Here is a 52,989-nt window from a genome sequence, read left to right on the forward strand (position 1 = left end):
TAGTTGTGTTAGCCGTTGTAATTTGCAAGTCCCCAGCGCTTCGCCCACCTGATTCAGAGCCGCCCGACTTCATCCCCTCCAGTCAGCGGCCCCGAACGCCCTCACTCCACCGTCACGCTCTTGGCCAGGTTGCGCGGCTTGTCAACGTCGGTGCCCTTGGCCAGTGCCGTGTGGTAGGACAGCAGTTGCAGCGGCACCACATGCAGGATCGGGCTCAGCACGCCGTAATGCTCGGGCATGCGGATCACGTTGACGCCTTCGCTGCTCTGGATCTGGGTGTCGGCATCGGCCAGCACATACAGCACGCCGCCGCGCGCGCGCACTTCCTGCATATTGCTCTTGAGCTTTTCCAGCAGCGCATCGTTGGGCGCCACCACCACCACCGGCATCGCGCTGGTCACCAGCGCCAGCGGACCATGCTTGAGCTCGCCGGCCGCATAGGCCTCGGCGTGGATGTAGGTGATCTCCTTGAGCTTCAAGGCCCCTTCGAGCGCGATCGGGTAGTGCAGGCCGCGGCCCAGGAACAGCGCGTTCTCCTTCTGCGCGAAGGCCTCGGCCCACTGGATCAGCTGCGGCTCGAGCGCCAGCACCGACTGCAGTGCGACCGGCAGATGCCGCATGTCCTTCAGGTGCCTTGCCTCGTCCTCGGCCGACAGCTTGCCCTTGGCCTGGGCCAGCGCCAGCGTCAGCAGGAACAGGCCGGCGAGCTGGGTCGTGAAGGCCTTGGTGCTGGCGACGCCGATCTCGGCGCCGGCACGCGTGATGTAGGCCAGCTCGCACTCGCGCACCATGGCGCTGGTCGCGACGTTGCAGATCGTCAGCGTGTGGGTCATGCCCAGGCTCTGCGCATGGCGCAGCGCGGCCAGCGTGTCGGCGGTCTCGCCGCTCTGGCTGATGGTCACGACCAGGGTCCTGGGATCGGGCACGCTGGTGCGGTAGCGGTATTCGCTCGCGATCTCGACCTGGGTCGGGATGCCCGCGATCTCCTCGAGCCAGTACTTGGCGGTGCAGCCGCTGTAGTAGCTGGTGCCGCAGGCCAGGATCAGCACCCGGTCGATCTCCTTGAACACGCGCCAGGCCGAGCCGGCCTGTTCACCCTGGCCGTCGAACAGCTCGGGGGCGATGCCCTCGATGCCTTCGAGCGTGTCGGCCACCGCGCGCGGCTGCTCGAAGATTTCCTTCTGCATGTAGTGGCGGTAGGGGCCGAGCTCGACCGCGCCGCTGTGGACCTGCACCGTCTTGACCGGACGCTGGCTGGCGTCCTGTGCCTGGCCGGCGCGGTCGAAGATCCAGTAGCGGCCCAGCTGCAGGTCGACCATGTCGCCCTCGGCCAGGTAGCAGATCTGGTCGGTCACGCCAGCCAGCGCCATCGCGTCGCTGGCCAGGAAATATTCGCCCTGGCCCACGCCCAGCACCAGCGGCGAGCCGGCGCGTGCGCCGACCACGCGGTGCGGCTCGTCCTTGTGCACGACGGCGATTGCGTAGGCGCCATGCAGTCGGGCCGTCGCGGTGCTGACGGCCTGGAACAGGTCGCCTTCGTACAGCGAGTCGACCAGATGCGCGATCACCTCGGTGTCGGTCTGGCTGTCGAAGACATAGCCACGGGCCTGCAACTCGGCGCGCAGTTCGTCATGGTTCTCGATGATGCCGTTGTGCACCAGCGCCACGCGGGCCGGGCGCTGTTGCGCCTGGGCACTGGGACCGTGGCTGAAATGGGGATGGGCGTTGTGCACCGCCGGGGCGCCGTGGGTGGCCCAGCGCGTGTGTGCGATGCCGGTGCCGGCGACCAGCTGGTCCTGATCGACCTGCTGTTGCAGTTCCGACACCCGAGCCGTGCTGCGGGCGCGGTCCAGACCGGCCTGGGCGCCGGCGGGCGCGCCATCGACCGTGGCGCCACGGTGCACCGCAACGCCGCAGGAGTCATAGCCTCGGTATTCGAGTCGCTGCAGACCCTGGACCAGCACCGGGACGATATTGCGCGTAGAGACTGCGCCGACGATTCCACACATATTTGACCTCAAATTACTTAGTAATCGATCATGCTAGCGGCACGGGCGAGAAATAAGCATGCAAATATTTGGCGGATTTGATCGATTATTTCTTACCTTTGCGCAAGTGCAATATTCTTTTGATAGAGTCCATGCAATGGAAGAATCTGTTTTTGATCAGCTCGACCTCAGGCTGCTGGCCGAACTGCAGCGCGATGCTTCGCGCTCGAATCAGGCCCTGGCCGAGAGCCTGGGTATTTCGCCCGCGACCAGCCTGCGCCGGGTGCGGCGCCTGGTCGAGTTGGGGGTGATCGAGCGTCAGGTCGCGCTGCTGCAGCCCGACCGGCTGGCCGTCGTGCTGGGCCACGGCCTGACCGCGCTGGTCGAGGTCAGCCTGGACCGCCAGGGCCAGGAGCAGCTCGACGCTTTCGAGGCCTGCGCCGTCGCCGACGCGGCGGTGCAGCAATGCTGGCGCGTCAGCCCGGGGCCGGATTTCGTGCTGGTGGTCGCGGTGTGCGACATGCCGGGCTACCAGGCCTTGGCCCAGCGCCTGTTCACCCAGGATGCGAACGTGCGCAATGTGCGCGCCTTCTTCAGCCTCAAGCGCGCCAAGTTCGAACCAGCCCAGCCGCTGCCGGATCGATGGCGCGGCTGAAGTCCAGGCTGTAGCGGGGCTTCAGCCCTTTTGCTTGCTCGGGCGCTGCCAGTTCGCGACGCTGAGCTGCTTGCCGCGCGCCACTGTCAGCGCGCCTGCCGGCGTGTCCTTGGTCACGGTCGAACCGCCGCCCACCGTGCCACCCGCACCGATCGTGACCGGCGCGACCAGTACGCAGTTGCTGCCGACATGGACGTCGGCCTCGATCACGGTGCGGTGCTTGTAGGCGCCGTCGTAGTTGGCCGTGATGCTGCCGGCGCCGTAGTTGACGCGTTCGCCGACATCGGCATCGCCCAGATAGGCCAGGTGGTTCGCCTTTGAGCCGTCGGCCATGACCGAGTTCTTGACCTCGACGAAGTTGCCGATATGCACCTCGCGTCCCAGTTGCGCGCCGGGGCGCAGGCGCGCGAACGGGCCGATCAGCGCACCTGCGCCGACGCTGACGCCGGCCTTCTCGCCGTCGATATGCGTGAACGGGTGGATCACCGCGCCGGCACCGAGGGTCGCGTTGGCAATCACGCAGTTGGCGCCGATGCGCACGCCTTCGCCGAGCTCGACCCGACCCTCGAAGATGCAGTTGACATCGATCTCGACATCCTGGCCGCAGACCAGCTCGCCGCGCAGGTCGAAGCGCGCCGGGTCGGCCAGGCGCACGCCCGCGACCATCAGCTCGTCGGCGCAGCGGCGCTGGTAGGCGCGCTCGAGCTCGGCCAGCTGGGCCGGGCTGTTGACGCCGGCGACCTGCACCGCGTCGCTGATCCGGTGTCCGAGCACGCGCGCGCCGTCGGCCACCGCGAACTTCACGATGTCGGTCAGGTAGTACTCGTTCTGGGCGTTGCGGTTGTCGAGTCGCGCCAGCCAGCCGCGCAGCAGCCGGGTCGGCACCGCCATGATGCCGCTGTAGATCTCGGTGATGCGGTGCTGCTCATCCGTCGCATCCTTGTGCTCGACGATGGCCTGCACGTCGCCGATCGCGTTGCGCACGATGCGGCCGTAGCCGGTCGGGTCGGCCATCTCCAGCGTCAGCAGCGCCAGGTGTTCGCCAGCGCAGACCTGCAGCAGCGCTTGCAGCGTCTCAGGCCGGGTCAGCGGCACATCGCCCGACAGCACCAGCGTGATGCCGTCATCAGCCAGCACCGGCAGTGCCTGCTGTACCGCGTGACCGGTGCCGAGCTGAGGCTCCTGGCGCACGAAGTTCAGCGCCAGCTGCGCGCTGGCCAGCGGGGCCAGGGCGGTCTCGACCTGTTCGGCGCCGTGGCCGGTGATCACCACCGCCTGGCGTGCCTCGATCCGGGTCGCGCAGTCGATCACATGGGCCGACAGGGCCCGCCCCGCCAGGCGCTGCAGCACCTTGGGGCTTTTGCTTTTCATGCGCGTACCCTTGCCGGCCGCCATGATCACTACATCCACGGGAAAGCTCATAAAAACTCCAGAAACACGTCAAGTTGACGCTATTCTGTGATTATCCATCGGCTTTCACGGCGATTTCTTGACTCAGACCTGATCGGTGCGCCTGACTCCGGGGCCGGTCATGCCGTCGAAGCCGAGTTTTTCCAGCAGCGCCAGGTCCTGCCCCTGCTCGACCCCGGCGGCAATCACCAGCATGCCCAGCGTATGCGCCATCGTGCAGAGTCCGGTCAGGAATTCCTGATTGCCGCTGTGGCTGCCGATGCCGCGCACATAGCCTGGGTCGACCTTGATGTAGTCGAGTCCGAGGCTGGCGAGCTTGCCGCTCTCTAGGAAGTTCTGGCCGAAATACTTGATGCCGACGCGGCAGCCCAGCGACTTGAGCCGCTGCGTCAGGTCCTGGAAGGCCTCGAAATGGCGCGCGACACCGAATTCCGGCACCTCGAACAGCAGTCGCACCCGCAGCGCCGGCTGGGCCTGCAGCAACTCGCCGAGTTGATTGCGGAAGCTGAAGTCGGTGATCGATTCGGACGACAGGTTGACCGCCATGTCGCCGCTCGACCCGCGCAGGCCGTTGAGCGCCATCCGCACGACCTCGAGGTCGATCGGTGCGGTCAGCTTGAGCTTGGCCGCCATCGGCAGGAAGTCCCCGGCTGTCAGCAGCGGGGCAGCCGTTTCGGTCTGCAGCCGCAGCGAGCCCTCGCGGTGCAGCAACTGGCCCTGCGCGCCCTTGACGACCGGGAACCAGGCCAGGCTCAGTCGCCCGACCCGGATCGCATCCGTCAGCAGCGAGCGCCATTGCTCGGCCGGTATGGTGAGCTTGTTGCTGCCTTCCTCGGGGGCATGCCAGTTGTTCTGGCCCTTGGCTTGCGCCTGTGCCAGGGCCTGGTCGGCCTGGGCCAGCAGTTCGCCCAGGCTCTGGTGGCGTTGATAGCGCACCGCCACCAGGTGGAACAGGTCAGGGCATTTGGCCTGCCATTGCGGCAGCCAGTCTTGCAGCAGCCTGGCGTGCAGGGTCTGGGCCGCCTGGGCGGCTGAATCCTGGCTCGGATAGACCACGGCGAATTCGCCGCCCTTGAGCCGGCCGGCGTAATCCTGCTGACCGTCGTGCAACAGGTCTCCGAGCGACCTGAGCAGCCGGTCGGCCCCCTGATGGCCCAGCTTGTCATTGAGTTTGTTGAGGTCATCGAGCCGGATGATGACCAGGCTGCCGGTGGAGCCATGCTGCTCGCCGCTCATGATTTCGCCCAGCTGCGAGAGGAAATATTCCCGATTCGCCAGTCCGGTGACCGCATCGTGGTTGACCCGGTCGCGCAGGGTTTCGAGGCGTTGCGCCTCCTCGGCGAACATGGTTTTCAGCAGGCCGACCATATGGTTCATGGCGCGCGTGACGGCGCGCAATTCGGGTGTGCGCGGTTCGTTCACGGTCTTGAAGCGCCGCTCGGCCAGCGCCTGTGCCTGTGCCACCACGTCGAGCAGTGGCCGGGTGATGAAGCGCAGCAGCGTCATGCCGAGCAAGCCGGTCAGCAGGCCGCCGAGCAGGAACCAGATCAGCAGCTGGCGCGTGCCGTCCCACAGGCTCTTGTAGGCGTATTGGTCGTGGCTGGCCAGCGTCAGGGTGCCGTACTGCTTCCAGCCTTCCTGGATCAGGGCCTGGCCATTCTGCACCCGCAGCGGGATCAGGTTGACGAACCATTGCGGCACATCCACCGCTTTGCCTTCGTAGTTCTTCTCGATCAGGGTCTGGCCGCTCGGCGCAACGATCCGGATGAAGCGGTAGTGACCGATGTCGAACTGCGACGACACCATCAGCTCAAGCGTCGGCGGGTCCTTTTCCATCTGGCTCAGCGACAGCGCGAGCGAGGTCGCGTTGTCGATGTTCTTGATCTGCAGCTGCTGCTCCAGATATTGCCGCGAAGAATAGACATTGACCACCAGGCTGATGCCAAAGGCCGATAACATGACCAGCGTGATGGCCAACCAGAGTTGTTTGACGAGTGACATCGAGGCCTCTCCGTTGCTTGCTGCTGTCATAACTGTATGCCGTCGATCTTGATCCGGTCCAGCACGTCGCGCCAGCGCGACAGTCTGGCCGTTGGGTCTGCGCCTAGGTTGGGTGCACCTGGCACCCAGAGCCCCTGGCTATTGAAGCTGAAAATTGGTGTCAGGTCGGTGCGCGCGGCTGCCGGCCGGATCGAGTTCAACAGGCTGTCGAGAATGATCGGATCGCCCGCCGGGTCGACGTAATAACCCAACACCATATGCGCCTCGGTGTTGAGGATCAAGCTGCCGCCAAAGCGTGCCCGCACGTAGATCAGGCGCAGCTTGTCGTTGGGTACGCCCAACATCAATAGTGAAATGTACTTGGCGATCGCGAAATCCTCGCAGTCGCCCTGTGCTCGGCCAATGAATTCAAGCGGTGTCGCCCAGTAGTCGGGCATGCCCCAGACCGCCTGGTCGGCATTGAAGCGGATGCGGCGGTTGAAGAATTGGTTGACCGCCTTGAGCTTCTCGTCATCGGGCAGCGCGCGCGACTCCTCGAGCATGTGACGCCAGCTGATCACGGTCTCGGTGGCCGGCTGACCATAGCGCTGCTGCGCCAGCAGCTGCAGACGATCGAGCCCCGGTTGCGCCAGCGTCCAGCCCAGCCCGGCTGCCAGCACCAGGCTGATCAGCCTGACGGGCAGATGGCCTGCCAACGCACTGAGCATGGTCAGGAGGTAGAGATTCAGATTGCGCATTGAAGCGGTATCCTAGCCGCCTTTTCGTACTAGGCCTGCTGAAATTTGCTATCGGGATCTGCTACCGGGCGCTAGTCGCTGATCTGCAGCAGTGCTTCGTCCCGCCAGTAAGCCATGGCGGTGAAATAGCCCTCCCAGACGCAGCCGTTGCAGCCGCGGCCGCAGCAGCTGGTCGGTTCGGGCGGTGGCTCGCGCAATTCGACGCCGCAGCGGCTGGCGAGCGTGCGCGCCATCGTGATCGCTGCCTGGGCGCAGGCCAGATCGGTGATGGGCAATGCGCCCAGGTGGGCGGCGGTGTAGTGGCTCATGCCGGGTATTCAATAGTGGGGTGGCAGCTCGTCGCGCAGGCTGCGAAAGGTCGGCGTCGCGTTGTCGCTCCACTGACCGCGCAGCGCGGCGAGCTCGAGTTGCAGCTGCTCGATCTGGCGCTGCTGCCGGTAGACCAGCTCGTTGAGCCGGTCGAGCAGGTCGTCAGCGAAGCTGACCTTGATCTCGAGCTCGGCCAGCCGGTCCTCGGTTCGCGGGTCGGCGCTCATCAGTAGGCGTAGACGCCGTGACCGCTCTTGCGGCCCAGGCGACCGGCCGCCACCATTTCCTTCAGCAGCGGACTCGCGCGGTACTTGCTGTCCTTGAACTCGTCGAAGTAGACGTTCATGATCGCCAGGCAGGTGTCCAGGCCGATCATGTCGGCCAGCGCCAGCGGGCCGATCGGATGGTTGCAGCCCAGCTTCATGCCGGCATCGATGTCCTCGGCCGAAGCCACGCCCTCGGCCAGCACGAAGAAGGCCTCGTTGATCATCGGCACCAGGATGCGGTTGACCACGAAGCCCGGCGCGTTGCGCACGCTGACCGGAGTCTTGCCCAGGCGCAGCGCCAGTTCGCGCACCGCGTCGTGCGTCGCGTCGCTGGTCTGCAGGCCGCGGATCACCTCGACCAGCGCCATCAGCGGCACCGGGTTGAAGAAATGCATGCCGATGAAGCGTTCGGCGCGCGCGGTCACGGCCGCGAGCTGGGTGATGCTGATCGAGCTGGTGTTGGTCGCGATCAGGGTCTCGGCCGGCAGCAGCCCGTCGAGCTGGCGCAGGATCTTGATCTTGAGCTCGAGGTTCTCGGTTGCGGCCTCGATCACGAGGTCGGCGCTCTTGAGCGCCTCGTAGTCCGTCGTGCCCTGCACGCGGGCCAGTGCGGCATCGCGGTCGGCGGCGCTCAGCTTGTCCTTCTTGACCAGCCGCTCCAGGCTGGACTGGAGGGCGGCGAGGCCTTTTTGCACCGCGGCTTCGCTGATGTCGACCATCACGGCGCGGATGCCGCTGACGGCACATGCCTGTGCGATGCCATTGCCCATGGTGCCGGCACCTACGATGCCGACGGTTTGTATGCTGCTCATGGAGGTTCCTGCAAGAAGGTGGGACTGATCAAAGGGCAAATTATGCCGGCTGGACCTGTAGCCTTTCTGACCGAAGTCGGGTCGAGCCTGGCCCGCCGGCCCTCTTGACCACCGTCCAGCCACGAAAGGCAGCCGCTCCTCAGGCGCTCGGCGTCTTCTCGGCCTGCAGCGGCAGCTCGGCCCAGCGCAGGTCGGGGTCTTCCGGATGGCGCGTGATCACGAAGCCCAGGCTGCGCGCGAGGTCCAGCATGCCGGCATTTTCCTTCAGGATCGTGCCGACCACGCGCTGGGTGCCATTGGCGCGCAGGTAGCGGATCAGCTTGTCCATCAGGATCCAGCCCAGGTGCCGGCCCTTCACGTCCGAGCGCACGATCACGGCGAATTCGGCCTCGTCGTTGTTCGGATCGCTGATGCCGCGCACCGAGCCTATCGTCTCCTCGACGCCATCGGCATTGGTGATGGTGGCCAGGAAGGCCATCTCGCGCTCGTAGTCGATCTGGGTCAGGCGCGCGAGTTCGGTGTGTTCGAGGCTGCGCCGCGCGCTGAACATGCGCATGCGCACATCCTCCGGGTCCAGCTTGTGGAAGAAGTCCAGGTGCCTGGCCTCGTCCTCGGGTCGGATCGGCCGCAGCGTCAGTGTGCCGCCCTGTTCCCAGGGCAGGGTCTCGATCAGGTGCCGCGGGTAGGCCCGGATCGCGAAGTTGGAAGCGCCCGCCGGCTTGGCCCGGCTCAGGCGCACGCGCGCGTCGAGCGCGAGCGCGCCTTCGTGGTTGACCATCAGCGGGTTGATGTCGAGCTCAGCGATCTCGGGAATGTCGGCCAGCAGCTGCGACACCGCCAGCAGCACATGGACGATCGCGTCATGGTCGGCCGCCGGCACCTCGCGGTAGCCCTGCAGCAGCTTGGCGATGCGGGTGCGCCCGATCAGCGAGCGCGCCAGCGAGGTATTGAGCGGCGGCAGCGCCAGCGCATGGTCGGCCACCACCTCGACCGACACGCCGCCAGCGCCGAACAGGATCACCGGGCCGAACTGGGGGTCCACGCTCGCACCCACGATCAGCTCGTGCGAGTGCGATTGCTGCACCATCGGCTGCACCGTGAAGCCTTCGATGCGCGCGTCGGGCTGGCGCTCGGCGACGCGCTGCAGCATGGCCTGGGCTGCGGCCATGACTTCGCTGGCGCCGTGCAGGTTCAGCCGCACGCCGCCGACATCCGACTTGTGCAGGATGTCGGGCGACAGGATCTTGATCACGACCGGATAGCCCACGGTCTCGGCCGCATAGACCGCAGCCTCGGGCTCGGGTGGCACCACGCGCGTGGGCGTGACCGGCACGCCCGCCAGGCGCAGCAGCTCCTTCGATTCGGGCTCGGTCAGGACATCGCGGTCGTCGGCCAGCACGAAGTCGACCAGCTCGCGCATGCGTGCCAGATCGGGTTTGCTGCCCAGCGGATCGGCGCTGGGCGTCTCCATCAGTTCGGCCTGGTGGCGGTGGTACTGGCGCAGGAAGGAGAAGGCGCGCACCGCCTCCTCGGGCGTGTTGTAGTCGGGAATGCCGGCCTGGCGGCACAGCCGTCTGGCCTCGCTGACCATGCCGCTGCCGAGCCAGCTGGCCAGCACGCGCGAGGGTCGCTGGCTGGCCAGCGGCAGCAGGGTCTGGGCGATCTCGGTGCTCGAGACGATGGCGGTCGGCGCCTGCACGAACAGCACCGCGCTGTCGCGCTGCTTGAGCAGCAGCTGCAGCGCATCGAGGTAGCGCTGCGGCGGTGCGTCGCCGACGATGTCGACCGGATTGCCATGCGACCAGTTGGCCGGCAGCAAGGCGTCGAGCTGCTCGACCAGGCCCGGCTCGAGTTCGGCCAGCTCGATGCCCGCGTTGGCCGCGGCATCGGCCGCGATCACGCCAGCGCCGCCGCCGTTGGTCAGTACGATCAGCTTCTCGCTGCGGTTGTCGCGAAAGCGCGCCAGCAGCTCGGCCGATGAGAACAGCTGCAGCAGGGTGTGCACGCGCAACATGCCGGCGCGCGAGATCGCGGCATCGAACACCGCGTCCGAGCCGGCCATGGCCCCGGTATGCGAGGCTGCGGCCTGCTGGCCCAGCACGGACTGGCCGGCCTTGATCACGATCACCGGCTTGTTGCGCGCCGCCGCCCGCGCGGCCGACATGAACTTGCGCGCCGACTCGATCGACTCGATGTAGAGCAGGATCGCGCGCGTGCGCGGGTCGCTGGCCAGGAAATCCAGCACGTCGCCGAAATCGACGTCAGCCTGTTCGCCGAGCGAGAGGAAATGCGAGAAGCCGATGCCGCGCGAGTTGGCCCAGTCCAGCATGCCCGACATGATCGAGCCCGACTGAGAGACGAAGGCGAGCTGGCCCGGGGCCGCATCGGCCGGCGCAAAGCTGGCGTTCAGGCCCAGGTGCGGCACCAGCAGACCGATGCTGTTGGGCCCCAGGATGCGCAGCGTGTAGGGCCGCGCGGCCTCCAGCATGGCCTGCTTCTGCTCGGGCGTCAGTCCGGCCGAGATGACCACTGCGGCGCGCGTGCCCAGGGCGCCGAGCTCGGCGATCAGTCCCGGCACGGCGGTCGCCGGCGTGCAGATCACCGCCAGTTCGGGGCCCTTGCCGCACTGGGCCGCCAGCGCCTGCAGGTCGGGAAAGACGGGCTTGCCGCCCAGGGCCATCGGGTCGATATTGACCGCATGCAGTTCGCCCTTGTAGCCAGCAGTCAGATTGCTCCAGACCGTGTGGCCCACGCTGTGCAGGCGATCCGAGGCGCCGATGACAGCGACGCTGCGGGGGGAAAACAGGGAATCGAGGTGGCGTATGCTCATGGGAAAGGCCGTCTGGATGAGGGGAGGGCACTGCTTTGCTGCAATGCATCATTCGATCTCATCATGCCCGAATCGACCTGTCAGAGGCTGACAAAAATCAAGCGCCGGCTGGCCTGTTGCCAAATCGACACAGGTTTGTCATGGCCTGGCCAGCTGTTGTGCCGACCTGCCGTCGCAGCGCCTCAGTCCGCTGTCGGCTTGAGCGCGAGTCCGGCCTGATAGAGCGCATTCTTCGAGCCGCCCGTGATCTCGGCCGCCAGCCGTGCCGCCCCCTTGAGCGGCAACTCGGCCAGCAGCAGCTTGAGCACGCGCAGCGCCTCGGCGTCCGGGCCGTCCTCGTTCGCCGTGGCGCGCGCCAGCGGATGCAGCACGAGCGCGAATTCGCCCTTGCCATGCATGGCGTCGGCCGCCAGCCAGCCCGCCAGTTCGTCGCAGCGCAGCGTGACGAGCTGCTCGAACTGCTTGGTCAGCTCGCGCCCCAGCGTGACCCGGCGTTCGCCGAGCTCGATCAGGTCCTTGGCCAGGGTCTGGATTCGGTGCGGCGCTTCGAGCAGCACGCAGGCGTGCGGCTGCTGGGCCAGCCGGCGCAGCGCCTGCGCGCGCGCCGAGCCCTTGGTCGGCAGGAAGCCGGTGAACTCGAAAGCGGCGTCGGTCTCGGTCGTCGCCAGTCCGGCCACGCTCAGCAGCGTCGTCACGCTGCTGGCGCCCGGCAGCGGGATCGCGCGCAGCCCGGCCGCCTGCACCGCCGCGCAGAGCCGGGCGCCCGGGTCGCTGATGCCCGGCGTGCCGGCGTCGCTGACATAGGCGATGCGTTCGCCGCGCTGCAGCCGCTCGACCACGCCGATCGCGGCCTCGGCCTCGTTGTGCTGATGCAGCGCGAGCAAGGGCCGGTGCAGCCCGTAGGCCTGCAGCAGGCTGGCGGTGTGGCGGGTGTCCTCGCAGGCGATCGCGTCGACCAGCCCGAGCAGGTGCAGCGCGCGCAGCGTGATGTCGGCCAGATTGCCGATCGGGGTGGCGACCACATAGAGCGCCCCGGCGGGATAATGTTGCGCACCGGCTGCCGCTTGCGCGGCGCCCAGCGCCGGCTGGAAGGAGGGATTCAAGATGACGTTCCAGATTGAAGGTGCAGCCGCTACCAGCAAGGCGAGAGGCGACAGGGCCGAACAGCTGGCGCTCGACCATCTGCAGCGCCAGGGCTTGCGCCTGGTCTGCCGCAATTTCAGGACGCCAGGCCGTGGTGGCGGCGAGATCGATCTGATTATGCGCGAGCGCGACGGCACGCTGGTGTTCGTCGAGGTGCGCCAGCGCCGTTCGCTGGCCCAGGGCGGCGCGGCCGCCAGCATCGTGGCCAGCAAGCAGCGCCGCATCGTGTTCGCGGCGCGCCATTTCCTGGCCCGGCTCGCCAGCCTGCCGCCCTGCCGTTTCGACGCGGTGCTGCTGCAGGGCCGGCTCGACGTTCCCGAGCCGCCCGCGATCGAATGGCTGCGCGGCGCTTTCGATGCCGGCTAGGTCGTTGCAGCGCCCCGGCCCGGTTTATCATCCGCCCCATGGTTTTGCAACGCATCCAACAGCAATTCATCGACAGCGCCGACATCCAGTATCAATGTGCCCAGAGTCTGGCGCCAGCCGTGGAGGCTGCACTCACCGCCATCCTGGCTTCGGTCACCGGCGGCGGCAAGATACTGGCCTGCGGCAATGGGGCTTCGGTCGGCTTGGTCGAGGCGTTCGCGAGCGCCTTTGTCGGCCGCTTCGAGCGCGACCGACCCGAACTCGCCGCGCTGGCCCTGGGCAGCAATGCCGCCGTCTTCACCGGACTCTACAACGCTTTCGATGCACGCTCGGTCTATGCCCGTCAGGTGCGTGCGCTTGGTCAGCCGGGCGATACCCTGCTGGTCGTCACCAGTCTGTCGCAGGCGCCCGAGATACTGGGCGCAGTCGAGGCCGCGCATGAGCGCGAGATGATCGTGGTCGCCCTGTGCGGCGCCCGCGCCGGCGCGCTCGGCCAACAGCTCAAGGACACCGACGTGCTGGTCTGCGTGCCGAGCGAACGCCTGCCGCGCATCCACGAGGCACACCAGGTCGTGCTGCACTGTATCTGTGATGGTGTCGATGTCCAGTTGCTGGGCGACGATGCCCCCGAGGAGTTTGCCGAATGAAAACACTGACCCGTCCCCTGCTGCGCGGCACCGCTGCCTTGTTGCTGGCTGCCGCGCTCGGCGGCCTGGTATCGGGCTGCGCACCCCTGATGATCGGGGCCGCCGTTGGCACGGGTCTGGTCGCCGCCGACCGTCGCAGCTCGGGCGCCCAGCTCGAGGACGAGGCGATCGAGCTCAAGTCCTCCAACCGCATCACCGAAGCCGTGGGTACCCGCGTGCGCGTCAACGTCACGAGCTACAACCGCCAGGTGCTGCTGAGCGGCGAAGTGCCCAACGAGGCCGACCGCCAGCGCGTGCAGCAGATCGTCTCCGGCGTCGACAATGTGCGCTCGGTCGTCAACGAGCTCGCGATCATCGACAGCCCGACCCTGAGCCAGCGCACCTCCGACCTCGTGCTGAGCGGCCGCGTCAAGGCCGGCTTCATCGACAACCACGAACTCTCGTCCCAGGCCTTCAAGATCGTGACCGAGCGCGGCACCGTCTACCTGATGGGCCGCGTGACCAAGCGCGAGGCTGATCTGGCGACCGAGATCGCGCGCACCACCAGCGGCGTCAAGGCCGTCGTGCGCATCTTCGACTACCTGAGCGAAGACGAGCTCAAGCGCCTGCAACCCCAGCCCGCGCGCTAGGTCCCGATCCCCGATCCCACCACAACACTGAACCGGCACCGCCTCCGAGGCCGGCGGCTCAGACCAGGGTCAGGTGCTCGGTGCCGGCCGACAGATCGGCGCTGCGCGCACGCTGGCTGTTGAGCTTGATGTTGAGCTTGAGGTCGTTTTGCGAGTCGGCGTTGCGCACCGCCTCCTCGTAGGAAATCAGCCGGGCCTCGAAGGCGTCGAACAGCGCCTGGTCGAAGGTCTGCATGCCGACTTCGCGGCTCTTCTTCATGGTTTCCTTGATCTCGTTGATCTCGCCCTTCATGATCTGGTCGGCGATCAGGCCGCTGTGCAGCAGCACCTCGACCACCGCATAACGCCCCTTGCCGTCCTGGCGCGGGATCAGGCGCTGCGCGATCATGCCCTTGATGTTGAGCGAGACATCCTTGAGCATCTGTGCATGGCGCTCCTGCGGGAAGAAGTTGATGATGCGCTCCATCGCCTGGTTGGCGCTGTTGGCGTGCAGCGTCGCCATGCAGAGATGGCCGGTTTCGGCGAACGCGATCGCGTGCTCCATGGTCTCGCGGTCGCGGATCTCGCCCATCAGGATCACATTGGGCGCCTGGCGCAGCGAGTTCTTCAGCGCGTTGTCCCAGCTGTCGGTATCGAGCCCGACCTCGCGCTGGGTGATGATGCAGTTCTTGTGCTGGTGCACGAATTCGATCGGGTCCTCCACCGTCACGATATGCTCATGCGTGTTCTCGTTGCGCCAGTCCACCATCGCCGCCAGCGTGGTCGACTTGCCCGATCCGGTGCCGCCGACCAGGATGCAGATGCCGCGCTTGGCCAGTGCGACATTCTTGAGCACCAGCGGCAGGCCAAGCCCGTCTATGGTCGGGATCTGGCCCGGGATCGTGCGCATGACGATGCCGACCTTGCCCATCTGCAGGAAGCAGTTGACGCGAAAGCGCCCGATGCCGGCCGGCGCAATCGCGAAATTGCATTCCCGGCTGCGCTCGAACTCGGCCGCCTGCTTGTCGTTCATGATCGCGCGTGCCAGCGACTGGGTATGCTGGCTGCTCAGCGGCTGCGGCGACACCTTGCTGATCTGGCCGTCAACCTTGATCGCAGGCGGGAAATCGGCAGTCAGGAACAGGTCGCTGCCCTTGCGCTCAATCAGCAGCTTGAGCAGGTCGTTGACGAATTTGCTCGCTTGATCGCGTTCCATCTGGGTTCTCCTGTCGGGCTCAGCCGGGAAAGTTTTAGCGAAACCACCCGGTCAACCCGGGAAGTTCTCCGGGATCTTGGACTTGCTGCGCGCCTCGGCGTTGGAAATCTGGTTGCGTCGGACCAGATCGGTCAGGCTCTGGTCCAGCGTCTGCATGCCAAAGCCGTTGCCCATCTGGATTGCCGAATACATCTGCGCTACCTTGTTCTCGCGGATCAGGTTGCGCACCGCCGGCGTGCCGAGCATGATCTCGTGCGCCGCGATGCGGCCGCTGCCTTCCTTGTTCTTGCACAGGGTCTGCGAGATCACCGCCACCAGCGACTCCGACAGCATGGCCCGCACCATGTCCTTTTCCTCGGAGGGAAAGACGTCGACGATGCGGTCTATGGTCTTGGCTGCCGACGAAGTGTGCAGCGTGCCGAACACCAGGTGGCCGGTCTCGGCCGCCGTCATCGCCAGCCGGATCGTCTCGAGGTCGCGCATCTCGCCGACCAGGATCGCGTCCGGGTCCTCGCGCAGCGCCGAGCGCAGCGCACTGGCGAACGACAGCGTCATGCGCCCGACCTCGCGCTGGTTGACCAGGCATTTCTTGGATTCATGCACGAACTCGATCGGGTCCTCGATCGTCAGCACATGACCGTAGGAGCGCTCGTTGAGGTGGTCGACCATCGCCGCCAGCGTGGTTGACTTGCCCGATCCGGTCGGACCCGTCACCAGCACCAAGCCGCGCGGCTTGAGCGCCAGTTCGGCAAAGATCGGCGGACAGTTGAGCTGCTCGAGCGTCAGGATCTTGGAGGGAATGGTCCGGAACGCCGCTGCCGCGCCGCGGTTCTGGTTGAAGGCATTGACCCGAAAGCGTGCCAGTCCCTCGATCTCGAACGAGAAATCCACCTCGAGGAATTCCTCGTAGTGCTTGCGCTGGGCATCGTTCATGATGTCGTAGATCATCGCGTGGACCTGCTTGTGGTCCAGCGCCTCCACGTTGATGCGCCTGACGTCCCCGTGCACCCGTATCATCGGCGGCAGCCCGGCCGACAGGTGAAGATCCGAGGCCTTGTTCTTGGTGCTGAAAGCCAGCAGCTGGGTGATGTCCATCCCGACTCCCTTGTTTTTTATCATTATGTCCATGATCTCCGCCAATCTCCAAGCAGTACAAGCGCGCATCGAGCGGGCCTGTGATCGCGCCGGCCGGCCCAGCGGCGCGGTGCAGCTGCTGGCGGTCTCCAAGACCTTCGATGCCGAGGCGGTGCGCCAGGCCTGGAGCGCTGGCCAGCGCGCCTTTGGCGAGAACTATGTGCAGGAAGGGGTCGAGAAGGTGCAGCAGCTGCGCGCAGCCGGCCTAGACGGCATCGAGTGGCATTGCATCGGGCCGCTGCAGAGCAACAAGACCCGTCCGGTGGCCGAGCATTTCGACTGGGTCCACACGGTGGACCGGCTCAAGGTCGCGCAGCGCCTGAGCGAGCAGCGGCCGCCGGAACTGCCGCCGTTGCAGGTCTGCGTGCAGGTCAATGTCGACGGCGGTCCGAACAAGTCGGGCGTGCTGCCGGAGCAGGCGCTCGAGCTGGCGCAGGCCGTCGCGGCCCTGCCGCGCCTGCGCCTGCGCGGCCTGATGTGCATCCCCGAGCCCGCACCCGATTTCGCCAGCGCCTGCGCGGTGTTCGGCCGCGCGCGCGCGCTGTTCGACGCGCTCAATGCGCAGGGGCTGGCGCTCGACACCCTGTCGATGGGCATGAGCGACGACCTCGAGGCCGCCATCGCCAGCGGCAGCACCCTGGTGCGCGTGGGCAGCGCGATCTTCGGCGCCCGCCACTACCCCGCGCCGGCCTGAGCCAGTAGCGCCCAGTGCGATTGCCGCGGCAACGGCTGCGGCCTGCTTCGGGGCAACTCATGCGTGATCTGACTGGCTGCCGCCCCGCTTGCAATTCGGCTTGCGGGGCATTATTGTCATTGCTGCAGCAGGATATGGTCCGTCGGGCCATCGACGCTGGCAAAGACTCAGTCATCCAGACTCAAGGAGTGAAAAGCATGAACAGCCTCATGACGCGCGGCACCCGGTTCGACGATCTGTTCAGGGACCTGATGTCGCCCGGTTTCCTGATCCGGCCGCTGCACGGCGACCCGTTGCCGCAGTCGATCAAGGTCGATGTCAAGGAATCAGACGGCGCCTACACGGTGCATGCCGAGCTGCCCGGGGTCGCGAAGGAGGACATCCAGGTCACGGTCGAGGGCAATGTCGTGACTCTGTGCGCCGAGGTCAAGCAGCAAGACAGCCAGACTGCCGACGAGAAATCATTGCGCAGCGAGCGCTATTTCGGCTCGGTCGCGCGCAGCTTCCAGTTGCCGGCCGACATCGACAACAGCCAGGCCAAGGCCAAGTTCGACAACGGCGTGCTGAGCCTGACGCTGCCCAAGCGCCAGGGCAGCAGCAGCGGTCACCGACTCGAGATCGACTGAGCCGGTCGGCCGCCAGTCTCCGCTGTCAGCGGAACACCACGGTGCGGTGACCGTTGAGCCGCACGCGGTGCTCGCTGTGCCACTTGACGGCGCGTGCGAGCACCTGGCTCTCGGTGTCGCGGCCGATGCTCGTCAGGTCGTCCACCGTCATCGCGTGGTCGACCCGCGCCACATCCTGCTCGATGATCGGACCCTCGTCGAGGTCGGCGGTCACATAGTGGGCGGTAGCGCCGATCAGCTTGACGCCGCGCTGGTGCGCCTGGTAGTAGGGCTTGGCGCCCTTGAAGCTCGGCAGGAAGCTGTGGTGGATGTTGATCGCCTTGCCGGCCAGCTTGCGGCACATCTCGTTCGACAGCACCTGCATGTAGCGCGCCAGCACCACCAGGTCGGCCTGCTCCTGCTCGATGATCTCGAGCTGGCGCGCCTCGACCTGGGCCTTGGTCGCCGCCGTGACCGGCAGATGGTGGAACGGAATGTTGTAGCTCGCCGCGAGCTGGTAGAAGTCGCGGTGGTTGCTGATGATGGCCCGGATGTCGATCGGCAGCAGGCCGCTCTTCCAGCGGAACAGCAGATCGTTCAGGCAGTGGCCCTGCTGGCTCACCATGATCACGGTCGGCAGGCGCGAGGCCAGCCCATGCAGGCTCCAGTCCATCGCGTGCGCCTGCACGAACAGCCTGACCTCGTGGCGCAGCTCCTGCTCGCTCAGGCTCAGGCAGCAGAACTGCACCCGCATGAAGAACAGTCCGGTGTCGTGGTCGTTGTACTGGGCGGCTTCCTCGATGTTGCCGCCATGTTCCAGCAGGAAGCCCGAGACAGCGTGCACGATGCCGGGCTTGTCCTGGCAGGACAGGGTCAAGACGTAAGTTGGATTCATGGTGCTGCGATTGTCGCGCATCGCATGCAGGCCGCTGCTGGCGGCCCGTCTTCCGGCCGGCCTGCTGGCTTCAGCGTAGCGGACGGCGATAGCCGCCGGTCACGCCGCGCGGCGACAGCACCAGCTGCCAGAGCTGGTTGTCGCGCGCGCGGAAGGTACCGGCGCAGGCCATCAGGTAGTAGCGCCACATGCGCCGGAAGCGTTCCGGGTAGCGCTGTTGCAGCGCGGGCCAGGCGGCATCGAAGCGCTCCAGCCAGGCCATCAGCGTGCGGTCGTAGTCGGCGCCGAAGTTGTGCAGGTCCTCCAGCACGAATTCGCGCTCGGCGGCCCGGGTCAGCTCGCTCGGTGCCGGCAGCACGCCGTTGGGGAAGATGTATTTCTCGATCCAGGGATCGTTGGCGCCGCCGGGACGGTTCCTGCCGATGCTGTGCAGCAGGAACAGGCCGTCTTCGCGCAGGCTGCGTCGGGCAAGCTCGAAATAGGTCCGGTAGTTTTTCGGCCCCACATGCTCGAACATGCCGACCGAAACCAGGCGATCGAAGCGCTTGGCACCATCGGGATTGAAGTCGCGGTAGTCGACCAGTTCGACCTGGGCTGGCAGGCCCTGCAACCGCTGGCGCGCCCAATTTGCCTGTTCGTGCGAGATCGTCAGTCCGACGCAGCTCGCTCCGTATTGCTCGGCGGCATGGCGCATCAGTCCGCCCCAGCCGCAGCCGATGTCGAGCAGCGTCATGCCAGGCTTGAGCTGCAGCTTGCTGCAGATCAGCTCCAGCTTGGCGCGCTGTGCCTGCTCCAGCGTCTCTTGCTGGGCCCAGTAGCCGCAGCTGTAGGACATGGTCGGGTCGAGCATGGCCTCGAACAGCTCGTTGCCGGTGTCGTAATGCTGCTGGCCCACCTGCCAGGCCCGTGCCGGGGATTGCAGGTTCAGCAGCCGCGACTTGAGCGCGAGCAGCAGCAGCGCCGGGTTGCGCACCTGCCGGTCGAGGCCGGCCCGCAGCGCGCGGCAGATGAACTCGTCGAGCCGTTCGCAATCCCACCAGCCGTCCATGTAGCTCTCGCCCAGCCCGAGGCTGCCATGACCGAGCACCCGGTCGAAAGTGCCGCTGTGCCGGATCTGCAGGTCCCAGGGCTGCTGGCCGTCGAGCCTGACATCGGCCTGCGCCAGCAACCGCTCGAATGCGGCCCGCGCGCCGTCGTGGCGCGGGCCTGGACGTTGGCGTGGGCGATCGAATCCGGCGGGTTGAACCCAATCGTTGTTCATCTGGTATCTCCCTCTCCCTGCCTGAAAATAAGGCAAGAAGGAGAGCGGGGTCCAGCCTGTTTTCCACCCTTGGTGATTGATTTTTTCAATCATTTGGACCAGTAGATGAAATCCTGGCCCGATGCTGGCGGTATTAAGATCAGATCACGCAATCGTTGTTGCAGATTCTGGAATTGGAGGTCGATATGGCAAAGAAGAAGACTGAAGCGCGCAAGATGGACATCGGCATTGGCGAGCAGGATCGGGCGGCGATCGCGCAGGGCCTGAGCCACCTGCTGGCCGATACCTTCACGCTTTACCTGACCACGCACAATTTCCACTGGAACGTGACCGGGCCGATGTTCAACAGCCTGCACGCGATGTTCATGCAGCAGTACACCGAGCTCTGGAATGCGGTCGACCCGATCGCCGAGCGCATCCGCGCGCTGGGCCATCCGGCGCCGGGTTCCTATGCCGAATTCGCTCGCTTGAGCTCGCTGCCCGACATCGACGCCCGCCCGCACAAGGCGCTCGAGATGGTTCGCCTGCTGGCCGAGGGCCATGAGGCCGTGGCGCGCACCGCGCGCGGCCTGTTTGCGCTGGTGGACCAGGCCAACGACCAGCCCAGCGCCGACCTGCTGACGCAGCGCCTGAGCGTGCATGAGCAGTCGGCCTGGATGCTGCGCAGCCTGCTCGAGGACTGAACCCCCGCTGATGAAACTCGCTAGCTACAAGGACGGCTCGCGCGACGGGCAATTGCTGGTCGTCTCGCGCGACCTCCGTAGCGCCCACTACGCCACCGGTGCCGCTCACACGCTGCAGCAGGCGCTCGATGACTGGAACTTCATCGCGCCCCAGTTGCAGGATCTCTATGTGGCCTTGAACCAGGGCCGGGCCCGTCATGCCTTTGCCTTCGAGCCCGCGCGCTGCATGGCGCCGTTGCCGCGTGCGTTTCAGTGGGTCGCGGTCGATCCAGCTCCGCTGGCGCAGGCACAGGCCACGACCGGCTTGTCGCGGCTGCGCCAGGGATCGGGCGACGCCTTCCTCGGGCCCTGTGACGACATGCCTTGGCATGACCCGGCGCTGGCTGCCGAGTGCGCGGCTGGTCTGGCGGTCGTCTGCGGCGACCTGCCGGCGCGCGCCAATCCCGAGCAGGCGCTCGACGCGATCCGGCTGCTGCTGCTGGTCAATGACTGGTGTGGGCGTGAGTCGTCGGCCGGCAAGGCGGCAAGGGGCGCCGGCACGGCGCCGGCCTGGCCTGGCACGGCCTTCAGTCCGGTTGCCGTCACGCTCGACGAGCTCGGATCGGCCTGGCAGCGCGGTCGCCTCCAGCTGCCCTTGCAGCTCACGCGTAATGGGCAGTCGCTCGGCACCTGCGAGCCCGACAGCAGCGCGCTGCATTTCGGCCAGTGGCTGTCGCTGCTGTGTCGCCAGCGCCCCTTGGCTGCCGGTACGGTGCTCGGCTGCACGGTCTTGCCGTCCCCGGTGCTGGAGGAGGGCGACCAGTTGCGCGTCGAGATCAGCAGCCCCGACGGCCAGAGCCTGTTTGGCGCCATCGCCCAGACCCTGGCATTGCCGGCCTGAGCGCGGCCGGCTGCAGGCCGGCGCACTCAAGCCGCTGGCGGATCAGAGCTGGGTCGGATCGGCGCCCATCGCGTCATGCTTGGCGAAATACTGGCGCGCCATCGCGACCAGCTGCTTGTCGCTCGGGTGATCGGTGTTGACCACATCGACGATGGCCTCGGCGACGGCTGCCTCGTGCTGCTTGCAGTAGTCCTGGAATTCGATCTTGGCCTTGGCCGGGCCCGTCACCAGCACTTCATGCACGCCGTCCAGCGCCTTGGCAACCGCCGCGAAGAAGTCCTTGTCGCCGCTGACATGGCCGTGCTTGGGCGTGTGGTGGCTGCGCGACTTGATGCGCTGCGACTCGGCGTGCTCGCGATCGAACATCAGCACATGGGCTTCGCTGTGGTCGAGCCAGACGACGGCGTGGAAAGTGGTCATGCAAGAAGCTCCTGGTGAAAGATCCGGTGTCAAAGGGTGGCGTGGCTTTCGCCGCTGGCGCGTTCGGCCCGCTCCTGGCAGGCCAGGCAGCGCAGCGTGGTCGGGCTGGCGTGCAGCCGGGCCGCCGGGATCTCGATCTCGCAATCCGAGCAATAGCCATAGCTGCCGTTCGCGATGCGCTTGAGCGCCGCGTCAATGGCACTGAGCTCTTCCGTTTCGCGCTGGTCCAGCGCCATCGCAAGGTCGCGCTCGCCATCGAATTGCGCCCAGTCGCCGCTCTGGACGTCATGGCGGTCGCCAGCGGCTTCGGCCCGGCCGATCTGGCCACCGCGCTGCTGGCGAATCTGTTCGATCAAATCGCTGCGCAACTGCTGAAGCTGTTGGGCAAAGGTATCTGAAGTGGGGGCGCTCATAAGGGTCTTCTCCTGGAAAGTCCGGGTCGAATCGACATTCTCATACCAAACCTTTCCTCATGCCCATATCTTGCGTCACGCGATGGATGCCGATGTTGACGGAGGTCAAGCCAGCAAGGAATCCGGCCCTGCGGCTTGTGGCATGCTTGTCAGACAAGCGGTGTCGCCCCGACGCTGCACGCCATTCCCAGGAGCCCCTATGGACAAGACCGACTTCAGCGCATTCGGCCAGTACATACCCGGATTTGATTTCCTGCAAACCCTCGCGCGCCAGGCCAGCGGGGTGAAACCCGACCTGCAGCCGGCCGCAGGCGTCATGTCTTCGCTCGGACATTGGGTCGCGCCGACCTTCAGCGTCGAGGAAATCGAAAAGCGCATTCATGACCTGCGGGCAGTGGAGTTCTGGCTCGACCAGAATTCCAAGGCATTGGCTGCGACGATACAGGCGCTCGAGGTGCAGAAGATGACGTTGGCCACGCTCGAGAACATGAACCTGAGCCTGAAGGATGTGGCCGAGTCGTTCAAGATCAAGCCCGAAACGGTGCAGGCCCAGGCCGCGCCGCGCGCCGCCAAGGCAGCCGAGCCGCCGGTGCAGGACGCTGACGAGTCGGTCCAGGCCGGGTCCAAGACCGGGGTTGACCCGATGCAGTGGTGGAATTCGTTGACCGAGCAGTTCACGACCATCGCGTCGAGCGCCGTGCAGGACATGGCCGGGCAGGCCGCCAAGGCGGCCGAGCAGGTGGCGCAGACCGTCCAGGCCAGCGCCGAGGCGGCAGAGAAGATGGCCGAGCAGGCCAGGCAGGAAGTCGAGGCCGCGGCAGCCAGGGCTGCGGCACAGGCCAGCGAGCAGGTCGCAGCCAGCGCCAGCCAGCGACCGAAGGCGCCAGCCAGAAAGACTGCCGCCACAGCCGCCAAGAAGGCTGCTACTCCCCGTTCGCGCCGGAAGCCTGCTGCCGAGTGAACCGGCTGCCGGCCGGCTCCAGACTTCAGACGCCGCGTGCGCGCTCGGACTTGAAGCGAGCGCGCAGGGCGCTGAACTGGCCGGCTTCCAGCGATTCGCGCACTTCGCGCATCAGGTTCAGGTAGTAGTGCAGGTTGTGCACCGTGCTGAGCATCGGGCCCAGCATCTCGCCGCAGCGATCGAGGTGGTGCAGGTAGGCGCGCGAGAAGCCCTCGCGCCCGCCGGCATCCCAGCTCACGCCGCTTGAGCCGGCGCAGGCGTAGCAGTTGCAGCTCGGATCGAGCGGCTGCGGGTCGGCCTTGTGGCGCGCGTTGCGGATCTTCAAGTCGCCGTAGCGCGTGAAGATGGTGCCGTTGCGCGCGTTGCGCGTCGGCATCACGCAGTCGAACATGTCGACGCCCTGCGCCACGCCCTCCACCAGGTCCTCGGGCGTGCCGACCCCCATCAGGTAGCGCGGCTTGTGTGCGGGCAGGCGGTGCGGCGTGTGCGCCATGATCTGCAGCATCAGCTCCTTGGGTTCGCCGACGCTGACGCCGCCGACCGCATAGCCGGGGAAGTCCATCTCGACCAGGGCTTCGAGCGATTCCTGGCGCAGATGCTCGAACATGCCGCCTTGCACGATGCCGAACAGCGCGTTCGGGTTCTCGAGCCGCTCGAACTCGTTCTTGCTGCGCAGCGCCCAGCGCCGGCTCAGCTCCATCGAGACGCGCGCCTCGGCCTCGGTCGTGATGTGGCCCGAGCCCTTCTCGCCCTGCCAGTAGGGTGTGCACTCGTCGAGCTGCATCACGATGTCCGAGTTCAGGATGGTCTGGATCTGCATGCTGACCTCGGGCGACATGAACAGCTTGTCGCCGTTGACCGGCGAAGCGAACTTGACGCCTTCCTCGCTGATCTTGCGCATCGCGCCCAGGCTCCAGACCTGGAAGCCTCCCGAGTCGGTCAGGATCGGCTTGTCCCATTGCTCGAACTGGTGCAGGCCGCCAAAGCTCTGCATGATGTCGAGCCCGGGCCGCATCCAGAGGTGGAAGGTATTGCCCAGGATGATCTGCGCGCCCATGTCGTGCAGGCTTTTCGGCATCACGCCCTTGACGGTGCCGTAGGTGCCGACCGGCATGAAGATCGGCGTCTGCACCACGCCATGGTTGAGCGTCAGGGTGCCGCGGCGGGCGTGGCTGTCGGGGTCGGTCTTGAGCAGGTCGAATTTAAGCATGGGTGGACTTTCGGGCAAGCAGCATGGCATCGCCATAACTGAAGAAACGGTAGCCTTCGCGCACGGCGCGCGCGTAGAGCGCCATGATGGTCTCGTAGCCGGCGAAGGCGCTGACCAGCATCATCAGCGTGCTCTTGGGCAGGTGGAAGTTGGTCACCAGCAGGTCGACGATCTTGAAGTCGAAGCCGGGCGTGATGAAGATCTGGGTTTCGCCGCTGGCGTGACCGGACTGGGCCCAGGATTCGAGCGTGCGCACCGTGGTGGTACCGATCGCGATCACGCGACCGCCGCGCGCGCGACATTCGCGAATGGCTTGCTGGGTGGCTTCGGGCACCTCGTAGCGCTCGGAGTGCATCACATGGTCGGCTATTGTTTCGACCTTGACCGGCTGGAAGGTGCCGGCACCCACATGCAGCGTGACGCTGGCGCGCTGGATGCCGCGCGCCTCCAGCTCGTCGAGCAGGGCCTGGTCGAAGTGCAGCGAGGCGGTCGGCGCCGCGACCGCGCCCGGCGCGCGCGCGAACACGGTCTGGTAGCGGCGCTCGTCCTCGGCGCTGTCGCCATGTTCGATATAGGGCGGCAGCGGCACATGGCCATGCTGCTCCATCAGGCCGTAGGGCTCGGCGCTGAGCCGGAAGCGGAACAGCGGACCGTTGTCTTCGGGCCAGCGGCCCAGCAGCTCGGCGCTGAAGCCGCCGACCATGTGCAGCAGCGCGCCCGGCAGCGGTTTCTTGCTGACCTTCATGTGTGCGACCACCTCGTGGCCGTCGAGTACGCGCTCGATCAGCAGCTCGACCTTGCCGCCCGAGGCCTTCTCGCCGTACAGGCGCGCCTTGACGACCTTGGTGTCGTTGAAGATCAGCAGGTCGCCCGCCTGGAGCAGGCCGGGCAGTTCCTTGAAGATGCGGTCGACCGGCGAGCGGCCGGTGTTGTCGAGCAGACGCGAGCCGCTGCGCTCGGCAGCGGGGTGCTGGGCCACCAGTTCGGGTGGCAGCTCGAAGTCGAAGTCGCTGACGGTGTGGGCGCGCGTGGCGCCGGAGGAAGATGGATTCATGTCGCTTGAGGGCCGAACGGGCCCGTGCCAAGAAAAACCGGCATTTTCCCACGGCTGGGCTGCCTCATAATGATCCAGACCAACAACAGCAGGAGGCGCCGTGGCGCTTGTCGTATTCAACCAGAAGGGCGGGGTGGGCAAGTCCACCATCGCCTGCAACCTCGCCGCGATCAGTGCTGCCCAGGGCCTGCGCACGCTGCTGATCGATCTCGACCAGCAGGGCAACTCGACCCGCTACCTGCTCGGCGCCCCGGTCGGCGCGCAGCAGCCTACGGTGGCGAGTTTCTTCGACCAGACGTTGGGCTTCAGCTTCAATCCGGCGCCGCCGGCCGATTTCGTGCTGCGCACGCCGTTCGAGCAGCTCGACCTGATGGCTGCCAGCGACCGACTCGACGAGCTGCAGGTCAAGCTCGAGTCGCGCCACAAGATCTACAAGCTGCGCGAGGCGCTGCAGCAGCTCGGCAACGACTACGACAGGATCTACATCGACACGCCACCGGCACTGAACTTCTACACCCGCTCGGCATTGATGGGCGCGAGCGGTTGCCTGATTCCGTTCGACTGCGACGACTTCAGCCGCCAGGCGCTCTACACCCTGCTGGCCAATGTGCAGGAAATCCGCGCCGATCACAATGCCGGCCTGCAGGTCAAGGGCATCGTGGTCAACCAGTTCCAGCCGCGCGCCAAGTTGCCGCAGCAGCTGGTGCAGGAGCTGATCGCGGAAGGCCTGCCGGTGCTGCAGCCCTATCTGCCGGCCTCGATCAAGGTGCGCGAGTCGCACCAGCTCTCATTGCCCATGATCCATCTCGATCCCAGGCACAAGCTGACCCAGGCCCTGGTCGAGCTGCACGCCGCGCTGGCCTGAGCCGGCACGGACCGGGCGATCAATCCGGCGTCAGCAGCTGGCGCAGCAGCGGATGCTGCACCTTGCGCTCGGTGCTGATCGCGTAGTAATGCTCCTCGACCCCGGCGCAGGCACCGAGCAGCTTGGCCTGATGCCGTTGCAGCAGCGCGTCCTCGAGCGCGAGCGCGGCCGGGAACACGCCCAGGCCCGCGCCGCCAAAGGTTTCCAGCAGGGCGCTGTCCTCGAACTCGCCGACCACGCGCGGGCGCAGGCCCAACTGGGCCAGCCACTGGTCGAGATGGGCGCGCACGATCGAATGGGTGGTGGGCAGCAGCACCGGGACATCCTGCAGCGAGGCCGGAAAACCGGCCTGGGCCTGCTCCCACCAGCGCGGCGCGGCATACCAGCCCATGCCGGTACTGCCCAGCGGGTGGCTGTGCACCTTCAGGTGCGGGTTGAACGGGGCTGGATGGTCTGACAGCACCACGTCGAGCTGGTGCACTGCGAGTTCGGCCAGCAGGTCGGCCATTTCGCCTTCATGGCAGACCAGGCGCAGCTCCGGCGTGGCCAGCACCGGCTGCAGCAGGCGCTGCACCTCGAGCTTGGCCAGCCCGTCGGCGATCCCGACTGCCAGCCGCATGGTCGGCGCCTGTGCCGCTGCGCGCACCCGCTCGGGCAGCACTTCGCCGAGCTGGAAGATCTGCTCGGCCTGGCGCAGCGCGGCGATGCCGGCCTCGGTCAGCGCCAGCCCGCGTCCGGCCGGCTTGAGCAGCTGGCAGCCGAGGTCGCGCTCGAGCTCGCGCACCTGGGCGCTGACGGTCTGCACCGCCATGTCGAGCCGCGCTGCAGCGCGCGTCATGCCGCCTTCCTTGGCGACGATCCAGAAGTAATACAGGTGGCGGTAATTGAAAGCCAGGCTCATGCTCTGCTTTTCCTTGAAATGGATGCCGTGATTGTCTGCTTTTCCGTTCAGGCGCAAAGCGGGTCCGGCTGCGGCAAAATGCCGTCATGTCAGACGCCTTGTCCGCTCCGCCGCCGGCTGCCGCCAGCAAGCCCCTGTCCGCGCCGCAAAAAGCGCTGCGCAAGCTCGGGCTGGTGCGCGCGATCGACCTCGCGCTGCACCTGCCGCTGCGCTACGAGGACGAGACCCGCATCGTGCGCCTGCGCGAGGCGCGCGAGGGCGAGGAAGTCCAGATCGAGGGCATCGTGACCTCCTGCGAGCTCAGCCCCGGCCCGCGGCGCCAGTTGCTGGTGGTGCTCGATGACGGCAGCGAGCGCTGCACGCTGCGCTTCTTCAGCTTCTACCCCTCGCACCAGAACACGCTGGCGGTGGGCGCCTGCATCCGGGCCCGTGGCGAGCTGCGCGGCGGCTTCCTGGGTTGGACCATGATGCACCCGACCTTCCGCGTCGCGGGTGGCGAGCTGCCCGATGCGCTGACCCCGGTCTATCCGACCAGCGCCGGACTGCCGCAGGCCTATCTGCGCCGCGCGGTGCTCGGCGGACTCGATCGCGCCGATCTCGGCGACACCATTCCGCCCGAGGCCGTGGCGGACTGTCCGGGCCTGCGCCAGCGCCTGCCCGGCGGGGGGCAGGGCGCCTGGAGCTTGCGCGAAGCGCTGCATTTCCTGCATCACCCCCGGCCCGATACCTCGCTGGCGGCGCTGGAGGACCGCAGCCATCCGGCCTGGCAGCGGCTCAAGGCCGAGGAGCTGCTGGCGCAGCAGCTGTCACAGCACAAGGCCAAGCAGGAGCGCGACCTGCTGCGCGCGCCGGCGCTGCGGCGCCGCCCGGACGGGCTGGACCAGCAGCTGCTGGCGGTCCTGCCTTTCGGCCTGACCGGGGCCCAGGCCCGCGTCGTCGACGAGATCGCGGCCGATCTGGCGCGCCCGGTGCCGATGCACCGCCTGCTGCAGGGCGATGTCGGCAGCGGCAAGACCGTGGTCGCGGCGCTGGCCGCCACGGTCGCGATCGAGGCCGGCTGGCAATGCGCGCTGATGGCGCCGACCGAGATCCTGGCCGAACAGCATTTCAGCAAGCTGGTCGGCTGGCTCGAGCCGCTGCTGGCACCACTGGGCAAGTCGGTGGCCTGGCTGACCGGCAGCCAGAAAAAGAAGGAGCGCGCCGCCATGCTCGCGCGCATCGCCTCGGGCGAGGCGGCGCTGGTGGTCGGCACCCATGCCGTGATCCAGGATCAGGTCCAGTTCCAGAACCTGGCGCTGGCCGTGATCGACGAGCAGCACCGCTTCGGCGTCGCGCAGCGCCTGGCCCTGCGCGAGAAGATGCGCGACGCCGGCCTGGAGCCGCATCTGCTGATGATGAGCGCGACCCCGATCCCGCGCACGCTCGCGATGAGCTACTACGCCGACCTCGATGTCTCGACCATCGACGAACTGCCGCCCGGACGCAGTCCGATCGTGACCAAGACCGTCTCCGACAGCCGGCGCGACGAGGTCATCAGCCGGATCCGGGCCCAGGTCGCGCAGGGGCGCCAGGTCTACTGGGTCTGCCCCCTGATCGAGGAGAGCGAGGCGCTCGACCTCGGCAACGCGACCGCGACCCACCTCGAGCTCAGCGCCGCCATGGAAGGCCTGTGCAACGCCGACGGTACCCCGCTGCGGGTCGGCCTGCTGCACTCGCGCATGCCGCCGGTCGAGAAGAAGGCCGTGATGGCGCTGTTCAGCGCCGGCCTGATGGGCGTGCTGGTCAGCACCACCGTGATCGAGGTCGGCGTCGATGTGCCCAACGCCTCGCTGATGGTGATCGAGCATGCCGAGCGCTTCGGCCTGAGCCAGCTGCACCAGTTGCGCGGCCGGGTCGGGCGCGGTGCGGCCGCTTCGGCCTGCCTGCTGCTGTATTCGACCAATGAGTCCGGCCGCCTGAGCGAGACCGCGCGCGAGCGCCTGCGCGCCATGGCCGAGACCACCGACGGCTTCGAGATCGCCCGGCGCGACCTCGAGATCCGCGGCCCCGGCGAGTTCCTCGGCGCGCGCCAGTCGGGCGCCGCCATGCTGCGCTTTGCCGACCTCGCGACCGACATCCACCTGCTCGAATGGGCGCGCGCCTGGGCGCCTGTCATGCTCGAACGCTGGCCGCGCTTGGCGCAGCAGCATGTCGAGCGCTGGCTTGGCGGAAAATCCGATTATCTGAAGGCCTGAATCCCACATGACGCTGACCGAACTCAAGTACATCGTCGCCGTCGCGCGCGAACGCCATTTCGGCAAGGCGGCCGAGGCCTGCTTCGTCTCCCAGCCCACGCTCAGCGTGGCGATCAAGAAGCTGGAGGAAGAGCTCGAACTCAAGTTGTTCGAGCGCAACGCCAGCGAGGTCGCCGTCACCCCCTTGGGCGAGGAGATCGTGCGCCAGGCCCAGGTCGTGCTCGAGCAGGCGGCCTCGATCAAGGAGATCGCCAAGCGCGGCAAGGACCCGCTGGCCGGTCCGCTGCGCCTGGGCGTGATCTTCACCATCGGCCCCTATCTGCTGCCCGACCTGGTGCGCCAGGTGATCCAGCGCTCGCCGCAGATGCCGCTGATGCTGCAGGAGAACCTGACCGCCAAGCTGCTTGAGCAACTGCGCCTGGGCGAGATCGACTGCGCCATCCTGGCCGAACCCTTCCCCGACACCAACCTCGCGATTGCGCCGCTCTACGACGAGCCCTTTGTCGCGGTGGTGCCGGTGGCGCACCCGCTGGCGCAGCAGGACGAGGTCACGGCCGAGCAGCTCAAGCAGGAAACCATGCTGCTGCTGGGTGCCGGTCACTGTTTCCGCGACCATGTGCTCGAGGTCTGCCCCGAGTTTGCCCGTTTCTCGAACGACGCCGAGGGCATCAGGAAGAGCTTCGAGGGCAGCTCGCTCGAAACCATCCGCCACATGGTTGCCGCCGGCATGGGCGTCACGCTGGTGCCGCGCCTGAGCGTGCCGAGCTCGGCGCTTGGCCCCGGCGCCAAGACCCTGCCGCCCGGATCGGGCCCGGGCGATGCCTCCTACCTGCGCTACCTGCCGTTTGCCGGCGAGCCGCCGACGCGCCGCGTCGTGCTGGCCTGGCGTCGCAGCTTCACGCGCTACGAGGCGATCGCCGCGCTGCGCAATGCCATCTACGCCTGCGAACTGCCGGGCGTCAAGAGACTGTCCGCATGAACCACGCCAACGCTGCCGCGCTGCCGGCCTGGCGCGCCAAGCTCGCGCTCTACCTCGACCTGATCCGCTGGAACCGGCCCGCTGGCTGGTTGCTGCTGCTCTGGCCCACGCTGTCGGCGCTCTGGGTCGCTGCCAGTGGCTGGCCGGGCTGGCATCTGTTGCTGGTCTTCACGCTCGGCACCATCCTGATGCGCAGCGCCGGCTGCTGCATCAACGATGTCGCCGACCGCGATTTCGACCGTCATGTCAAGCGCACCGCGCAGCGCCCGATCACGAGCGGGCGCATGTCGGTGCGGGAGGCGCTGGCCGTCGGTGCCGCGCTGGCATTCGCCGCCTTCCTGCTGGTGCTGACGACCACGCCGGCGGCGATCCTGCTGTCTCTGCCGGCGCTGGCAGTGGCTCTTGTTTACCCCTACGCCAAGCGTCATGTCTCGATGCCGCAGGCGGTGCTGGGCGTGGCCTTCAGCTTCGGCATCCCGATGGCCTTTGGCGTCATGCAGGTCGAGTCTGGAGTGGCGGCCTGGTCCTGGAGCAGCCTGGTCGCGGCAGTGCCCTGGCAGGCCTGGGGCCTGGTCGTCAGCAACCTGTTCTGGGTGCTGGCCTATGACACCGAGTACGCGATGGTCGACCGCGACGACGACCTGCGCATTGGCATGAAGACCTCGGCCATCACGCTCGGGCGTTGGGATGTCGCGGGTGTGACCGCCTTCTACCTGCTGCACCTCGCGCTTTGGGGTGGGCTGCTGTGGCCTGCGGTCGGCGGGGCGGTGTTCGGTCTCGCGCTGGCGGCGGCGCTGGCCCAGGTGGTCTGGCATTACGGCATGATCCGCGAGCGCACGCGCGACGGCTGCTTTCGCGCCTTCCGCCTCAACCACTGGCTTGGCCTGACCTTGTTCCTGGGCGTGGCCGGCCACTACGCGCTCAAGGCGCTGGGCTGAACCTCGCGCGGCTCCGGTCGTCGAGAAAGCGCTGCGGTCGATTGCGGCGCAGCGCGCGGATCAGGCGCCGAACTCGTCGCCGAGTTCCTGCGCGCGCCGGCCGGCTGCATGCATGGCCTGCACGAAGGCTGCCTTGACCCCGCTGGCCTCCAGCGAGCTCAGCGCGGCATAGGTGGTGCCGCCCTTGGAGGTCACGCGCTCGCGCAGCACCTCGGGCGGCTCGCTGGCGTCCTGGGCCAGTCGGGCGGCGCCGGCGAATGTGCCGATCGCGAGCCGGGTCGCGGTCTCGGCGCTCAGGCCCATTTCGGTGCCGGCCTGGCGCATTGCTTCCAGGAAATAGAACACATAGGCCGGGCCCGAGCCCGACAGCGCGGTCACGGCGTCGAGGTCGGCCTCGCGCTCGACCCACAGGTACTGGCCGGTGGTGCCGATCACGGCCTCGATCAGCCCGCGGTCCGCGGCGGCGACCGCTGCCCGCGCGTAGAGGCCGGTCATGCCCTGGCCGACCAGCGCTGGCGTGTTGGGCATGGCGCGCACGATGCGCTCGCTGCCGAGCCAGCTCGCCATGCTGTCGCTGCGGATGCCGGCGGCCACGCTCAGGTGCAGTGCGCCCGCCACCTGCGCCGCGCAGTCCTGTGCCACCGGCCTGAACACCTGGGGCTTGACGGCCCAGACCACCAGGCCGCAGCCTTGCAGCGCCGGGCCGGCTGCCGCCTCGGTGCGCACGCCGAACTGGGTCTGCAGCCGTGCGCGCTGCTCCGCCACAGGCTCGACGACCGTGATCTGGTCGCCGTTCAGGCCCTGCTGGATCAGCCCGCCGATGATGGCGCTGGCCATGTTGCCGCCGCCGATGAAGGCGATGCGGGTCGATGCGATGGGGGTCGGCTCTTGCTTCATGGGCACTGATCTTACCCGCGCGCACCGGGGCCTGGCCGGGGGCGGGCAGGGTGGCACTGGCCCTGCGGCGGCTGTCGCATCTGTCGGTAAAAACCCCTTGCCTAAATTGTGGAACTGGTAGATAATCGCTCTCTTCGCCCGTAGTGGGGGAAGTATCTGCCCAGCGAAGTCGGCCGGAGCGCGGTTGCAAACCGTGTGCTGGCTGCCAACGACGGGCCCAAGACTGATCGCCTGTGGCCGTGGTGGCCGCTGGGATTCAAGTTGGGACTTAAATCAAATGATCCAAACGCAATCTCGACTCGATGTTGCAGACAACACGGGCGCCAAGTCCGTGATGTGCATCAAAGTGCTGGGCGGCTCCAAGCGCCGTTATGCCAGCGTGGGCGACATCATCAAAGTGAGCATCAAGGAAGCCGCACCGCGTGGCCGCGTCAAAAAAGGCGAGGTCTACAACGCTGTGGTCGTCCGTACCGCTGCCGGCATCCGCCGCGGCGATGGTGCCAAGGTGAAGTTCGACGGCAATGCTGCCGTTCTGCTCAATGCCAAGCTGGAGCCTATCGGCACCCGCATCTTCGGCCCCGTGACGCGTGAACTGCGTACCGAAAAGTTCATGAAGATCGTGTCCCTGGCCCCTGAGGTCCTGTAAGGAATCGACACATGAACAAGATCCGTAAAGGCGACGAAGTCATCGTCATCGCTGGTCGCGACAAGGGCAAGCGTGGCACCGTGGTGCAGCGCGCTAACGAAGAGCGTCTGGTGGTTGAAGGCATCAACCTGGTCAAGAAGCACGCCAAGCCGAACCCCATGAAGGGTATCGCTGGCGGCATCGTCGACAAGACCATGCCTATCCACCAGTCCAACGTGGCTATCTTCAACGCCGCCACCGGCAAGGCCGATCGCGTCGGCGTCAAGGTGACTGAAGACGGCAAGAAAGTCCGCGTCTTCAAGTCTTCTGGCGAAGAAATCAAGGCAGCATGACCATGGCACGCTTTCAAGAAATCTACCGCGACAAGGTCGCACCGGCTCTGAAAGAGCAGTTCGGCTACAAGTCCGTCATGGAAGTGCCGCGCATCACCAAGATCACCCTGAACATGGGTGTGTCCGAAGCTGTTGCCGACAAGAAAGTCATGGACCACGCCGTCGGCGACCTGACCAAGATCGCCGGTCAAAAGCCCGTCGTGACCAAGGCCCGCAAGGCTATCGCTGGTTTCAAGATCCGCGAACAACAGCCGATCGGCTGCATGGTCACCCTGCGTGGCGCCCAGATGTACGAATTCCTGGACCGTTTCGTCACCGTGGCCCTGCCGCGCGTGCGTGACTTCCGTGGTATCTCCGGCAAGTCTTTCGACGGCCGCGGCAACTACAACGTTGGCGTCAAAGAACAGATCATCTTCCCCGAAATCGAATACGACAAGGTGGATGCTCTGCGTGGTCTGAACATCAGCATCACGACGACCGCCAAGACCGACGCCGAGTGCAAGGCACTGCTGGCTGGTTTCCGTTTCCCGTTCAAGAACTGAGGTGGTTTGTGGCTAAACAAGCTTTGCTCCAGCGCGAACTGAAGCGCGAGAAACTCGCCGCCAAGTTCGCCAACAAGTACAACGAGTTCAAGGCCATTGCCGGTGACGCCAAGCGTTCCGACGAAGAGCGTGATGCAGCCCGCCTGGGTCTGCAGAAACTGCCCCGCAATGCCAACCCGACCCGCCAGCACAACCGTTGCGAAATCACCGGTCGTCCCCGTGGCACCTTCCGTCAGTTCGGTCTGGCACGTGCCAAGGTTCGTGAACTGGCTTTTGCCGGCGAAATCCCCGGCGTGACCAAGGCCAGCTGGTAAGGCGCAAGGAGTACCCCAAATGAGCATGAGTGATCCTATCGCCGATATGCTGACCCGCATCCGTAACGCACAGATGGTCGCCAAGTCCATCGTGGCAATGCCGTCTTCCAAAGTGAAGACCGCCATCGCCCAAGTGCTGAAGGACGAAGGTTACATTGACGGATTCCAAGTCAAGACCGAAGCCGGCAAGAGCCAGCTCGAAATCGCCCTCAAGTACTACGCTGGCCGTCCGGTCATCGAGCGTATCGAGCGCGTCAGCCGTCCTGGTCTGCGTGTCTACAAGGGCACCAAGGACATCCCCCAGGTCCAAAACGGCCTGGGCGTCGCTATCGTCACCACCCCCCAAGGCGTGATGACCGATCGCAAAGCGCGCGCTGCCGGTGTCGGCGGTGAAGTTCTGTGTTTCGTCGCCTAACGCGCGCATTGAGGAGTATCTGAAATGTCTCGTGTAGGTAAGCAGGCAGTCGCCATTCCGCAAGGCGTGGAAGTGGCCATCAAGCCCGAAACCATCAGCGTCAAGGGTGCCCTGGGCGCCATGGAGCTGGCTCAGAACGCGCTGGTCAAGGTCGAAAGCGTTGACGGCAAACTGTCGTTCAGCCCGATCGGCGAATCGCGTGAAGCCAATGCAATGAGCGGCACCATCCGCCAGTTGGTCAACAACATGGTCAATGGTGTGAGCAAGGGCTTCGAGAAGAAGCTGACCCTGATCGGCGTGGGCTACAAAGCCGCCGCCTCGGGCAACAAGCTCAACCTGGCTGTTGGTTTCTCGCACCCGGTGAACATCGAGATGCCTGCTGGCATCACGGTCGCCACCCCGACCCCGACCGAAGTCGTGATCAAGGGCGCTGACCGTCAGCGTGTTGGCCAGATCGCTTCTGAAGTCCGTGCCGTGCGTCCTCCCGAGCCTTACAAGGGCAAGGGCATCCGTTACTCGGATGAGAAGGTCGTGATCAAAGAGACCAAGAAGAAATAAGGACTGCGAACATGTTGACGAAAAAAGAACAGCGTTTGCGCCGTGCCCGTCAGACCCGCATCCGCATTGCACAGCAAGGCGCCGTTCGTCTGACCGTGAACCGTACCAACCTGCACATCTATGCCAGCGTCATCTCTGGCGACGGCAGCAAGGTGCTGGCATCGGCCTCCACCGTCGAAGCAGAAGTGCGTGCTCAGCTGGGCAATGGCGGCAACAAGGCTGCGGCCGAGCTGATCGGCAAGCGCATCGCTGAAAAGGCGAAGGCTGCTGGCATCGAGAAAGTGGCCTTCGACCGTTCGGGCTTCGCCTACCACGGCCGTGTCAAAGCCCTGGCAGACGCCGCGCGTGAAGCCGGCCTGCAATTCTGATTGGACGGGATACGCAAATGGCTAAATTTCAAGCTAACGTGAAGAGCGAAGCTGACGACGGCTTGCGCGAAAAGATGATTGCTGTCAACCGCGTGACCAAAGTGGTCAAGGGCGGTCGCATCATGGCTTTCGCCGCACTGACCGTGGTTGGCGATGGCGACGGCCGCGTCGGTATGGGCAAGGGCAAGTCCCGTGAAGTGCCGGCCGCTGTGCAAAAAGGCATGGACGAAGCCCGCCGCAACATGATCAAGGTTTCGCTGAAGAATGGCTCCCTGCACCATGCAGTCAAGGGTCATCACGGCGCAGCCAACGTCATGATGCTGCCGGCCGCCAAGGGTACCGGCATCATCGCCGGCGGCCCGATGCGCGCTGTCTTCGAAGTGCTGGGCATCACCGACGTCGTGGCCAAGAGCCATGGCTCGAGCAACCCTTACAACCTGGTCCGCGCCACTCTGGACGCTCTGAAGAACTCGACCACCCCGTCTAGCGTCGCTTCCAAGCGCGGCAAGTCGGTGGAAGAGATTCTGGGCTGATGGGAGAGATCATGACTGCCAATAACACCATCAAGGTTCAACTGGTTCGCAGCCCTATCGGCTGCAAAGAGGACCATCGCGCCACCGTGCGCGGACTGGGCCTGCGCAAAATCAACAGCACCAGCGAACTGCAGGACACCCCTGCAGTGCGCGGCATGATCAACAAGATCAGTTATCTGATCAAAGTGATCTGATCGGAGTCAAGACATGGAACTCAACACTCTCAAGCCCGCTGCCGGTGCCAAGCACGCCAAGCGTCGCGTGGGCCGTGGCATTGGCTCCGGTCTCGGCAAGACCGCTGGCCGTGGCCACAAGGGCCAAAAGTCGCGTTCGGGCGGCTACCACAAGGTCGGTTTCGAAGGCGGTCAAATGCCTTTGCAACGTCGACTGCCCAAGCGTGGCTTCAAGTCCCAGACTCTGAAGTACAACGCCGAAGTGACTCTGTCCGACCTGCAAGCGCTGGGCGTTGCAGAAGTCGATCTGCTGACTCTCAAAGCCGCCGGTCTCGTGCCGGAAATGGCCAAGAAGGTCAAGGTCATCAAGACCGGTGAACTGACTCTGGCTGTTAAGCTGACTAACGTCGGCGCAACTGCTGGCGCCAAGGAAGCCATCGAAGCCGCTGGCGGCTCGTTGGTTTGATCGGGTTTTAACCGGAACTGCTCGTGGCCACTAACGCTGCAACCCTCGCGAAGACAGGCAAGTTCGGCGACCTCCGTCGTCGACTCGTATTCTTGCTGCTGGCATTGGTCGTCTACCGTATCGGGGCTCATATCCCGGTGCCAGGTATCAATCCCGACCAGCTGGCCCAGCTCTTCAAGGGCCAGCAGGGCGGCATCCTGAACCTGTTCAACATGTTCTCGGGCGGAGCGCTGTCGCGTTTCACCGTGTTCGCGTTGGGGATCATGCCCTACATCTCGGCTTCCATCGTCATGCAGCTCATGGGCTATGTACTGCCCGCTTTTGAGCAAATGAAGAAGGAAGGCGAAGCTGGCAAGCGCAAGATCACGCAGTACACCCGCATCGGCACCGTGGGCCTCGCCATCTTCCAGTCGCTCGGCATTGCCATGGCACTGGAAGGTACGCAAGGCCTGGTGATCGACCCTGGTTTCGGCTTCCGCCTGACCACCGTCGTGACCCTGGTCGCCGGTACGATGTTCCTGATGTGGCTGGGTGAGCAAATCACCGAACGTGGCCTGGGCAACGGTATCTCGATCCTGATCTTTGCCGGTATCGCTGCGGGTCTCCCCAGTGCTATCGGTGGCCTGTTCGAACTGGTTCGCACCGGTGCGATGGCTCCCCTGGCGGCGATCTTCATCGTCGCCCTGGTGATCCTCGTGACCTACTTCGTGGTGTTCGTCGAGCGCGGACAACGCAAGATCCTGGTGAATTACGCACGCCGTCAGGTGGGCAACAAGGTGTATGGCGGTCAATCGTCGCATCTGCCGCTCAAGCTGAACATGGCTGGCGTGATTCCCCCGATCTTCGCTTCGTCCATCATCCTGCTGCCCACTACCGTGGTGAGCTGGGTCAGTACCGGTGACGGTACGCGCTGGTTGCGCGACATTGCTTCGGCACTGTCGCCGGGACAGCCGATCTATGTGGCGTTCTACGCTGCGGCGATCGTGTTCTTCTGCTTCTTCTACACCGCGCTGGTATTCAACAGCCGGGAGACCGCAGATAACCTGAAGAAGAGTGGTGCGTTCATTCCGGGCATTCGCCCGGGTGACCAAACGGCCAGGCATATTGACAAGGTGCTGGTGCGCTTGACGCTGGCTGGTGCGATCTACATCACGCTGGTCTGTCTGCTGCCGGAGTTCCTGATCCTGAAGTACAACGTTCCGTTCTACTTCGGCGGTACTTCGCTGCTGATCATCGTGGTGGTGACCATGGACTTCATGGCCCAGGTGCAAAACTACCTGATGTCGCAACAGTACGAGTCCTTGTTGAAAAAGGCCAACTTTAAGGCAGCTCCGGGTGTCTGAGAAATGGCCAAGGATGATGTGATTGAGATGCTGGGCGAGGTGGTAGAAAACCTCCCCAACGCCACGTTCCGGGTCAAGCTGGAAAACGGGCACGTGGTCTTGGGCCACATTTCGGGCAAGATGCGCATGCACTACATACGCATCCTGCCTGGTGACAAGGTCAAGGTCGAATTGACGCCCTATGACCTTACGCGTGCCCGGATCGTGTTCCGCGCCAAGTAAAGAGTTTTGAGATTTCTTCAGGAGAATGACATGAGAGTTTCGGCTTCGGTCAAGAAAATGTGCCGCAACTGTAAGATCATCCGTCGCCATGGCGTCGTGCGCGTTATTTGCACCGACCCGCGACACAAGCAGCGTCAAGGCTGATAGGTTTAAGGGACCACCATGGCACGTATTGCTGGTATCAACATTCCGCCTCACAAGCACGCCGAAATCGGCCTGACTTCCATCTTCGGTATCGGCCGCACCCGTGCGCGCCAGATCTGCGAAGCTTGTGGCATCGACTACAACAAGAAGATCAAGGATCTGTCCGACGTCGAACTCGAAAAAGTTCGTGACGTGGTCAACTCCTACACGATCGAAGGCGACCTGCGCCGCGAAACCACGATGAACATCAAGCGTTTGATGGACATCGGTTGCTACCGCGGTTTCCGTCATCGCCGCGGCCTGCCGGTCCGCGGTCAGCGCACCAAGACCAATGCTCGTACCCGCAAGGGCCCGCGCAAGGCAGCACAGTCGCTGAAGAAATAAACCGGATTGAAGGATCACCATGGCTAAGCAACAATCCAGCAGCGCCGCCGCCCGCGTGCGCAAGAAGGTTCGCAAGAACATTGCTGACGGCATCGCGCATGTCCACGCTTCGTTCAACAACACGATCATCACCATCACCGACCGCCAGGGCAACGCCCTGTCGTGGGCTTCGTCGGGTGGCCAGGGCTTCAAGGGTTCGCGCAAGTCGACTCCTTTCGCCGCTCAGGTCGCTTCCGAAGTGGCTGGTCGTGCCGCGATCGAACAGGGTATCAAGAACCTGGACGTCGAAATCAAGGGCCCGGGTCCGGGTCGCGAATCCTCGGTGCGCGCCCTCGGCGCCCTGGGCATCCGCATCTCCTCGATCTCCGACGTGACCCCGGTGCCGCACAACGGCTGCCGTCCGCAAAAGCGTCGTCGTATCTGATCGCTTGCCGATCGGTACGAGAGCGCTATAATCCAAGGCTTTTGTTTTGGTCGCCACCGCAGTGTCGCTGCGGTGGTGTTTGTCGTTAAGACCACCGCCACCCCGTGTCTGGGGCGGCTCCCGCAAGTCAAGTCTTGCGGTAGTGCATAAAAGGAATCAACGTGGCACGTTATATCGGCCCTAAGGCCAAACTTTCCCGCCGTGAAGGCACCGACCTGCTGCTCAAGAGCGCCCGCCGCTCGATCAGCGACAAGTCGAAGTTTGAAACCAAGCCGGGCCAGCATGGCCGTACCTCGGGTCAGCGTACCTCCGACTTCGGCCTGCAGCTGCGCGAAAAGCAGAAGGTCAAGCGTATCTACGGCGTGCTCGAGCGCCAGTTCCGCCGCTACTTCGCTGAAGCCGACCGTCGCCGTGGCAACACCGGCGCGACCCTGCTGTCGCTGCTGGAATGCCGCCTGGACAACGTCGTCTTCCGCATGGGCTTTGCCTCCACCCGTTCCGAAGCACGCCAGCTGGTGTCGCACAAGGCGATCCAGGTGAACGGCCAGAGCGTCAACATCCCGTCGTACTCGGTCAAGGCTGGTGACATCATCGCCGTGCGCGAGAAGTCGAAGAAGCAAGCCCGCATCATCGAAGCGCTGGAACTCGCCAAGCAAATCGGCTTCCCCGCCTGGGTTGAAGTCGCTGCCGACAAGGCAGAAGGCGTGTTCAAGAAGTCGCCTGACCGCGACGAGTTCGGTTCCGACATCAACGAATCGCTGATCGTCGAACTGTACTCGCGTTAATCGCGAGAGTCTCCCTAGTGCCCGGATTCTGCTCAGCTGCGGAGTCCGGGATTTGTGCTCCATCGGCCTTATCGGCGTAACGAGCCGAGGGTATTGAAGGAAGTCCGAATGCTGAATAATCTGCTCAAGCCCAAGAACATCAACGTCGAGCAACTGACGGCCAACAAGGCCAAAGTCGTGCTCGAGCCCTTCGAGCGCGGTTACGGCCACACGCTGGGCAATGCCCTGCGCCGTGTGCTGCTGTCCTCCATGGTGGGACATGCTCCGACGGAAGTGACGATCGCGGGTGTGGTGCACGAGTATTCCTCGATCGATGGCGTTCAGGAAGATGTCGTCAGCATCCTGCTCAACCTCAAGGGCGTGGTCTTCAAGCTGCATGGCCGTGACGAAGTCACGCTGAGCCTGCGCAAGGACGGCGCTGGCGTAGTCACTGCGGCTGACATCCAGACCCCGCACGACGTCGAGATCCTGAATCCCGAGCATCCGATCGCCACGCTGTCGGCCGGTGCCAAGCTCGACATGCAGATCAAGGTCGAGAAGGGCCGCGGCTATGTGCCGGGCAACGTGCGCCGTGGCGACGATTCGACCCGCGCCATCGGTCGCATCCTGCTGGACGCTTCCTTCTCCCCGATCAAGCGCGTGAGCTACGCGGTCGAGAACGCTCGCGTCGAGCAGCGTACCGACCTCGACAAGCTGGTGCTGGAGATCGAGACCAACGGTGCCGTCGGTCCGGAAGAGGCCGTGCGTGCCGCTGCCAAGATCCTGGTCGAGCAGCTGGCCGTGTTCGCGCAGCTCGAAGGCGCTGACGTGTTCGAGAATGGCGCCGTCAAGAGCGGTGTCACCCAGCAGTTCGATCCGGTGCTGCTGCGCCCGGTCGACGAGCTCGAACTGACCGTGCGTTCCGCCAACTGCCTGAAGGCCGAGAACATCTATTACATCGGTGACCTGATCCAGCGCACCGAGAACGAGCTGCTCAAGACCCCGAATCTGGGTCGCAAGTCGCTCAACGAAATCAAGGAAGTGCTGGCTTCGCGCGGCTTGACGCTGGGCATGAAGCTGGAAAACTGGCCGCCCGCCGGCCTTGAAAAGCACTGATCCCTTTTTCTGCCCCTGACCCCCTGCGGTACCTGATACGGCCGTAGGTAAATACTCAAAAGGAAACTACCATGCGTCACGGAAACGGACTTCGTAAACTCAACCGCACCAGCGCCCACCGCCAGGCCATGCTGCGCAACATGATGAACTCGCTGCTGACGCACGAGGCCATCAAGACCACCGTCCCGAAAGCCAAGGAACTGCGTCGCGTCGTCGAGCGCATGATCACCCTGGCCAAGGTCGACTCGGTCGCCAACCGCCGCCTGGCTTTCGACCGCCTGCGTGACCGCGACGTCGTCACCAAGTTGTTCAACGACCTGGGCCCGCGCTCGGCTACCCGTCCGGGCGGCTACACCCGCATCCTGAAGATGGGCTTCCGCGTCGGCGACAACGCCCCGATGGCCCTGATCGAGCTGGTCGACCGCGCTGAAACTTCGGTTGAAGCTCCGACTGCCGAATAATTCGTGCTAGAATCTAACTCTTGACGCGCGGTGGAGCAGCCTGGTAGCTCGTTGGGCTCATAACCCAAAGGTCGCAAGTTCAAATCTTGCCCGCGCAACCAGAATTTCGGTTCAGTTGATCAAAAAAGCCTGCTTATGCAGGCTTTTTTGTTTTTAGCCCTGGCTTGCCGCCAGCTCGATCTGCCGGGCCATGGTCTTGCCAAGCTCGACGCCCCACTGGTCGTAGGCGTGGATGCCCCAGATCGCGGCCTGGCAGAACACCTTGTGCTCGTAGAGCGCGACCATGGCGCCCAGCGTGTGCGGCGTCAGTTCGGCCAGCCAGAGCGTCGAATTCGGCACATTGCCGCGGAAGGTGCGGTGCGGCAGCAGCTCGGCCACGCGCGCCTCGTCCAGCCCGCTGGCGCGCAGCTCGGCCTCGGTCGCCGCCGCGTCGCGGCCCAGCGCCAGCGCTTGCGCCTGCGCCTCCAGGTTGAGCAGCGCGACCCGGTGGTGCTCGGCCGCCAGCGGCAGCGGGCAGTCTTCGCTGCGCACGCCGATGAAGTCGACCGGCACCCGGTGCTGGCCTTGGTGCAGCAGCTGGAAATAGGCATGCTGGCCTTCTATGCCGAGGCCGCCCCAGACGATAGGTCCGGTGCCGACCTCGACCGGGCTGCCGTCGACATGGGTCGACTTGCCGTTCGATTCCATGTCGAGCTGCTGCAAAAAGCGCGCGAAGTGGAACAGCCGGCTGGCATAGGCCGCGATCAGATGGGTCGGGCAGTCGAGGAAATTGCGGTTCCACACGCCCAGCAAGGCCAGCCGCAGCGGCATGTTCTGCTCCGGCGGCGCTTCCCAGAAATGGCGGTCCATCGCGTGGCCGCCGGCCAGGAAGGCGCGGAAAGCTTCGGCGCCGATCGCGATCGCCAGCGGCAGGCCGATCGCCGACCAGACCGAGTAGCGCCCGCCGACCCAGTCCCAGAAGCCGAAGGTGTTGGCCGGGGCATAGCCCTGGGCGGCCGAGACTGCCGGCGAGGCGGTCACGGCGATCAGGTGCTGCGCCTGCTGCTCGGGCGTCTGCAGGCCATGGTCGGCCAGCCAGCGCTGGGCCGAATTCGCCAGCGTCAGGGTTTCCTGGGTCGTGAAGGTCTTGCTCTGGACGATGAACAGCGTGCTGTCGGGCTTGCACCAGCGCAGCAGCGAGTGCAGCGCCCAGCAGTCGGGGTTGGAAACGAAGTGCACCCGCACCTCACGCGAGGCCTGGGCATCGAGCGCCTGTACCGCCATGCGCGGACCCAGGTCGGAGCCGCCGATGCCGATGTTGATCACGTTGCTGATGCGTTGGCCGCGGTGGCCGCGCCAGCGGCCGTCGCGGATGCGCTCGGCGGCGTCGAGGAAGCGGTCGAGCTCCTGGCGCACCGCGTCCGAGATTTCCGCGCCCCAGGGGGCGTCTGGCATGTCGGCACCGCGCAGCGCCATGTGCAGCACGGCGCGGTTCTCGGTCGCGTTGACGGGCAGGCCCTGGCGCTGGGCCTGGGCCTGCTCGAGCACGCGTGATTCAGCGGCCAGTTCGAGCAGGGCCTGCAGCACCTCGGGCGTGACCTGCTGGCGGCTGGCGTCGAGCTGCAGGCCGGCGACCTCCAGCTGCAGGCTGGCCTGGCGTTCGCCGGCCGGATCGGCCAGCAGCTCGCGCAGATGCGGCAGCGACTGATCGGCCAGACTCTGCAGCCGCTTCCAGGCCGCTCGTTGTTGGGGGGGAGTGAAAGGGTTCATCATGTGACAGCTGGATTTGCCATCAATCATGCCAGATCGGCAAGGACAAATAGGGGCAGGCGATTCTGGTCGGAATGAATCCCAGGCGAATGACTCGCGGCAAGGTAGGTGAAAATGACCTCATGAGCGCCATCCATCCCAACCCTTCATCCACCCCCCTGCTGACCGTGCAGGACGGCGTGGCCACCCTCACGCTGAACCGGCCGGAGCACCGCAACCGCCTGCAGGATTCCGACCTGGAGGCCTTGCTGGGGCAATTTGCCCAGATCGATGCTGACCCGTCGATCCGGGTGCTGGTGCTGCGTGCCAACACGCAGGGTCAGCCCCGGCCCGTGTTCTGTGCCGGCTACGACATCGGCGGCTTCGAGCAGGACGCGCAGGCCTCGAGCGCCTTCGAGCGCGTGCCTGACGCCCTGGCGGCGCTGCGCCCGGTCACAATCTGCGCCTTGAACGGCAGCCTCTACGGCGGCGCGACCGACCTGTTCCTGGCCTGCGACCTCAGGATCGCCTTGCAGGGGGTGGAGTTCCGGATGCCGGCCACGGCGCTGGGCCTGCATTTCTACCCGAGCGGGCTGTTGCGCTATGTCGAGCGCCTGGGCCTGGCAGCGGCCAAGCGCGCCTTCCTGACCGGACGTCCGTTCAGCGCCGACCAGTTGTGGCAGACCGGCTGTCTGGAGGCGCTGGCCGCACCCGAGCAGTTCGAGGCCGAGCTGCAGTCGCTGCTGGCGGATGTGATGGCCATGGCGCCGCGCACGCTCGAAGCCATCAAGCGCTCGCTCAACGAGATCGCGGCGGGCTGCCACGATCCGGCCGAGCTGCGCCAGCGCGAGCATGCCAGCACGCGCAGCACCGACTTCGCCGAAGGGCGGCGTGCCTTCGCCGAGCGGCGCCGGCCGGTTTTCACCGGCCAGTGAGCGCCGCCGGCCGGTCAGCCGTGATCAGTCGCCGAGCAGCGACAGGTCGCGCACCGCGCCCTTGTCGGCCGAGGTGGCGAGCATGGCGTAGGCCTTGAGCGCGGCCGACACCTTGCGCGGACGCGGCTTGACCGGCTTCCAGCCCAGCGCATCCTGCTCAGCGCGGCGCTGGGACAGTTCCTCGTCCGAGAGCAGCACGTCGATGCTGCGGTTCGGGATGTCGATGCGGATGCGGTCGCCGTTGCGCACCAGGCCGATCGCGCCGCCGGCTGCCGCCTCGGGCGAGCAGTGGCCGATCGACAGGCCGGAAGTACCGCCCGAGAAGCGGCCGTCGGTCAGCAGCGCGCAGGCCTTGCCCAGGCCCTTGGACTTGATGTACGAAGTGGGGTAGAGCATTTCCTGCATGCCCGGGCCGCCCTTGGGGCCTTCGTAGCGCACGATCACGATATCGCCGGCCTTGACGTTGTCGGCCAGAATCTCGGCCACGGCCTCGTCCTGCGACTCCGTCACGAAGGCCGAGCCTTCGAACACCAGGATCGACTCGTCGACGCCAGCGGTCTTGACCACGCAGCCGTCGAGCGCGATGTTGCCGTGCAGCACGGCCAGGCCGCCTTCCTGCGAGAAGGCATGCTCGGCCGAGCGGATGCAACCCTCGGCGCGGTCCAGGTCCAGGCTGGGCCAGCGGGTGGCCTGGCTGAAGGCAACCTGGGTCGGAATGCCGGCCGGGCCGGCCATATAGAAGGTCTTGACCGCGTCGGACGGCTGGCGCGCGATGTCCCACTGGTCCAGCGCATCCTTCATCGTCCTGGCGTGGATGGTCGGCACGTCGGTGTGCAGCTTGCCGGCGCGGTCGAGTTCGCCCAGGATGGCCATGATGCCGCCGGCGCGGTGCACGTCCTCGATGTGGTACTTGTTGGTGTTGGGCGCGACCTTGCACAGCTGCGGCACGATGCGCGACAGGCGGTCGATGTCCTTCATCGTGAAGTCGATCTCGGCTTCCTGGGCAATCGCCAGCAGGTGCAGGATAGTGTTGGTCGAGCCACCCATCGCGATGTCGAGCGTGATCGCGTTCTCGAACGCCTTCAGGCCGATCGCGCGCGGCAGCACGCTCATGTCGTCCTGCTCGTAATGGCGGCGGCACAGCTCGACGATGGTACGGCCGGCCTGCTTGAACAAGGCTTCGCGGTCGGCGTGGGTGGCCACCACGGTGCCGTTGCCCGGCAGCGACAAGCCCAGCGCCTCGGTCAGGCAGTTCATCGAGTTGGCGGTGAACATGCCCGAGCAGCTGCCGCAGGTCGGGCAGGCCGAGCGTTCGACCTCGGCCAGGTCGGCGTCGCTGACCTTGTCGTCCACGGCCATCACCATCGCGTCCACCAGATCGAGCTTCTTGAACTCGATCGCGTGCGTGGTCGGGTTGGCCAGGCGCACCTTGCCGGCTTCCATCGGGCCGCCCGAGACGAACACGACCGGGATGTTCAGCCGCATCGCGGCCATCAGCATGCCGGGGGTGATCTTGTCGCAGTTCGAGATGCAGACCAGCGCGTCGGCGCAATGCGCATTGACCATGTACTCAACCGAGTCGGCGATGATGTCGCGGCTCGGCAGCGAATACAGCATGCCGTCGTGGCCCATCGCGATGCCGTCATCGACCGCGATGGTGTTGAATTCCTTGGCGACGCCGCCGGCGGCCTCGATCTCGCGCGCGACCAGCTGGCCCAGGTCCTTCAGGTGCACATGGCCCGGCACGAACTGGGTGAAGCTGTTGGCGATCGCGATGATCGGTTTCTGGAAGTCTTCGTCCTTCATGCCGGTGGCGCGCCAGAGCGAGCGCGCACCTGCCATGTTGCGGCCGGCGGTGGAGGTCTTGGAACGGTAGACGGGCATGCTGAGGTCCTGGTTGCTTTTTGTTCGGTTTTCGATTGTCGCCGAGCTGCGGTCGCCACAGGGCAAGACCGCGGCGACAGCCGGGTTTCTGTCTGGCGTTCAGCCCCGGCGCAGCTTGAACACCGCGGTGCTGGCGCGCAGATTGGGCTGCCAGCGCAGCTCGCGCCCGTCTTGCAGCCCGAAACTGTCCTCGACGGCCAGCCCGTTGCGGCGCGCCAGCAGTTCGAAATCGGCGTAGGTGCCGACCCGGATATTGGGCGTGTCATACCACTGGTAGGGCAGGCGGCGCGTGACCGGCATGCGGCCGAGCAGCACGCTGAGGCGATTCGGCCAATGCGCAAAGTTCGGGAAGGCGACGATGCCGTGCTTGCCCACGCGCACGGTCTCGCGCAGCATGGTCTCGGCATTGCGCAGATGCTGCAGCGTGTCGATCTGCAGCACGACGTCGAAGCTGTCGTCGCCGAACATGCTCAGGCCCTCGTCGAGGTTGAACTGCAGCACATTGACGCCGCGCTGCAGGCAGGCCTGCACCTTGGCATCATCGATCTCGACGCCGTAGCCGCTGCAGCCACGCCGGCTCTGCAGATAGGCCATCAGTGCGCCATCGCCGCAGCCCAGGTCGAGCACGCGTGCACCTTGCGGCACCATGCGGGCGATGCCTTCCATGATCGATAGATCGCTCATGCTGCCTCTCCCTTCAGGTCGGTGGCGATGGTTCGCTCGAAGTAGGTCCGCACGGCCGCCAGGTAGCGCGGGTCGTCGAGCAGGAAGGCGTCGTGACCATGCGGCGCGTCGATCTCGGCATAGCTGACATCGAGCCGGTTCTCGAGCAGGGCCTTGACCAGCTCGCGGCTGCGCGCGGGCGAAAAGCGCCAGTCGGTCGTGAAGCTGACCAGCAGGAACTTGGCACTGGCCCGGGCCAGCGCCTGGCTCAGGCTGCCGCCGTAGCGGCGCGCCGGGTCGAAGTAGTCGAGCGCGCGCGTGATCAGCAAGTAGGTGTTGGCGTCGAAATATTCGCTGAACTTGTCGCCCTGGTAGCGCAGGTAGCTCTCGATCTGGAACTCGATCGCCTGGGTGCTGTACTGGTAGGCCAGGCGTTCGATCGCCTGTGCCTCATCCGTGCGCGCGGCATCGACCAGCGGCTTGAGCGCGCGGCCGAACTTCTCGTTCATGACATCGTCGCTCAGGTAGGTGATGTGGCCGATCATGCGCGCGATGCGCAGGCCGCGGCGCGGGATGGTGCCGGCGCGCAGGTAATGGCCGTCGTTGAAATCGGGGTCAGTGATGATGGCGCGCCGTGCCACCTCGTTGAAGGCGATGTTCTCGGCGTTGAGGTTGGGCGCGCTCGCGATCACGACCGCATGGCGCACCCGGTCCGGGTATTGCAGCGTCCAGCTCAGCGTCTGCATGCCACCCAGGCTGCCGCCCATGACGGCGGCAAGCTGCCTGATACCCAGCGCGTCGATCAGTCGCGCCTGGGCATCGACCCAGTCCTCGACCGTCACCACGGGGAAGTCCGCGCCCCAGGGCTGGCTGGTGGCCGGGTTGAGATGGGTCGGGCCGGTCGAGCCGAAGCAGGAGCCCAGGTTGTTGACGCCGATGACGAAGAAGCGGTCGGTGTCGACTGCCTTGCCGGGCCCGATCATGTTGTCCCACCAGCCTTCGCTGCGGGGGATGGCCTGGCCGTTGGCATCGGCCTTGAGCCCCGCCACATGGTGCGAGGCGTTGAGCGCGTGGCAGATCAGCACCGCGTTGGAGCGGTCGGCGTTGAGCTGGCCGTAGGTTTCATAGACCAGCTCGTAGCTGGGCAGCACCGCGCCGCTCTGCAGCGTGAGCGGCTGGTCGAATCGCATCGTTTGTGGCGTGACGATCACTGGCTTCACCCCAGGGACTCCTGCGTCCCGAAACAAAAAACCCGGCGCCGCAAACCGTCGGATAAGCAGAGACGGGTGCGAAACCGGGGTCCCCTCTTTAGCGGCATTTTTAACGCGCCCGCAATCTGGAAACAAATCGGCGCTGCGCCATAGTATAAATTGATCGCCCGCCGGGCTGGCGTGGGGGAGGGCTTGCATGTCCGAGATTTTTGGTTTTGACGCCTATGCGCCGCGCGAGATCGCCCAGCGGGTCGAGACGGTGGGCGTGGCCAAGGCCAGGCTGGCGTTGCTGCCGCTGGCCTTGCTTGGCATGCTCGCGGGCGCCTTCATCGGCCTGGGCGCGCTCGGTTTTGTCATCGTCAAGTCCGATGCCACCCTCGGTTATGCCGCCGGCCAGTGGCTGGGCGGACTGGTGTTTTCGCTCGGCCTGCTGCTGGTCGTGGTGGCAGGCGCCGAGCTGTTCACCGGCAACAACCTGCTCGCGATGGCCTGGGCCGACGGCAAGATCAGCTCGCGCGAGCTGTTGCGCAACTGGGTCGTGGTCTGCCTGGCCAACCTGGTCGGTGCCGCCGGCCTGGCGCTGCTGGTGTTCCTGAGCGGTCACGCCGAGCTCAATGGCGGAGCGATCTGCCAGACGGTGTTTAAGATCGCGCTGGCCAAGCAGGGCCTGCCCTGGCAGGAGGCGTTCTTTCGCGGCGTGCTGTGCAACCTGCTGGTCTGCATGGCGGTCTGGATGGCCATGGCCGGGCGCAGCGTGATTGACAAGGCGGTCGCGATCGTGTTTCCGGTCAGCGCCTTCGTTGCCGCCGGCTTCGAGCACAGCATCGCCAACATGTATCTGATGCCGCTGGCCTGGCTGTTGCAGCAGTCCGGCGCGGTGCCGTCGGTGCCCGTCATCAGCGGGGCGGGCATGCTCGGCAACTGGCTGCCGGTGATCGCCGGCAATCTGCTCGGCGGCAGCGTGCTGGTCGCATTGACCTATCACGTGATCTACCGTCGCGGCTCAGCGGCACCATGAATCCGCCGGATTTGTTGCGTTGTCGCAACGAAAAAACCGCCTGCCGCTGGCGAAACGGCCGCAACTTGCGCCAGATCGGCTTTCCTGCTCCGGGATGACAAAAAAACCCCCCGTTTTTCCGAGTCACAGCGCATAATGGGCTACGTCTGTAAATGCAGGCGTAATTGGTGATAGGTCAGTTTCGTGCGCCACAGCGGCCAAGACATGCGGTTTCGTCGTGCTACCGGGGCTCCATCGCTACTTGTTTCGTGTTTTTTTTCGGGAGTCCCTTGATGGGCAACAAACTGTACGTCGGCAACCTGCCTTACACGGTGCGCGACAACGATCTGCAACAGGCTTTCGGCGAATTTGGTCTGGTGACCAGCGCCAAGGTCATGATGGAGCGTGACACTGGCCGTTCCAAGGGCTTCGGCTTTGTGGAAATGGGCAGCGACGCGGAAGCTCAAGCTGCTGTTGAAGGCATGAACGGTCAGTCGCTCGGCGGCCGTAGCCTGGTGGTCAACGAAGCCCGTCCGATGGAACCCCGTCCGCCCCGTACCGGCGGCTTCGGTGGTGGCCGTAGCGAAGGTGGCTTCGGTGGCGGTCGCAGCGAAGGCGGCTTCGGCGGCGGTCGTCGCGAAGGTGGCTTCGGCGGCGGCGCTGGTGGCGAAGGCGGCTTCCGTAGCCCCTACGGCAACCCCGGCCGTCGCGACGGCGGCAACCGCGGCGGTTACTGATCGCCTGGGCGCAGCGATGCGCCCCTGAATTCTGGTGCACTTCGGTGCGCCGACAAGCAAACCCCGGCTCCGCAAAGCTCCGGGGTTTGTTTGTTTGCGGCTTCAGCGTGCCGACAGCTGGGCCCGTACCCGTCCCTGCAGTTCGGCCACACGGGTGCTGTTGTCGTAGCGCAGGCTTTGTGCCGTGGCGCGGTTGCCGTTGCGTGTCAGTTCGACCGGCAGGTCGGACGCAATGCGCTGACCGCCGGCATAGACCCTGAGCTGTTCGCCAGCGAAGTGCATCGAGCTCGCTGGTCCGGCCTTGTTGGCGCTGCCATGGCGCTCGACCGTGACGGCGCCCTCGAGCAGGTATTGGCTTTGCTGTCCGTCTGTGCTCAGCAACCGGGCCTCGGCGCGGGTGTAGCCGCTGCTGTTGATCGCGAGCAGGCGGGCCTGGTCAATCTCGATCACATCGTTGTCCGGGTAGTGGCGGACCTGGCTGCCGGACAGCTCGCTCAGCAGTGCGCCATCGGCGCCGTGGCTGCGCACCGAGAAGCCGCGCATGAAGTAGTCCGGCTCGTGGGTGACCGGACGCGGCAAGGCTGGCGCCTGCGGCTCGGGCGTGCTGCGCAAGATCCAGTAGCTGCCGAGCGCGAGCAGTCCCATGGTCAGCACCGGCAGGTAGACCGCCGCCCGGTCCCAGCCCTGGTGCAGCCTTGCCAGTGGCAGGGCCAGTTTCATGCCGCGGCTTCCTCGAGCAGGCTGGCGTAGCGCCCGCTTGCGACCAGGATCAGGTCGCACAGTTCGCGCACCGCGCCCATGCCGCCACCCGCGCGGGTCACATGGTGGGCCAGCGCCAGCAATTCGGCCTGGGCCGCCGGCGGTGCGACCGCCAGCGCGCAGCGCCGCAGCATTGGCAGGTCGGGCCAGTCGTCGCCCATGGCGGCGGCCTGGCTCCAGTCCAGGCCGAGTTCAGCCAGGATGCTTTCGGCGGCCGGGCGCTTGTCCTCGGTGCCGAAGCGGCAATGCGTCACCCCGAGCGCGGCCAGCCGCTGGCGCAGCGGTGCCGAATCGCGCCCGCTCACCACTGCCGGTGTCACGCCGATGCGTTGCAGCAGCTTGATGCCATGTCCGTCCAGCGTGTGGAAACGCTTGATCGTCTCGCCCGCCTCGCTGAAATAGAGACCGCCGTCGGTCAGCACGCCGTCGACGTCGAAGAAGACCACCTTGATCGCTTGCGCCCGCAGCAGCAACTCGGGCGGGAATTGCAGGACCGGTTTCAGGGGAGGCAGGGGGGCTGGCTGGTTCATGGCTGGATTGTCGGGTGAAGATCGGTTCAGATGACCTTGGCGCGCATCAGGTCGTGGCTGTTGAGCGCGCCGCAGAGCCGGCCCTGCGCGTCGATCACGAGCAGGCTGTTGATGCGGTGGTTTTCCATCAGCTCGGCGGCCTCGACTGCCAAGGCGTCGGGACGGATGCTGCGTGGCGCGCGGTGCATGACCTGACCCGCGTTGACCGCGCGCAGATCGGTGCCGCCTTCGATCAGGCGGCGCAGGTCGCCATCGGTGAAGATGCCGACCGGCAGGCCGGCCGCGTCGACCACGGCGGTCGCACCCAGGCCCTTGGCGCTGATCTCGCGCATCATCTCGCTCAAGGACGCCTGCAGTCCGACGCGCGGCGCCTGTTCGGCCGGCCGCATCACGTCGCTGACCAGGGTCAGCAGCTTGCGCCCGAGCGCGCCGCCCGGGTGCGAGCGCGCGAAGTCGTCGGGGCGAAAGCCGCGCGCGCTCAGCAGCGCGACCGCGAAGGCGTCGCCCATCGCGAGCTGGGCCGTGGTGCTGGCGGTCGGTGCCAGGTTGTGCGGGCAGGCTTCCTTTTCGACGCCGGTGTCGAGCACCAGGTCGGCGTGCCGGCCCAGGCTGGAGCCGGACTTGCCGGTCATGGCCAGCAGCGGCACGCCCATGCGCTTGATCAGCGGCAGGATGGCGGTCAGTTCCTCGCTTTCGCCGCTGTTGCTGATCGCCAGCACCAGATCCTCGCGCGTGATCATGCCGAGGTCGCCGTGGCTGGCTTCGGCCGGGTGCACGAACATCGCCGGGGTGCCGGTCGAGGCCAGCGTGGCGGCGATCTTGCGTCCGACATGGCCGCTCTTGCCCATGCCGGTCACGACCAGACGGCCACGGCAGTCGAGCGCGAGTTGCACCGCCTGCACAAAGCTCGAGTCAAGTCGGGCGGCCATGGCGCTGATGGCCTGGGCTTCGATCGCCAGGGTGTCGCGGGCCAGTGCCAGCGTGCTGGCGGAGTCGATGGGGGAGCTTGCAGTCATGGGGGAATTATCGGACAAGGGCTGTCGCCCGGGCGAGTCCCGGCCTTGCGGCCCGATAAGATCGGAGCATGAATTCGCTCGATATCGCATTGCTCTACCTGGTCGCCGCCGTGGCGGGCGTGGTGCTGTGCCGCCTGGCCAAGTTGCCGCCCATGCTGGGCTATCTCACGGTGGGGGTGCTGATCGGCCCCAATGCGCTGGCGCTGGCGCAGAACTCGGCCGGCGTGCGCTATCTGGCCGAGTTCGGCGTCGTGTTCCTGATGTTCGTGATCGGGCTCGAGTTCAGCCTGCCCAAGCTGCGCACCATGCGCCGGCATGTGTTCGGGCTCGGGCTGCTGCAGGTGGCGCTGACGATTGTCCTGACCGTACTGGGCTCGCTGCTGCTCGACTGGCTGCTGCCGCGCTGGTGGAAGCTCGAGTGGTACCACGCGCTGGCGCTCGGCGGCGTGATGTCGATGAGTTCGACCGCCATCGTCGTCAAGCTGGTGGCCGATCGGCTCGAACTCGAATCCGAGCATGGCAAGCGCGTGGTCGGCATCCTGCTGTTCCAGGATCTGGCCGTGGTGCCGCTGCTGGTGCTGATCCCGGCGCTGGGTTCGCCGCCTGAACAGTTGCTGACCGGACTCGGGCTGGCGCTGCTCAAGGCGGTGCTGCTGCTCGGCCTGCTGCTGACCGGCGGTCAGAAAGTGATGCGCTGGTGGCTGACGCTGGTGGTGCGGCGCAAGAGCGAGGAGCTCTTCATGCTCAACATCCTGCTGCTCACGCTCGGCCTGGCCTGGCTGACCGAGCATGCCGGGCTGTCGCTGGCGCTCGGAGCTTTCGTCGCCGGCATGCTGATTTCGGAGACCGAGTTCAAGCACCGGGTCGAGACCGATATCCGGCCGTTCCATGACGTGCTGCTGGGCCTGTTCTTCATCACGATCGGCATGCTGCTCGACTGGCATATCGTCTGGGATCGCTGGCCGCTGGTGCTGCTGCTGCTGGGGGCTTCGCTGCTGTTCAAGCTGGTCCTGATCGCCGGTCTGGCGCGCGCTTTCGGTGCCGCCTCCGGCGTCTCGCTGCGCGTCGGCCTTTATCTGGCGCAGGCGGGCGAGTTCGGCTTCGTGCTGCTGCAGCTCGCGGCGCAGCACCGCCTGATCCCGCCCGAGCTGTTCAACCCGGTGCTGGCGGCGATGGTGATCTCGATGCTGCTGGCGCCGTTCCTCATCATGTTCAGCAACCCGATCGTGAGCCGGCTGATCGGCAGCGACTGGCTGATGCAGTCGGTCCAGATGACGCAGATCGCCAGCCGTGCGATGGCGGCCGACAAGCA

Annotated in this window: 61 protein-coding genes, 1 tRNA gene and 1 riboswitch (1 of these 63 only partly in view); of the genes, 36 read left to right on the forward strand and 26 right to left on the reverse strand. The window is 65.8% G+C overall.

What is annotated here, in order from left to right:
- Positions 1-101: 101 nt before the first annotated feature.
- Positions 102-2,009: a glutamine--fructose-6-phosphate transaminase (isomerizing) gene (gene glmS, locus C6P61_RS04320; protein WP_105728707.1), complete on the reverse strand. Its 1,908-nt coding sequence runs from the start codon at positions 2,007-2,009 to the stop codon at positions 102-104.
- Positions 2,010-2,145: 136 nt separating this feature from the next.
- Here glmS and C6P61_RS04325 point away from each other — a divergent pair, with 136 nt between their 5' ends.
- Complete coding sequence (locus C6P61_RS04325; protein ID WP_105728708.1) at positions 2,146-2,643, forward strand: Lrp/AsnC family transcriptional regulator; 498 nt, start codon at positions 2,146-2,148, stop codon at positions 2,641-2,643.
- Positions 2,644-2,664: 21 nt separating this feature from the next.
- On the opposite strand, the gene glmU is transcribed toward C6P61_RS04325, so the two are convergent.
- The 8 genes from glmU to rsmI all read right to left on the reverse strand — a co-directional run bounded on the left by glmU (position 2,665) and on the right by rsmI (position 12,111).
- Complete coding sequence (gene glmU, locus C6P61_RS04330) at positions 2,665-4,065, reverse strand: bifunctional UDP-N-acetylglucosamine diphosphorylase/glucosamine-1-phosphate N-acetyltransferase GlmU (protein ID WP_105728709.1); 1,401 nt, start codon at positions 4,063-4,065, stop codon at positions 2,665-2,667.
- Positions 4,066-4,137: 72 nt separating this feature from the next.
- Positions 4,138-6,054 (reverse strand): bifunctional diguanylate cyclase/phosphodiesterase, encoded by a 1,917-nt coding sequence (locus C6P61_RS04335; RefSeq protein ID WP_105728710.1) that lies wholly within the window; start codon positions 6,052-6,054, stop codon positions 4,138-4,140.
- A gap of 26 nt (positions 6,055-6,080) precedes the next feature.
- On the reverse strand, positions 6,081-6,791 hold the full coding sequence (locus tag C6P61_RS04340; protein WP_244908772.1) for a transglutaminase-like cysteine peptidase: 711 nt from the start codon (positions 6,789-6,791) through the stop codon (positions 6,081-6,083).
- A 71-nt stretch (positions 6,792-6,862) separates the two neighbouring features.
- The gene (locus C6P61_RS04345; RefSeq protein WP_105728711.1) at positions 6,863-7,099 is read right to left on the reverse strand and encodes an oxidoreductase-like domain-containing protein; all 237 of its coding nucleotides are present in this window, start codon (positions 7,097-7,099) and stop codon (positions 6,863-6,865) included.
- A gap of 9 nt (positions 7,100-7,108) precedes the next feature.
- Positions 7,109-7,327 carry a SlyX family protein gene (locus C6P61_RS04350; protein WP_105728712.1) on the reverse strand — a complete coding sequence of 73 codons (219 nt, stop codon included), beginning with the start codon at positions 7,325-7,327 and terminating at the stop codon, positions 7,109-7,111.
- A complete protein-coding gene (locus tag C6P61_RS04355; protein ID WP_105728713.1) occupies positions 7,327-8,178 on the reverse strand; it encodes a 3-hydroxybutyryl-CoA dehydrogenase in 852 nt (283 codons plus the stop codon). Before C6P61_RS04355 ends, C6P61_RS04350 begins: the two co-directional genes overlap by 1 nt.
- A 139-nt stretch (positions 8,179-8,317) precedes the next feature.
- Positions 8,318-11,008, reverse strand: coding sequence for a bifunctional acetate--CoA ligase family protein/GNAT family N-acetyltransferase (locus tag C6P61_RS04360; RefSeq protein WP_105728714.1), 2,691 nt, complete (start codon positions 11,006-11,008; stop codon positions 8,318-8,320).
- 182 nt (positions 11,009-11,190) lie between these two features.
- Positions 11,191-12,111: a 16S rRNA (cytidine(1402)-2'-O)-methyltransferase gene (gene rsmI / locus C6P61_RS04365; protein ID WP_105728715.1), complete on the reverse strand. Its 921-nt coding sequence runs from the start codon at positions 12,109-12,111 to the stop codon at positions 11,191-11,193.
- Position 12,112: 1 nt separating this feature from the next.
- On the opposite strand from rsmI, the gene C6P61_RS04370 reads away from it, so the two are divergent.
- Genes C6P61_RS04370 through C6P61_RS04380 form a run of 3 tightly spaced genes read left to right on the forward strand, consistent with a single transcriptional unit; the run spans position 12,113 to position 13,793 of the window.
- On the forward strand, positions 12,113-12,517 hold the full coding sequence (locus tag C6P61_RS04370) for a YraN family protein (RefSeq protein WP_105728716.1): 405 nt from the start codon (positions 12,113-12,115) through the stop codon (positions 12,515-12,517).
- Positions 12,518-12,555: 38 nt separating this feature from the next.
- A complete protein-coding gene (locus tag C6P61_RS04375; protein WP_105728717.1) occupies positions 12,556-13,164 on the forward strand; it encodes an SIS domain-containing protein in 609 nt (202 codons plus the stop codon).
- Positions 13,161-13,793, forward strand: a complete 633-nt coding sequence (locus tag C6P61_RS04380) for a BON domain-containing protein (RefSeq protein WP_105728718.1) — start codon at positions 13,161-13,163, stop codon at positions 13,791-13,793. The genes C6P61_RS04375 and C6P61_RS04380 overlap by 4 nt, the downstream gene beginning before the upstream one ends.
- A 58-nt stretch (positions 13,794-13,851) precedes the next feature.
- On the opposite strand, the gene C6P61_RS04385 is transcribed toward C6P61_RS04380, so the two are convergent.
- Positions 13,852-14,988: a PilT/PilU family type 4a pilus ATPase gene (locus tag C6P61_RS04385; protein ID WP_105728719.1), complete on the reverse strand. Its 1,137-nt coding sequence runs from the start codon at positions 14,986-14,988 to the stop codon at positions 13,852-13,854.
- 51 nt (positions 14,989-15,039) lie between these two features.
- Positions 15,040-16,083, reverse strand: coding sequence for a type IV pilus twitching motility protein PilT (locus tag C6P61_RS04390; protein ID WP_105728720.1), 1,044 nt, complete (start codon positions 16,081-16,083; stop codon positions 15,040-15,042).
- A 25-nt stretch (positions 16,084-16,108) separates the two neighbouring features.
- Between C6P61_RS04390 and C6P61_RS04395 the strand changes: the two genes are divergently transcribed.
- Positions 16,109-16,816 (forward strand): YggS family pyridoxal phosphate-dependent enzyme, encoded by a 708-nt coding sequence (locus C6P61_RS04395; RefSeq protein WP_105728721.1) that lies wholly within the window; start codon positions 16,109-16,111, stop codon positions 16,814-16,816.
- Positions 16,817-17,013: 197 nt separating this feature from the next.
- A complete protein-coding gene (locus tag C6P61_RS04400; protein WP_105728722.1) occupies positions 17,014-17,442 on the forward strand; it encodes an Hsp20/alpha crystallin family protein in 429 nt (142 codons plus the stop codon).
- 25 nt (positions 17,443-17,467) lie between these two features.
- Here the strand turns inward: C6P61_RS04400 and purU are convergent, their stop codons facing one another.
- Entirely contained in the window at positions 17,468-18,316 is an 849-nt protein-coding gene (purU, locus tag C6P61_RS04405; protein WP_105728899.1) for a formyltetrahydrofolate deformylase, read from the reverse strand.
- Between the two features lie 70 nt (positions 18,317-18,386).
- Positions 18,387-19,577, reverse strand: a complete 1,191-nt coding sequence (gene cfa / locus C6P61_RS04410; RefSeq protein WP_105728723.1) for a cyclopropane fatty acyl phospholipid synthase — start codon at positions 19,575-19,577, stop codon at positions 18,387-18,389.
- Between the two features lie 185 nt (positions 19,578-19,762).
- Here cfa and C6P61_RS04415 point away from each other — a divergent pair, with 185 nt between their 5' ends.
- Positions 19,763-20,260, forward strand: a complete 498-nt coding sequence (locus tag C6P61_RS04415; RefSeq protein ID WP_105728900.1) for a Dps family protein — start codon at positions 19,763-19,765, stop codon at positions 20,258-20,260.
- Between the two features lie 10 nt (positions 20,261-20,270).
- Positions 20,271-21,140 carry a fumarylacetoacetate hydrolase family protein gene (locus tag C6P61_RS04420; protein WP_105728724.1) on the forward strand — a complete coding sequence of 290 codons (870 nt, stop codon included), beginning with the start codon at positions 20,271-20,273 and terminating at the stop codon, positions 21,138-21,140.
- A 42-nt stretch (positions 21,141-21,182) separates the two neighbouring features.
- Here C6P61_RS04420 and C6P61_RS04425 read toward each other — a convergent pair whose 3' ends face one another.
- On the reverse strand, positions 21,183-21,560 hold the full coding sequence (locus C6P61_RS04425; protein ID WP_105728725.1) for a hypothetical protein: 378 nt from the start codon (positions 21,558-21,560) through the stop codon (positions 21,183-21,185).
- A gap of 29 nt (positions 21,561-21,589) precedes the next feature.
- Positions 21,590-21,973: a TraR/DksA family transcriptional regulator gene (locus C6P61_RS04430; protein ID WP_105728726.1), complete on the reverse strand. Its 384-nt coding sequence runs from the start codon at positions 21,971-21,973 to the stop codon at positions 21,590-21,592.
- A 199-nt stretch (positions 21,974-22,172) separates the two neighbouring features.
- Here C6P61_RS04430 and C6P61_RS04435 point away from each other — a divergent pair, with 199 nt between their 5' ends.
- Entirely contained in the window at positions 22,173-22,934 is a 762-nt protein-coding gene (locus C6P61_RS04435; protein WP_105728727.1) for a PhaM family polyhydroxyalkanoate granule multifunctional regulatory protein, read from the forward strand.
- Between the two features lie 25 nt (positions 22,935-22,959).
- On the opposite strand, the gene tgt is transcribed toward C6P61_RS04435, so the two are convergent.
- The gene (gene tgt / locus C6P61_RS04440) at positions 22,960-24,144 is read right to left on the reverse strand and encodes a tRNA guanosine(34) transglycosylase Tgt (RefSeq protein WP_105728728.1); all 1,185 of its coding nucleotides are present in this window, start codon (positions 24,142-24,144) and stop codon (positions 22,960-22,962) included.
- Positions 24,137-25,198 (reverse strand): tRNA preQ1(34) S-adenosylmethionine ribosyltransferase-isomerase QueA, encoded by a 1,062-nt coding sequence (queA, locus tag C6P61_RS04445; protein WP_105728729.1) that lies wholly within the window; start codon positions 25,196-25,198, stop codon positions 24,137-24,139. Before queA ends, tgt begins: the two co-directional genes overlap by 8 nt.
- A gap of 100 nt (positions 25,199-25,298) precedes the next feature.
- On the opposite strand from queA, the gene C6P61_RS04450 reads away from it, so the two are divergent.
- The gene (locus C6P61_RS04450) at positions 25,299-26,063 is read left to right on the forward strand and encodes a ParA family protein (RefSeq protein ID WP_105728730.1); all 765 of its coding nucleotides are present in this window, start codon (positions 25,299-25,301) and stop codon (positions 26,061-26,063) included.
- A gap of 19 nt (positions 26,064-26,082) precedes the next feature.
- On the opposite strand, the gene C6P61_RS04455 is transcribed toward C6P61_RS04450, so the two are convergent.
- Complete coding sequence (locus C6P61_RS04455; protein ID WP_105728901.1) at positions 26,083-26,964, reverse strand: LysR family transcriptional regulator; 882 nt, start codon at positions 26,962-26,964, stop codon at positions 26,083-26,085.
- A gap of 86 nt (positions 26,965-27,050) precedes the next feature.
- On the opposite strand from C6P61_RS04455, the gene recG reads away from it, so the two are divergent.
- The 3 genes from recG to C6P61_RS04470 are packed head-to-tail and all read left to right on the forward strand — an operon-like array spanning position 27,051 to position 31,115.
- Positions 27,051-29,198, forward strand: a complete 2,148-nt coding sequence (recG, locus tag C6P61_RS04460) for an ATP-dependent DNA helicase RecG (RefSeq protein WP_105728731.1) — start codon at positions 27,051-27,053, stop codon at positions 29,196-29,198.
- 7 nt (positions 29,199-29,205) lie between these two features.
- On the forward strand, positions 29,206-30,177 hold the full coding sequence (locus C6P61_RS04465; RefSeq protein ID WP_105728732.1) for a hydrogen peroxide-inducible genes activator: 972 nt from the start codon (positions 29,206-29,208) through the stop codon (positions 30,175-30,177).
- Positions 30,174-31,115, forward strand: coding sequence for a UbiA family prenyltransferase (locus C6P61_RS04470; protein WP_105728733.1), 942 nt, complete (start codon positions 30,174-30,176; stop codon positions 31,113-31,115). Before C6P61_RS04465 ends, C6P61_RS04470 begins: the two co-directional genes overlap by 4 nt.
- A gap of 60 nt (positions 31,116-31,175) precedes the next feature.
- Here C6P61_RS04470 and proC read toward each other — a convergent pair whose 3' ends face one another.
- Positions 31,176-32,012, reverse strand: coding sequence for a pyrroline-5-carboxylate reductase (gene proC / locus C6P61_RS04475; RefSeq protein WP_105728734.1), 837 nt, complete (start codon positions 32,010-32,012; stop codon positions 31,176-31,178).
- A gap of 277 nt (positions 32,013-32,289) precedes the next feature.
- Here proC and rplN point away from each other — a divergent pair, with 277 nt between their 5' ends.
- The 19 genes from rplN (at position 32,290) to C6P61_RS04570 (ending at position 41,318) form a co-directional block, all read left to right on the forward strand.
- On the forward strand, positions 32,290-32,658 hold the full coding sequence (rplN, locus tag C6P61_RS04480; RefSeq protein ID WP_105728735.1) for a 50S ribosomal protein L14: 369 nt from the start codon (positions 32,290-32,292) through the stop codon (positions 32,656-32,658).
- An 11-nt stretch (positions 32,659-32,669) separates the two neighbouring features.
- Positions 32,670-32,990 (forward strand): 50S ribosomal protein L24, encoded by a 321-nt coding sequence (gene rplX / locus C6P61_RS04485; protein WP_105728736.1) that lies wholly within the window; start codon positions 32,670-32,672, stop codon positions 32,988-32,990.
- Positions 32,991-32,992: 2 nt separating this feature from the next.
- Complete coding sequence (gene rplE, locus C6P61_RS04490; protein ID WP_105728902.1) at positions 32,993-33,532, forward strand: 50S ribosomal protein L5; 540 nt, start codon at positions 32,993-32,995, stop codon at positions 33,530-33,532.
- A gap of 8 nt (positions 33,533-33,540) precedes the next feature.
- Positions 33,541-33,846, forward strand: coding sequence for a 30S ribosomal protein S14 (gene rpsN, locus C6P61_RS04495; protein ID WP_105728737.1), 306 nt, complete (start codon positions 33,541-33,543; stop codon positions 33,844-33,846).
- A 19-nt stretch (positions 33,847-33,865) separates the two neighbouring features.
- Positions 33,866-34,261, forward strand: coding sequence for a 30S ribosomal protein S8 (gene rpsH / locus C6P61_RS04500; RefSeq protein ID WP_105728738.1), 396 nt, complete (start codon positions 33,866-33,868; stop codon positions 34,259-34,261).
- Positions 34,262-34,285: 24 nt separating this feature from the next.
- Positions 34,286-34,819: a 50S ribosomal protein L6 gene (rplF, locus tag C6P61_RS04505; RefSeq protein WP_105728739.1), complete on the forward strand. Its 534-nt coding sequence runs from the start codon at positions 34,286-34,288 to the stop codon at positions 34,817-34,819.
- A gap of 11 nt (positions 34,820-34,830) precedes the next feature.
- A complete protein-coding gene (gene rplR / locus C6P61_RS04510; protein ID WP_105728740.1) occupies positions 34,831-35,187 on the forward strand; it encodes a 50S ribosomal protein L18 in 357 nt (118 codons plus the stop codon).
- A 17-nt stretch (positions 35,188-35,204) separates the two neighbouring features.
- Positions 35,205-35,720, forward strand: coding sequence for a 30S ribosomal protein S5 (rpsE, locus tag C6P61_RS04515; protein WP_105728741.1), 516 nt, complete (start codon positions 35,205-35,207; stop codon positions 35,718-35,720).
- A gap of 11 nt (positions 35,721-35,731) precedes the next feature.
- Entirely contained in the window at positions 35,732-35,914 is a 183-nt protein-coding gene (gene rpmD / locus C6P61_RS04520) for a 50S ribosomal protein L30 (RefSeq protein ID WP_105728903.1), read from the forward strand.
- A gap of 13 nt (positions 35,915-35,927) precedes the next feature.
- Complete coding sequence (rplO, locus tag C6P61_RS04525) at positions 35,928-36,359, forward strand: 50S ribosomal protein L15 (protein WP_105728742.1); 432 nt, start codon at positions 35,928-35,930, stop codon at positions 36,357-36,359.
- Positions 36,360-36,382: 23 nt separating this feature from the next.
- Complete coding sequence (gene secY / locus C6P61_RS04530; protein WP_105728743.1) at positions 36,383-37,702, forward strand: preprotein translocase subunit SecY; 1,320 nt, start codon at positions 36,383-36,385, stop codon at positions 37,700-37,702.
- A gap of 3 nt (positions 37,703-37,705) precedes the next feature.
- Positions 37,706-37,924 carry a translation initiation factor IF-1 gene (gene infA, locus C6P61_RS04535; protein ID WP_105728744.1) on the forward strand — a complete coding sequence of 73 codons (219 nt, stop codon included), beginning with the start codon at positions 37,706-37,708 and terminating at the stop codon, positions 37,922-37,924.
- A gap of 30 nt (positions 37,925-37,954) precedes the next feature.
- Positions 37,955-38,068: a 50S ribosomal protein L36 gene (rpmJ, locus tag C6P61_RS04540; protein ID WP_072242940.1), complete on the forward strand. Its 114-nt coding sequence runs from the start codon at positions 37,955-37,957 to the stop codon at positions 38,066-38,068.
- An 18-nt stretch (positions 38,069-38,086) separates the two neighbouring features.
- Positions 38,087-38,452 carry a 30S ribosomal protein S13 gene (gene rpsM / locus C6P61_RS04545; protein ID WP_105728745.1) on the forward strand — a complete coding sequence of 122 codons (366 nt, stop codon included), beginning with the start codon at positions 38,087-38,089 and terminating at the stop codon, positions 38,450-38,452.
- Positions 38,453-38,471: 19 nt separating this feature from the next.
- Positions 38,472-38,876, forward strand: a complete 405-nt coding sequence (gene rpsK, locus C6P61_RS04550) for a 30S ribosomal protein S11 (protein WP_105728746.1) — start codon at positions 38,472-38,474, stop codon at positions 38,874-38,876.
- Between the two features lie 161 nt (positions 38,877-39,037).
- Positions 39,038-39,661 carry a 30S ribosomal protein S4 gene (gene rpsD, locus C6P61_RS04555; RefSeq protein ID WP_105728747.1) on the forward strand — a complete coding sequence of 208 codons (624 nt, stop codon included), beginning with the start codon at positions 39,038-39,040 and terminating at the stop codon, positions 39,659-39,661.
- A 108-nt stretch (positions 39,662-39,769) separates the two neighbouring features.
- On the forward strand, positions 39,770-40,756 hold the full coding sequence (locus C6P61_RS04560; RefSeq protein WP_105728748.1) for a DNA-directed RNA polymerase subunit alpha: 987 nt from the start codon (positions 39,770-39,772) through the stop codon (positions 40,754-40,756).
- A 71-nt stretch (positions 40,757-40,827) separates the two neighbouring features.
- Entirely contained in the window at positions 40,828-41,217 is a 390-nt protein-coding gene (rplQ, locus tag C6P61_RS04565; protein ID WP_105728749.1) for a 50S ribosomal protein L17, read from the forward strand.
- A gap of 24 nt (positions 41,218-41,241) precedes the next feature.
- Positions 41,242-41,318: transfer RNA gene (locus tag C6P61_RS04570), tRNA-Met, on the forward strand.
- A 52-nt stretch (positions 41,319-41,370) separates the two neighbouring features.
- On the opposite strand, the gene pgi is transcribed toward C6P61_RS04570, so the two are convergent.
- Entirely contained in the window at positions 41,371-42,966 is a 1,596-nt protein-coding gene (pgi, locus tag C6P61_RS04575; protein WP_170067320.1) for a glucose-6-phosphate isomerase, read from the reverse strand.
- A gap of 122 nt (positions 42,967-43,088) precedes the next feature.
- On the opposite strand from pgi, the gene C6P61_RS04580 reads away from it, so the two are divergent.
- Entirely contained in the window at positions 43,089-43,880 is a 792-nt protein-coding gene (locus tag C6P61_RS04580) for an enoyl-CoA hydratase/isomerase family protein (RefSeq protein ID WP_105728904.1), read from the forward strand.
- Positions 43,881-43,904: 24 nt separating this feature from the next.
- Here C6P61_RS04580 and ilvD read toward each other — a convergent pair whose 3' ends face one another.
- The 3 genes from ilvD to metX form a co-directional block, all read right to left on the reverse strand.
- Complete coding sequence (ilvD, locus tag C6P61_RS04585) at positions 43,905-45,764, reverse strand: dihydroxy-acid dehydratase (RefSeq protein WP_105728751.1); 1,860 nt, start codon at positions 45,762-45,764, stop codon at positions 43,905-43,907.
- A 99-nt stretch (positions 45,765-45,863) separates the two neighbouring features.
- Positions 45,864-46,448 carry a methionine biosynthesis protein MetW gene (gene metW, locus C6P61_RS04590; protein WP_105728752.1) on the reverse strand — a complete coding sequence of 195 codons (585 nt, stop codon included), beginning with the start codon at positions 46,446-46,448 and terminating at the stop codon, positions 45,864-45,866.
- On the reverse strand, positions 46,445-47,638 hold the full coding sequence (gene metX / locus C6P61_RS04595) for a homoserine O-succinyltransferase MetX (protein ID WP_105728905.1): 1,194 nt from the start codon (positions 47,636-47,638) through the stop codon (positions 46,445-46,447). The genes metW and metX overlap by 4 nt, the downstream gene beginning before the upstream one ends.
- Positions 47,639-47,718: 80 nt before the next feature.
- Positions 47,719-47,791: riboswitch (SAM riboswitch) on the reverse strand.
- Positions 47,792-47,834: 43 nt separating this feature from the next.
- Here metX and C6P61_RS04600 point away from each other — a divergent pair.
- A complete protein-coding gene (locus tag C6P61_RS04600; protein ID WP_105728753.1) occupies positions 47,835-48,656 on the forward strand; it encodes a formate/nitrite transporter family protein in 822 nt (273 codons plus the stop codon).
- Between the two features lie 272 nt (positions 48,657-48,928).
- Positions 48,929-49,372 (forward strand): RNA recognition motif domain-containing protein, encoded by a 444-nt coding sequence (locus tag C6P61_RS04605; protein ID WP_105728754.1) that lies wholly within the window; start codon positions 48,929-48,931, stop codon positions 49,370-49,372.
- A gap of 102 nt (positions 49,373-49,474) precedes the next feature.
- Here C6P61_RS04605 and lptC read toward each other — a convergent pair whose 3' ends face one another.
- Genes lptC through C6P61_RS04620 form a run of 3 tightly spaced genes read right to left on the reverse strand, consistent with a single transcriptional unit; the run spans position 49,475 to position 51,677 of the window.
- Positions 49,475-50,092, reverse strand: coding sequence for an LPS export ABC transporter periplasmic protein LptC (gene lptC, locus C6P61_RS04610; RefSeq protein ID WP_105728755.1), 618 nt, complete (start codon positions 50,090-50,092; stop codon positions 49,475-49,477).
- On the reverse strand, positions 50,089-50,661 hold the full coding sequence (locus tag C6P61_RS04615; RefSeq protein WP_105728756.1) for a KdsC family phosphatase: 573 nt from the start codon (positions 50,659-50,661) through the stop codon (positions 50,089-50,091). Before C6P61_RS04615 ends, lptC begins: the two co-directional genes overlap by 4 nt.
- Positions 50,662-50,687: 26 nt before the next feature.
- Complete coding sequence (locus C6P61_RS04620) at positions 50,688-51,677, reverse strand: KpsF/GutQ family sugar-phosphate isomerase (protein WP_105728757.1); 990 nt, start codon at positions 51,675-51,677, stop codon at positions 50,688-50,690.
- A gap of 68 nt (positions 51,678-51,745) precedes the next feature.
- Here C6P61_RS04620 and C6P61_RS04625 point away from each other — a divergent pair, with 68 nt between their 5' ends.
- A protein-coding gene (locus C6P61_RS04625; protein WP_105728758.1) for a monovalent cation:proton antiporter family protein crosses the window boundary here: on the forward strand, positions 51,746-52,989 show its 5' portion. 745 nt of this gene lie beyond the right edge of the window; 1,244 of the gene's 1,989 nt are visible here — the first part of the coding sequence; it begins with the start codon at positions 51,746-51,748; the stop codon falls past the right edge of the window.

Source organism: Malikia spinosa (assembly GCF_002980625.1).
GTDB lineage: Bacteria > Pseudomonadota > Gammaproteobacteria > Burkholderiales > Burkholderiaceae_C > Malikia > Malikia spinosa.

Excerpts from the sequence above, each read along its gene's own strand:
- glmS (WP_105728707.1), bottom strand. The coding sequence starts at position 2,009 with ATGTGTGGAATCGTCGGCGCAGTCTCTACGCGCAATATCGTCCCGGTG.
- C6P61_RS04325 (WP_105728708.1), top strand. The coding sequence starts at position 2,146 with ATGGAAGAATCTGTTTTTGATCAGCTCGACCTCAGGCTGCTGGCCGAA.
- glmU (WP_105728709.1), bottom strand. The coding sequence starts at position 4,065 with ATGAGCTTTCCCGTGGATGTAGTGATCATGGCGGCCGGCAAGGGTACG.
- C6P61_RS04335 (WP_105728710.1), bottom strand. The coding sequence starts at position 6,054 with ATGTCACTCGTCAAACAACTCTGGTTGGCCATCACGCTGGTCATGTTA.
- C6P61_RS04340 (WP_244908772.1), bottom strand. The coding sequence starts at position 6,791 with ATGCGCAATCTGAATCTCTACCTCCTGACCATGCTCAGTGCGTTGGCA.
- C6P61_RS04345 (WP_105728711.1), bottom strand. The coding sequence starts at position 7,099 with ATGAGCCACTACACCGCCGCCCACCTGGGCGCATTGCCCATCACCGAT.
- C6P61_RS04350 (WP_105728712.1), bottom strand. The coding sequence starts at position 7,327 with ATGAGCGCCGACCCGCGAACCGAGGACCGGCTGGCCGAGCTCGAGATC.
- C6P61_RS04355 (WP_105728713.1), bottom strand. The coding sequence starts at position 8,178 with ATGAGCAGCATACAAACCGTCGGCATCGTAGGTGCCGGCACCATGGGC.
- C6P61_RS04360 (WP_105728714.1), bottom strand. The coding sequence starts at position 11,008 with ATGAGCATACGCCACCTCGATTCCCTGTTTTCCCCCCGCAGCGTCGCT.
- C6P61_RS04370 (WP_105728716.1), top strand. The coding sequence starts at position 12,113 with ATGACGTTCCAGATTGAAGGTGCAGCCGCTACCAGCAAGGCGAGAGGC.
- C6P61_RS04375 (WP_105728717.1), top strand. The coding sequence starts at position 12,556 with ATGGTTTTGCAACGCATCCAACAGCAATTCATCGACAGCGCCGACATC.
- C6P61_RS04380 (WP_105728718.1), top strand. The coding sequence starts at position 13,161 with ATGAAAACACTGACCCGTCCCCTGCTGCGCGGCACCGCTGCCTTGTTG.
- C6P61_RS04385 (WP_105728719.1), bottom strand. The coding sequence starts at position 14,988 with ATGGAACGCGATCAAGCGAGCAAATTCGTCAACGACCTGCTCAAGCTG.
- C6P61_RS04390 (WP_105728720.1), bottom strand. The coding sequence starts at position 16,083 with ATGGACATCACCCAGCTGCTGGCTTTCAGCACCAAGAACAAGGCCTCG.
- C6P61_RS04395 (WP_105728721.1), top strand. The coding sequence starts at position 16,109 with ATGTCCATGATCTCCGCCAATCTCCAAGCAGTACAAGCGCGCATCGAG.
- C6P61_RS04400 (WP_105728722.1), top strand. The coding sequence starts at position 17,014 with ATGAACAGCCTCATGACGCGCGGCACCCGGTTCGACGATCTGTTCAGG.
- purU (WP_105728899.1), bottom strand. The coding sequence starts at position 18,316 with ATGAATCCAACTTACGTCTTGACCCTGTCCTGCCAGGACAAGCCCGGC.
- cfa (WP_105728723.1), bottom strand. The coding sequence starts at position 19,577 with ATGAACAACGATTGGGTTCAACCCGCCGGATTCGATCGCCCACGCCAA.
- C6P61_RS04415 (WP_105728900.1), top strand. The coding sequence starts at position 19,763 with ATGGCAAAGAAGAAGACTGAAGCGCGCAAGATGGACATCGGCATTGGC.
- C6P61_RS04420 (WP_105728724.1), top strand. The coding sequence starts at position 20,271 with ATGAAACTCGCTAGCTACAAGGACGGCTCGCGCGACGGGCAATTGCTG.
- C6P61_RS04425 (WP_105728725.1), bottom strand. The coding sequence starts at position 21,560 with ATGACCACTTTCCACGCCGTCGTCTGGCTCGACCACAGCGAAGCCCAT.
- C6P61_RS04430 (WP_105728726.1), bottom strand. The coding sequence starts at position 21,973 with ATGAGCGCCCCCACTTCAGATACCTTTGCCCAACAGCTTCAGCAGTTG.
- C6P61_RS04435 (WP_105728727.1), top strand. The coding sequence starts at position 22,173 with ATGGACAAGACCGACTTCAGCGCATTCGGCCAGTACATACCCGGATTT.
- tgt (WP_105728728.1), bottom strand. The coding sequence starts at position 24,144 with ATGCTTAAATTCGACCTGCTCAAGACCGACCCCGACAGCCACGCCCGC.
- queA (WP_105728729.1), bottom strand. The coding sequence starts at position 25,198 with ATGAATCCATCTTCCTCCGGCGCCACGCGCGCCCACACCGTCAGCGAC.
- C6P61_RS04455 (WP_105728901.1), bottom strand. The coding sequence starts at position 26,964 with ATGAGCCTGGCTTTCAATTACCGCCACCTGTATTACTTCTGGATCGTC.
- recG (WP_105728731.1), top strand. The coding sequence starts at position 27,051 with ATGTCAGACGCCTTGTCCGCTCCGCCGCCGGCTGCCGCCAGCAAGCCC.
- C6P61_RS04465 (WP_105728732.1), top strand. The coding sequence starts at position 29,206 with ATGACGCTGACCGAACTCAAGTACATCGTCGCCGTCGCGCGCGAACGC.
- C6P61_RS04470 (WP_105728733.1), top strand. The coding sequence starts at position 30,174 with ATGAACCACGCCAACGCTGCCGCGCTGCCGGCCTGGCGCGCCAAGCTC.
- proC (WP_105728734.1), bottom strand. The coding sequence starts at position 32,012 with ATGAAGCAAGAGCCGACCCCCATCGCATCGACCCGCATCGCCTTCATC.
- rplN (WP_105728735.1), top strand. The coding sequence starts at position 32,290 with ATGATCCAAACGCAATCTCGACTCGATGTTGCAGACAACACGGGCGCC.
- rplX (WP_105728736.1), top strand. The coding sequence starts at position 32,670 with ATGAACAAGATCCGTAAAGGCGACGAAGTCATCGTCATCGCTGGTCGC.
- rplE (WP_105728902.1), top strand. The coding sequence starts at position 32,993 with ATGGCACGCTTTCAAGAAATCTACCGCGACAAGGTCGCACCGGCTCTG.
- rpsH (WP_105728738.1), top strand. The coding sequence starts at position 33,866 with ATGAGCATGAGTGATCCTATCGCCGATATGCTGACCCGCATCCGTAAC.
- rplF (WP_105728739.1), top strand. The coding sequence starts at position 34,286 with ATGTCTCGTGTAGGTAAGCAGGCAGTCGCCATTCCGCAAGGCGTGGAA.
- rplR (WP_105728740.1), top strand. The coding sequence starts at position 34,831 with ATGTTGACGAAAAAAGAACAGCGTTTGCGCCGTGCCCGTCAGACCCGC.
- rpsE (WP_105728741.1), top strand. The coding sequence starts at position 35,205 with ATGGCTAAATTTCAAGCTAACGTGAAGAGCGAAGCTGACGACGGCTTG.
- rpmD (WP_105728903.1), top strand. The coding sequence starts at position 35,732 with ATGACTGCCAATAACACCATCAAGGTTCAACTGGTTCGCAGCCCTATC.
- rplO (WP_105728742.1), top strand. The coding sequence starts at position 35,928 with ATGGAACTCAACACTCTCAAGCCCGCTGCCGGTGCCAAGCACGCCAAG.
- infA (WP_105728744.1), top strand. The coding sequence starts at position 37,706 with ATGGCCAAGGATGATGTGATTGAGATGCTGGGCGAGGTGGTAGAAAAC.
- rpmJ (WP_072242940.1), top strand. The coding sequence starts at position 37,955 with ATGAGAGTTTCGGCTTCGGTCAAGAAAATGTGCCGCAACTGTAAGATC.
- rpsM (WP_105728745.1), top strand. The coding sequence starts at position 38,087 with ATGGCACGTATTGCTGGTATCAACATTCCGCCTCACAAGCACGCCGAA.
- rpsK (WP_105728746.1), top strand. The coding sequence starts at position 38,472 with ATGGCTAAGCAACAATCCAGCAGCGCCGCCGCCCGCGTGCGCAAGAAG.
- C6P61_RS04560 (WP_105728748.1), top strand. The coding sequence starts at position 39,770 with ATGCTGAATAATCTGCTCAAGCCCAAGAACATCAACGTCGAGCAACTG.
- rplQ (WP_105728749.1), top strand. The coding sequence starts at position 40,828 with ATGCGTCACGGAAACGGACTTCGTAAACTCAACCGCACCAGCGCCCAC.
- pgi (WP_170067320.1), bottom strand. The coding sequence starts at position 42,966 with ATGAACCCTTTCACTCCCCCCCAACAACGAGCGGCCTGGAAGCGGCTG.
- C6P61_RS04580 (WP_105728904.1), top strand. The coding sequence starts at position 43,089 with ATGAGCGCCATCCATCCCAACCCTTCATCCACCCCCCTGCTGACCGTG.
- ilvD (WP_105728751.1), bottom strand. The coding sequence starts at position 45,764 with ATGCCCGTCTACCGTTCCAAGACCTCCACCGCCGGCCGCAACATGGCA.
- metW (WP_105728752.1), bottom strand. The coding sequence starts at position 46,448 with ATGAGCGATCTATCGATCATGGAAGGCATCGCCCGCATGGTGCCGCAA.
- C6P61_RS04600 (WP_105728753.1), top strand. The coding sequence starts at position 47,835 with ATGTCCGAGATTTTTGGTTTTGACGCCTATGCGCCGCGCGAGATCGCC.
- C6P61_RS04605 (WP_105728754.1), top strand. The coding sequence starts at position 48,929 with ATGGGCAACAAACTGTACGTCGGCAACCTGCCTTACACGGTGCGCGAC.
- lptC (WP_105728755.1), bottom strand. The coding sequence starts at position 50,092 with ATGAAACTGGCCCTGCCACTGGCAAGGCTGCACCAGGGCTGGGACCGG.
- C6P61_RS04615 (WP_105728756.1), bottom strand. The coding sequence starts at position 50,661 with ATGAACCAGCCAGCCCCCCTGCCTCCCCTGAAACCGGTCCTGCAATTC.
- C6P61_RS04620 (WP_105728757.1), bottom strand. The coding sequence starts at position 51,677 with ATGACTGCAAGCTCCCCCATCGACTCCGCCAGCACGCTGGCACTGGCC.